This window comes from Streptomyces albus subsp. albus (assembly GCF_000725885.1).
GTDB classification, from domain to species: Bacteria; Actinomycetota; Actinomycetes; order Streptomycetales; family Streptomycetaceae; genus Streptomyces; species Streptomyces albus.
In genome coordinates, this window is the sequence record NZ_JODR01000017.1 from 1 (window position 1) to 56,078 (window position 56,078).

Annotated in this window: 50 protein-coding genes, 3 tRNA genes, 1 pseudogene and 1 riboswitch (1 of these 55 running past the window's edge); of the genes and pseudogenes, 31 read left to right on the plus strand and 23 right to left on the minus strand. The window is 72.2% G+C overall.

What is annotated here, in order from left to right; genetic code table 11:
- Positions 1-1,022 precede the first annotated feature (1,022 nt).
- Positions 1,023-2,690: a beta-N-acetylhexosaminidase gene (locus tag IO40_RS0119895; protein ID WP_031175848.1), complete on the minus strand. Its 1,668-nt coding sequence runs from the start codon at positions 2,688-2,690 to the stop codon at positions 1,023-1,025.
- Between the two features lie 213 nt (positions 2,691-2,903).
- Between IO40_RS0119895 and IO40_RS0119900 the strand changes: the two genes are divergently transcribed.
- The gene (locus IO40_RS0119900) at positions 2,904-3,182 is read left to right on the plus strand and encodes a hypothetical protein (protein WP_016469112.1); all 279 of its coding nucleotides are present in this window, start codon (positions 2,904-2,906) and stop codon (positions 3,180-3,182) included.
- Positions 3,183-3,294: 112 nt separating this feature from the next.
- Positions 3,295-5,121, plus strand: coding sequence for a glutamine--fructose-6-phosphate transaminase (isomerizing) (gene glmS / locus IO40_RS0119905; RefSeq protein WP_016469113.1), 1,827 nt, complete (start codon positions 3,295-3,297; stop codon positions 5,119-5,121).
- A 546-nt stretch (positions 5,122-5,667) separates the two neighbouring features.
- On the opposite strand, the gene IO40_RS0119910 is transcribed toward glmS, so the two are convergent.
- On the minus strand, positions 5,668-6,189 hold the full coding sequence (locus IO40_RS0119910) for a universal stress protein (RefSeq protein ID WP_016469114.1): 522 nt from the start codon (positions 6,187-6,189) through the stop codon (positions 5,668-5,670).
- Between the two features lie 956 nt (positions 6,190-7,145).
- On the opposite strand from IO40_RS0119910, the gene IO40_RS0119915 reads away from it, so the two are divergent.
- From IO40_RS0119915 to IO40_RS0119925, 3 genes are all read left to right on the plus strand, one after another.
- Complete coding sequence (locus tag IO40_RS0119915) at positions 7,146-8,630, plus strand: GlxA family transcriptional regulator (protein ID WP_031175849.1); 1,485 nt, start codon at positions 7,146-7,148, stop codon at positions 8,628-8,630.
- 28 nt (positions 8,631-8,658) lie between these two features.
- Positions 8,659-9,264, plus strand: coding sequence for an oligoribonuclease (orn, locus tag IO40_RS0119920; protein WP_016469116.1), 606 nt, complete (start codon positions 8,659-8,661; stop codon positions 9,262-9,264).
- Between the two features lie 122 nt (positions 9,265-9,386).
- Positions 9,387-9,461, plus strand: a tRNA-His gene (locus IO40_RS0119925).
- A 191-nt stretch (positions 9,462-9,652) separates the two neighbouring features.
- Here IO40_RS0119925 and IO40_RS0119930 read toward each other — a convergent pair.
- A complete protein-coding gene (locus tag IO40_RS0119930; protein WP_016469117.1) occupies positions 9,653-9,877 on the minus strand; it encodes a hypothetical protein in 225 nt (74 codons plus the stop codon).
- A gap of 136 nt (positions 9,878-10,013) precedes the next feature.
- Between IO40_RS0119930 and IO40_RS0119935 the strand changes: the two genes are divergently transcribed.
- Positions 10,014-10,496, plus strand: a complete 483-nt coding sequence (locus IO40_RS0119935; RefSeq protein ID WP_031175850.1) for a DUF6233 domain-containing protein — start codon at positions 10,014-10,016, stop codon at positions 10,494-10,496.
- Between the two features lie 25 nt (positions 10,497-10,521).
- Here IO40_RS0119935 and IO40_RS0119940 read toward each other — a convergent pair whose 3' ends face one another.
- Both IO40_RS0119940 and IO40_RS0119945 read right to left on the minus strand, forming a co-directional pair.
- Entirely contained in the window at positions 10,522-11,244 is a 723-nt protein-coding gene (locus IO40_RS0119940; RefSeq protein WP_078659823.1) for a M23 family metallopeptidase, read from the minus strand.
- Positions 11,245-11,472: 228 nt separating this feature from the next.
- A complete protein-coding gene (locus IO40_RS0119945) occupies positions 11,473-12,525 on the minus strand; it encodes a chitinase (RefSeq protein WP_016469120.1) in 1,053 nt (350 codons plus the stop codon).
- Between the two features lie 321 nt (positions 12,526-12,846).
- Here IO40_RS0119945 and IO40_RS0119955 point away from each other — a divergent pair, with 321 nt between their 5' ends.
- Positions 12,847-13,077, plus strand: coding sequence for a chaplin (locus IO40_RS0119955; RefSeq protein ID WP_016469121.1), 231 nt, complete (start codon positions 12,847-12,849; stop codon positions 13,075-13,077).
- Between the two features lie 188 nt (positions 13,078-13,265).
- On the opposite strand, the gene IO40_RS0119960 is transcribed toward IO40_RS0119955, so the two are convergent.
- Complete coding sequence (locus IO40_RS0119960; RefSeq protein WP_016469122.1) at positions 13,266-14,741, minus strand: sensor histidine kinase; 1,476 nt, start codon at positions 14,739-14,741, stop codon at positions 13,266-13,268.
- A complete protein-coding gene (locus IO40_RS0119965) occupies positions 14,738-15,451 on the minus strand; it encodes a response regulator transcription factor (protein ID WP_016469123.1) in 714 nt (237 codons plus the stop codon). The genes IO40_RS0119960 and IO40_RS0119965 overlap by 4 nt, the downstream gene beginning before the upstream one ends.
- Positions 15,452-15,495: 44 nt before the next feature.
- Here IO40_RS0119965 and IO40_RS0119970 point away from each other — a divergent pair, with 44 nt between their 5' ends.
- Positions 15,496-16,050 carry a hypothetical protein gene (locus IO40_RS0119970; RefSeq protein ID WP_031031092.1) on the plus strand — a complete coding sequence of 185 codons (555 nt, stop codon included), beginning with the start codon at positions 15,496-15,498 and terminating at the stop codon, positions 16,048-16,050.
- A gap of 120 nt (positions 16,051-16,170) precedes the next feature.
- Here IO40_RS0119970 and IO40_RS0119975 read toward each other — a convergent pair whose 3' ends face one another.
- Positions 16,171-17,028: a spermidine synthase gene (locus IO40_RS0119975; RefSeq protein WP_016469125.1), complete on the minus strand. Its 858-nt coding sequence runs from the start codon at positions 17,026-17,028 to the stop codon at positions 16,171-16,173.
- Positions 17,029-17,381: 353 nt separating this feature from the next.
- Between IO40_RS0119975 and IO40_RS0119980 the strand changes: the two genes are divergently transcribed.
- A complete protein-coding gene (locus IO40_RS0119980) occupies positions 17,382-17,780 on the plus strand; it encodes a hypothetical protein (RefSeq protein WP_106963629.1) in 399 nt (132 codons plus the stop codon).
- Between the two features lie 64 nt (positions 17,781-17,844).
- On the opposite strand, the gene IO40_RS33800 is transcribed toward IO40_RS0119980, so the two are convergent.
- On the minus strand, positions 17,845-18,264 hold the full coding sequence (locus tag IO40_RS33800) for a hypothetical protein (protein ID WP_374117481.1): 420 nt from the start codon (positions 18,262-18,264) through the stop codon (positions 17,845-17,847).
- A 170-nt stretch (positions 18,265-18,434) separates the two neighbouring features.
- Here IO40_RS33800 and IO40_RS0119990 point away from each other — a divergent pair, with 170 nt between their 5' ends.
- Positions 18,435-19,898, plus strand: coding sequence for an NsdA family TPR-like regulatory protein (locus tag IO40_RS0119990; RefSeq protein ID WP_030407249.1), 1,464 nt, complete (start codon positions 18,435-18,437; stop codon positions 19,896-19,898).
- Between the two features lie 28 nt (positions 19,899-19,926).
- On the opposite strand, the gene IO40_RS0119995 is transcribed toward IO40_RS0119990, so the two are convergent.
- The gene (locus IO40_RS0119995) at positions 19,927-20,520 is read right to left on the minus strand and encodes a histidine phosphatase family protein (RefSeq protein ID WP_016469129.1); all 594 of its coding nucleotides are present in this window, start codon (positions 20,518-20,520) and stop codon (positions 19,927-19,929) included.
- A gap of 214 nt (positions 20,521-20,734) precedes the next feature.
- Between IO40_RS0119995 and IO40_RS34915 the strand changes: the two are divergent.
- The 5 genes and pseudogenes from IO40_RS34915 to IO40_RS0120020 form a co-directional block, all read left to right on the plus strand.
- Positions 20,735-21,838: pseudogene (locus tag IO40_RS34915) on the plus strand (hypothetical protein); the annotation flags it as partial.
- A gap of 581 nt (positions 21,839-22,419) precedes the next feature.
- The gene (locus IO40_RS0120005) at positions 22,420-23,955 is read left to right on the plus strand and encodes a hypothetical protein (RefSeq protein WP_031031098.1); all 1,536 of its coding nucleotides are present in this window, start codon (positions 22,420-22,422) and stop codon (positions 23,953-23,955) included.
- Between the two features lie 14 nt (positions 23,956-23,969).
- Entirely contained in the window at positions 23,970-25,364 is a 1,395-nt protein-coding gene (locus tag IO40_RS0120010; RefSeq protein ID WP_031175853.1) for an AAA domain-containing protein, read from the plus strand.
- Between the two features lie 89 nt (positions 25,365-25,453).
- Positions 25,454-25,855, plus strand: coding sequence for a hypothetical protein (locus tag IO40_RS0120015; RefSeq protein ID WP_016469133.1), 402 nt, complete (start codon positions 25,454-25,456; stop codon positions 25,853-25,855).
- A gap of 84 nt (positions 25,856-25,939) precedes the next feature.
- Positions 25,940-26,013: transfer RNA gene (locus IO40_RS0120020), tRNA-Lys, on the plus strand.
- 172 nt (positions 26,014-26,185) lie between these two features.
- Here the strand turns inward: IO40_RS0120020 and IO40_RS0120025 are convergent.
- On the minus strand, positions 26,186-27,490 hold the full coding sequence (locus IO40_RS0120025) for a M6 family metalloprotease domain-containing protein (protein ID WP_031175854.1): 1,305 nt from the start codon (positions 27,488-27,490) through the stop codon (positions 26,186-26,188).
- Positions 27,491-28,098: 608 nt separating this feature from the next.
- On the opposite strand from IO40_RS0120025, the gene IO40_RS0120030 reads away from it, so the two are divergent.
- Positions 28,099-29,745, plus strand: a complete 1,647-nt coding sequence (locus tag IO40_RS0120030) for a putative bifunctional diguanylate cyclase/phosphodiesterase (protein ID WP_234029761.1) — start codon at positions 28,099-28,101, stop codon at positions 29,743-29,745.
- On the opposite strand, the gene IO40_RS0120035 is transcribed toward IO40_RS0120030, so the two are convergent.
- From IO40_RS0120035 to IO40_RS0120045, 3 genes are all read right to left on the minus strand, one after another.
- Entirely contained in the window at positions 29,742-30,884 is a 1,143-nt protein-coding gene (locus tag IO40_RS0120035) for an LLM class flavin-dependent oxidoreductase (protein ID WP_033230196.1), read from the minus strand. The two genes, IO40_RS0120030 and IO40_RS0120035, sit on opposite strands and share 4 nt — an antisense overlap.
- 179 nt (positions 30,885-31,063) lie before the next feature.
- The gene (locus tag IO40_RS0120040; RefSeq protein ID WP_031175856.1) at positions 31,064-31,813 is read right to left on the minus strand and encodes a maleate cis-trans isomerase family protein; all 750 of its coding nucleotides are present in this window, start codon (positions 31,811-31,813) and stop codon (positions 31,064-31,066) included.
- Positions 31,814-31,861: 48 nt separating this feature from the next.
- Complete coding sequence (locus tag IO40_RS0120045) at positions 31,862-32,821, minus strand: maleate cis-trans isomerase family protein (protein ID WP_016469138.1); 960 nt, start codon at positions 32,819-32,821, stop codon at positions 31,862-31,864.
- 248 nt (positions 32,822-33,069) lie between these two features.
- Here IO40_RS0120045 and IO40_RS0120050 point away from each other — a divergent pair, with 248 nt between their 5' ends.
- Together IO40_RS0120050 and IO40_RS0120055 are read left to right on the plus strand one after the other, a co-directional pair.
- Positions 33,070-34,038, plus strand: a complete 969-nt coding sequence (locus IO40_RS0120050) for a D-2-hydroxyacid dehydrogenase (protein ID WP_016469139.1) — start codon at positions 33,070-33,072, stop codon at positions 34,036-34,038.
- A gap of 188 nt (positions 34,039-34,226) precedes the next feature.
- Positions 34,227-35,639, plus strand: a complete 1,413-nt coding sequence (locus tag IO40_RS0120055; protein WP_031175857.1) for an amidase — start codon at positions 34,227-34,229, stop codon at positions 35,637-35,639.
- Positions 35,640-35,746: 107 nt separating this feature from the next.
- Here the strand turns inward: IO40_RS0120055 and IO40_RS0120060 are convergent, their stop codons facing one another.
- On the minus strand, positions 35,747-36,268 hold the full coding sequence (locus IO40_RS0120060; RefSeq protein ID WP_016469141.1) for a DUF3830 family protein: 522 nt from the start codon (positions 36,266-36,268) through the stop codon (positions 35,747-35,749).
- Between the two features lie 254 nt (positions 36,269-36,522).
- Here IO40_RS0120060 and IO40_RS37685 point away from each other — a divergent pair, with 254 nt between their 5' ends.
- From IO40_RS37685 to IO40_RS0120095, 8 genes are all read left to right on the plus strand, one after another.
- On the plus strand, positions 36,523-36,939 hold the full coding sequence (locus IO40_RS37685) for a hypothetical protein (RefSeq protein ID WP_137016917.1): 417 nt from the start codon (positions 36,523-36,525) through the stop codon (positions 36,937-36,939).
- A 42-nt stretch (positions 36,940-36,981) separates the two neighbouring features.
- The gene (locus IO40_RS37690) at positions 36,982-37,461 is read left to right on the plus strand and encodes a hypothetical protein (RefSeq protein WP_137016919.1); all 480 of its coding nucleotides are present in this window, start codon (positions 36,982-36,984) and stop codon (positions 37,459-37,461) included.
- A gap of 227 nt (positions 37,462-37,688) precedes the next feature.
- Positions 37,689-37,925, plus strand: a complete 237-nt coding sequence (locus tag IO40_RS36030; RefSeq protein ID WP_234315563.1) for a response regulator transcription factor — start codon at positions 37,689-37,691, stop codon at positions 37,923-37,925.
- Positions 37,926-38,087: 162 nt separating this feature from the next.
- Entirely contained in the window at positions 38,088-39,002 is a 915-nt protein-coding gene (ehuB, locus tag IO40_RS0120075; protein WP_031175858.1) for an ectoine/hydroxyectoine ABC transporter substrate-binding protein EhuB, read from the plus strand.
- On the plus strand, positions 38,999-39,739 hold the full coding sequence (gene ehuC, locus IO40_RS0120080) for an ectoine/hydroxyectoine ABC transporter permease subunit EhuC (protein ID WP_033230198.1): 741 nt from the start codon (positions 38,999-39,001) through the stop codon (positions 39,737-39,739). The genes ehuB and ehuC overlap by 4 nt, the downstream gene beginning before the upstream one ends.
- On the plus strand, positions 39,736-40,383 hold the full coding sequence (gene ehuD / locus IO40_RS0120085; protein WP_030407238.1) for an ectoine/hydroxyectoine ABC transporter permease subunit EhuD: 648 nt from the start codon (positions 39,736-39,738) through the stop codon (positions 40,381-40,383). Before ehuC ends, ehuD begins: the two co-directional genes overlap by 4 nt.
- Positions 40,373-41,197 carry an ectoine/hydroxyectoine ABC transporter ATP-binding protein EhuA gene (gene ehuA, locus IO40_RS0120090; RefSeq protein WP_016469145.1) on the plus strand — a complete coding sequence of 275 codons (825 nt, stop codon included), beginning with the start codon at positions 40,373-40,375 and terminating at the stop codon, positions 41,195-41,197. Before ehuD ends, ehuA begins: the two co-directional genes overlap by 11 nt.
- A 197-nt stretch (positions 41,198-41,394) precedes the next feature.
- Positions 41,395-42,186 carry an IclR family transcriptional regulator gene (locus IO40_RS0120095; protein WP_041968969.1) on the plus strand — a complete coding sequence of 264 codons (792 nt, stop codon included), beginning with the start codon at positions 41,395-41,397 and terminating at the stop codon, positions 42,184-42,186.
- A gap of 253 nt (positions 42,187-42,439) precedes the next feature.
- Here IO40_RS0120095 and IO40_RS0120100 read toward each other — a convergent pair.
- Together IO40_RS0120100 and IO40_RS0120105 are read right to left on the minus strand one after the other, a co-directional pair.
- Positions 42,440-42,513: transfer RNA gene (locus IO40_RS0120100), tRNA-Lys, on the minus strand.
- A 106-nt stretch (positions 42,514-42,619) separates the two neighbouring features.
- A complete protein-coding gene (locus IO40_RS0120105) occupies positions 42,620-43,630 on the minus strand; it encodes an ABC-2 transporter permease (RefSeq protein WP_031175861.1) in 1,011 nt (336 codons plus the stop codon).
- 162 nt (positions 43,631-43,792) lie between these two features.
- On the opposite strand from IO40_RS0120105, the gene IO40_RS0120110 reads away from it, so the two are divergent.
- The 3 genes from IO40_RS0120110 (at position 43,793) to glxA (ending at position 49,303) form a co-directional block, all read left to right on the plus strand.
- Positions 43,793-44,914, plus strand: a complete 1,122-nt coding sequence (locus IO40_RS0120110; protein WP_031175862.1) for a winged helix DNA-binding domain-containing protein — start codon at positions 43,793-43,795, stop codon at positions 44,912-44,914.
- A gap of 400 nt (positions 44,915-45,314) precedes the next feature.
- Positions 45,315-47,267 (plus strand): glycosyltransferase family 2 protein, encoded by a 1,953-nt coding sequence (locus tag IO40_RS0120115; protein ID WP_016469149.1) that lies wholly within the window; start codon positions 45,315-45,317, stop codon positions 47,265-47,267.
- A gap of 8 nt (positions 47,268-47,275) precedes the next feature.
- Positions 47,276-49,303, plus strand: coding sequence for a radical copper oxidase GlxA (gene glxA / locus IO40_RS0120120; RefSeq protein WP_016469150.1), 2,028 nt, complete (start codon positions 47,276-47,278; stop codon positions 49,301-49,303).
- A 60-nt stretch (positions 49,304-49,363) separates the two neighbouring features.
- Here glxA and IO40_RS0120125 read toward each other — a convergent pair whose 3' ends face one another.
- Complete coding sequence (locus IO40_RS0120125) at positions 49,364-50,419, minus strand: glycoside hydrolase family 6 protein (RefSeq protein ID WP_031175864.1); 1,056 nt, start codon at positions 50,417-50,419, stop codon at positions 49,364-49,366.
- A gap of 195 nt (positions 50,420-50,614) precedes the next feature.
- A riboswitch (cobalamin riboswitch) is annotated at positions 50,615-50,694 on the plus strand.
- Between the two features lie 55 nt (positions 50,695-50,749).
- On the opposite strand from IO40_RS0120125, the gene IO40_RS0120130 reads away from it, so the two are divergent.
- Positions 50,750-50,986, plus strand: coding sequence for a CbtB domain-containing protein (locus IO40_RS0120130; RefSeq protein ID WP_016469152.1), 237 nt, complete (start codon positions 50,750-50,752; stop codon positions 50,984-50,986).
- Between the two features lie 16 nt (positions 50,987-51,002).
- Complete coding sequence (locus IO40_RS0120135) at positions 51,003-51,803, plus strand: CbtA family protein (protein ID WP_016469153.1); 801 nt, start codon at positions 51,003-51,005, stop codon at positions 51,801-51,803.
- Positions 51,804-51,885: 82 nt separating this feature from the next.
- Here the strand turns inward: IO40_RS0120135 and IO40_RS0120140 are convergent, their stop codons facing one another.
- The 5 genes from IO40_RS0120140 to IO40_RS0120160 form a co-directional block, all read right to left on the minus strand.
- Positions 51,886-52,665: an HAD-IIA family hydrolase gene (locus tag IO40_RS0120140; protein ID WP_016469154.1), complete on the minus strand. Its 780-nt coding sequence runs from the start codon at positions 52,663-52,665 to the stop codon at positions 51,886-51,888.
- A 384-nt stretch (positions 52,666-53,049) separates the two neighbouring features.
- A complete protein-coding gene (locus IO40_RS0120145; protein ID WP_031175865.1) occupies positions 53,050-54,126 on the minus strand; it encodes a 2-aminoethylphosphonate ABC transporter substrate-binding protein in 1,077 nt (358 codons plus the stop codon).
- A gap of 56 nt (positions 54,127-54,182) precedes the next feature.
- Entirely contained in the window at positions 54,183-54,986 is an 804-nt protein-coding gene (locus IO40_RS0120150; RefSeq protein WP_031175866.1) for an ABC transporter permease subunit, read from the minus strand.
- Entirely contained in the window at positions 54,967-55,980 is a 1,014-nt protein-coding gene (locus tag IO40_RS0120155; protein ID WP_016469157.1) for a 2-aminoethylphosphonate ABC transporter permease subunit, read from the minus strand. The genes IO40_RS0120150 and IO40_RS0120155 overlap by 20 nt, the downstream gene beginning before the upstream one ends.
- Positions 55,973-56,078 carry the 3' end of an ABC transporter ATP-binding protein gene (locus IO40_RS0120160; RefSeq protein ID WP_016469158.1) on the minus strand. Its footprint extends 950 nt past the window's final position, so the window shows 106 of its 1,056 coding nt (coding positions 951-1,056); its start codon lies beyond the right edge, outside the window; its stop codon occupies positions 55,973-55,975. The genes IO40_RS0120155 and IO40_RS0120160 overlap by 8 nt, the downstream gene beginning before the upstream one ends.

Here is a 56,078-nt window from a genome sequence, read left to right on the forward strand (position 1 = left end):
GCAAAACGCTCGGCTGGGAAACCCCAGCCGAGCGCCTGCATAAACTGCTCGCGGCCTGATCAACACAACCACGTGTTGCAACGACCGCTAGAAACCGCCATCCCGGCCGGGCCCCACCGGAAGAGCGGCGGTCCGGCAGAGGGCCGGCAGCACACGCGGAGAGCCCGCACCACACGCAGAGGACCCGCACCACACGCAGAGAGCCCGCACCACACGCAGAGGACCCGCACCACACGCAAGCCCCCACGGCACACGCGAGGCCCCGCACACGCAAAGCCCCACCGCTCGGCGGAGATCCGCACCACACGCAAGATCCCGCACCACACGCAAGATCCCGCAGCACGCGCAGGGTCCCTCGGCACATGCAGAGCCCGACGGCAGCCGCAGGGCCCACCGCACGCGCCAAGGCCCCACCCCTCGGCGAGGTCCGCCACAAGATGGCCACGCGACACGGGTAAAACCGCACCACACGGCGGAAGTCCGCGCCACACCCGGCGGCCCACGCCTACGGACGACCGCACGGGCCCCGGCACCCAACGGGGCGCACCCGGCTGCCATGCAGGCGGACCGCCGCACGGGGCCCGCACCCCGCAGACAGGGCCGCACCGTGAAGCCGCGGCAGCGGCTCCCACCCCACGCTGACTCCCGCGCGTGGACCCACCCCACGCGGCGCCCCCGCACGGAAAGGCCCCGCCACGCGACCCCTCCCCGCACGCGCGGGCCCTCCGCCCGGCGGGCCCCCGTCCGGCGGAGCCCACATCCCGCGCGGGATACGCGCTCGGACCCCACCTCCACGCGGGCTCCCATACTCGTTGGGGCACCGCACCACACAGCAGAAACCCGCGCCACACCCGGCGGCCCAGCCGCACGGGGCCCCGCGCTCCACGGGCCGGGGTCCCGCCTGAAGTTCCCGGCGGCTCCCGCCTCACGCGGAGTGTGGGCCCGCCACGCGAAGCCCCCCGCCCCACGCGGGCCGGGGCGAAGCCCCCACCCCGCGCGGGCCGGGTCAATGAGTCAGCTGCTCACTCCCGCCAGGGCACCTGGGGTGCGCGGTGGTAGTTCACCCCCATCCAATCCCAGCGCGGCCCCTGCTGGGCGAGGCGTTCGCGGTAGCCGCCCCAGTCGTGGGTGGCGGCGGGCGACCAGCCCAGTTCGGCGATGCCGGGCAGCCGGGGGAAGGCCATGTACTCCAGTTGGGCGCTGGTGGAGAGGGTTTCCGTCCACAGGGGCGCCTCGACGCCGAGCACCGCCCGTTCGGGCACGCCCTCCAGGTAGCGGCCGGGGTCCCAGTCGTAGGAGCGCTGCGGGGAGACGTAGCCGGCCCAGGAGAGGCCCAGCGGAGTGTCCTTGTCGTACTTCATGTCGAGGTAGGCGCGGTCGGCGGGTGAGATCACCAGCCGGGTGCCGTTGCGGGCGGCGTCGGCCACCTGGGCGCGTTCCTCGGCGCCGGTGCGGTCGTAGCCCCAGTACTGGGCGATGGTGCCAGGGCGCGGTGCGGCGGCGATCTGGTGCCAGCCGATGACGGTCTTGCCGTACTTGGCGACGACGGGCTGGACGCGCTTCATGAAGGCGACGTAGTCCTCGTGGCTGGTGGAGTGCGCCTCGTCGCCGCCGATGTGGAGGTAGGGGCCGGGGGTGAGGGCGGCGAGTTCGCGGATGACGTCGTCGACGAAGTCGTAGGTCCGCTCCAGGGGTACGCACAGGGAGCTGAAGCCGACCTCGGTGCCGGTGTAGAGGGGTGGTGCCTTGCCGTCGCAGTTGAGTTCGGCGTACGAGGCGAGGGCGGCGTTGGTGTGGCCGGGCATGTCGATCTCGGGTACGACCGTCAGATGCCGGTCGGCGGCGTAGCGGACGATCTCGCGGTAGTCGGCCTTGGTGTAGTGGCCGCCGGGTCCGCCGCCGACCTGGGTGCTGCCGCCGTACTCGGTCAGCCAGGGCCAGGAGTCGATGGCGATGCGCCAGCCCTGGTCGTCGGAGAGGTGCAGATGCAGCGTGTTGATCTTGTAGAGGGCGAGCTGGTCGATGTAGCGCTTCACCGCGTCGACGGGGAAGAAGTGGCGTGAGACGTCCAGCATGGCGCCCCGGTAGGCGTACCGGGGCCGGTCGGTGAGGGTGCCGCCGGCGATGCGCCAGGGCCCGGGCTGCCGGGTGTCCGCCTCGATGGAGGCGGGCAGCAGTTGGCGGAGCGTCTGGACGCCGTGGAAGAGCCCGGCGGGTGCGCGGGCGCTGAGGACGGCGGTGCGAGGGGTGACCCGGAGCCGGTAGCCCTCGGGGCCGAGTCGTCCTTCGCCGCCGAGCCGCAGCTGGATGCCGTCGGCGCCGGGGCGGGTGGTGACGGGGAGGCGGTAGCCGGTGGCGGGCCGGAGCAGCCCGGCGAGTTGTTCGGCCACCTGCCGGGCTTGCCGAGCCTGCTGGGCCTGCCGGCCGAGGTGCCGGTCGGGGCGCTGTCCCGGCCGGGGGTGGGCGGCTGCGGGGCCGGTGCTGACCCGGATCACCGTGCGGGCGGTGATCGTGTAGGGCTTGCCGCCGGGCCGGACCGAGGCGGGGGCGGGTATGACCTCATCGAGCGGGCGGGGGGCGTCGGCCGCCGCGGTACCGGTGCCCGCGGCGGTGGCCGTGGCGGCGGGCAGGGCGGTGGCGGCCAGGAGTGAGGCGCACAGGATCAGGAGCGGTCTGCGTCGTCGTCCCATCAGCGATCCCTCCGAGATCCGAAAAGGATCTCTTCGAACGATTGTTCACCGAGGTGGCGCACTCGCATCGAAAGCCATGTTCACGACACTTCGCCATGGTGACGCCCCCGCCGACCCACGGGAAGACATCGGAGCGCCTCGCTTTCCGCCACGCCGTGCCCGCTATCGGGCAGATTTCTTGCGATCGTGCCGGGAAGGCCGCAGTATCGACGCGTGCTCGACGCTCCGACCCCGGTCCACGAGGACCTCATCGACCATCTGGTCCGCACCACGCCGCTCCAGCGCGGCGAGGCGGCCCGGGTGATCCTGGACGTCCTGTCGTACTTCGACGAGACCGCCCCCGAATTCGTCCGGCGCCGGCACCGTGAACTCCAGGCCAAGGGGCTGAACAACCCCGAGATCTTCGAACGCATCGAGGCCGAACTCCCGCACCGTGCCGTGGCACCGCCCCCGCTGTCCCTCAGACAGCTCCGCCGCATCGTCTACGGCTGACGAACCCGTCCGACGACACGGCCGGCGGCCGGCACCGACAGCGGTGACGCCACCACCACCATCGAGAACAGCACAGCAAGACAGCACCACGGAGAGGCAGGGCAACAGCAGTATGTGCGGAATTGTGGGATATATCGGTAAGCGTGACACCGCCCCTCTTCTCCTGGAGGGCCTCCAGCGGCTGGAGTACCGCGGCTACGACTCGGCGGGCATCGCCGTCCAGACCGGCACCGCGGCCAAACCGGGCGGCCTCAAGACGGCCAAGACCAAGGGCCGCGTCCGCGATCTGGAGGAGCGCATCCCCAAGCGTTTCTCCGGCACCGCCGGCATCGCCCACACCCGCTGGGCCACCCACGGCGTGCCCAACGACGTCAACGCGCACCCCCACCTCGACCCGGAGGAGAAGGTCGCCGTCGTCCACAACGGCATCATCGACAACGCCGCCGAGCTGCGCGCCAAGCTGACCGCCGACGGCGTCACCCTCGTCTCGGACACCGACACCGAGGTGCTGGCCCATCTGATCTCCCGTGCCCAGGCCGACACCCTGGAAGGCCGCGTCCAGGACGCGCTGCGCCAGGTCGAGGGCACCTACGGCATCGCCGTGCTGCACACCGACTTCCCCGACCGCATCGTGGTGGCCCGCAACGGCTCGCCCGTCGTGCTGGGCATCGGCGAGAACGAGATGTTCGTCGCCTCGGACGTGGCCGCGCTGGTCTCCCACACCCGCCAGGTCGTCACCCTGGACGACGGCGAGATGGCCACCATCAAGGCCGGTGACTACCGCACCTACACCACCGAGGGCTCCCACACCGCCTCCTCGCCCGAGACGGTCGAGTACGCCGCCGAGTCCTACGACCTGGGCGGCCACGACACCTACATGCACAAGGAGATCTCCGAGCAGGCGGACGCGGTGGACCGCGTGCTGGCCGGGCGCATCGACGACCGGTTCGCCACCGTGCACCTGGGCGGTCTCAACCTCGACCCGCGCGAGGCCCGCGCGGTGCGCCGGGTGAAGATCCTCGGCTGCGGGACCTCCTACCACGCGGGTCTCATCGGCGCCCAGATGATCGAGGAGCTGGCCCGCATCCCTGCCGACGCCGAGCCGGCCAGCGAGTTCCGGTACCGCAACGCCGTCGTCGACCCGGACACGCTCTACATCGCCGTCTCCCAGTCCGGTGAGACCTACGATGCGCTCGCCGCCGTCCAGGAGCTCAAGCGCAAGGGCGCCCGCGTCCTGGGCGTCATCAACGTGGTCGGCTCGGCCATCGCCCGTGAGGCCGACGGCGGCGTCTACGTGCACGCCGGGCCCGAGGTGTGCGTGGTCTCCACCAAGTGCTTCACCAACACCGTGGTCGCCTTCGCGCTGCTCGCCCTCCACCTGGGCCGCACCCGCGACCTGTCGGTCAAGGACGGCAAGCGGATCATCGACGGTCTGCGCCGGCTGCCGGACCAGATCACCGAGATCCTCAAGATGGAACCGGAGATCGAGAAGCTGGCCCGCAGCTACGCGGACGCCCGCTCGATGCTCTTCATCGGCCGGGTGCGCGGCTACCCGGTCGCGCTGGAGGCGTCCCTCAAGCTGAAGGAGGTCTCCTACATCCACGCCGAGGCGTACCCCGCCTCCGAGCTCAAGCACGGGCCGCTGGCGCTGATCGAGCCCGCGATGCCGACGGTCGCGATCGTGCCGGAGGACGACCTGCTGGAGAAGAACCGGGCGGCGATGGAGGAGATCAAGGCCCGCAGCGGCCGTATCCTCGCCGTCGCCCACCAGGAGCAGGAGAAGGCCGACCACACCATCGTCGTGCCGAAGAACGAGGACGAGCTGGACCCGATCCTCATGGGCATCCCGCTCCAGCTGCTGGCCTACCACACGGCGCTGGCGCTGGGCCGGGACATCGACAAGCCCCGCAACCTGGCGAAGTCCGTCACCGTGGAGTGACGACCGGCCGGGCCGCCCGCGTCGGGCGCGGCCACGGGAGAGGCCGGGGGGACGGAAATGGGCGGAATCCCGCGCGGGCCACCAACCGCGCGGGATTCCGCCTCCCCTGTGCCGGCGTCGCCCATTACGCCGGCGGTGGGCCGCCGAACGGGACCGTCACCTCCCGCCGACGGCGCGCTCATGAGCACGGACACCGGGTGTCGTGTTGTCTGTATGCCCGTCACAAGCTCACAACCCACCTCTACGGGCGGGTAGATTTGTCGATCCCGGAGTGAATACGCCGTGGAGCAACGGACGTTGGCACGCAACCCGCACCACCGTACGGGCCATGCACGGAAGTTCGACAATCGGGCGGCCCCAGAGCCCGAACGCCCTGCGGGAACAGGGGAACTGGCGTCCGCCCACCCAGCCGCTCAACGACCGGAGAGCACCCCTCGGCCGGCCGGCAGCCATGCACCGGAGAGCCCCCGCGGCCGGAAGGCGCCCCCGGCCGTGGAGCGCCCCTGCGCAAGGGGGCTGCCTCGTCTCGGGGCGTCTCAGGGCGCCTCAGGGCACGACGACGACCGGGCGCTGCGCCCGCCGGGCCAGGCGGCCGGCCACCGAGCCGAAGAGGCGCCCCACCAGACCGTGCGTGGAGCCGACCACGATGGCGTCGGCCGCGTACTCGCTGCCGACCTCCTCCAGTTCGTGGCAGATGTCGCCGCCCCGCTCGACCAGGATCCACGGGACCTCGGAGAGGTGGTCGGCACAGGCGAGTTCGAGGCCGAGGACCTCGGTCCGGTGGTCGGGTACGTCCACGAAGACAGGCGGTTCGCAGCCCGCCCACACGGTGGTCGGCAAGCGGTTGGCGACGTGGACGATGATCAGGCCGGAGCCGGTGCGGTGGGCCATGCCGATGGCGTAGGCCAGCGCACGCTCACTGGAGAGCGAGCCGTCGAAACCGACGACGACGCCGTGCTGGAAGGCGGGATCGCAGGAGTGGCGTGAGGCGTCCGCCGCTTCGGGGACCGCCGTCGAGTCGGCGATCTGCCTGCGGTCTACTGGGTCAGGGATCTCGTGTCCTGCCATGAGTTGTCTCGGCGAAGTGAGTCCTCTGTACAGAGGGACGACGGACGGCTTGCGCTCTCTCGATCTGCTCGGGGCCGGTGCGGCCTGTTCGACGAAGACTGCTCGACGAAGACTTGGAATCGTCTTCCCATGTCCCTTACCCACAGGGTACGGCCGCACTCCCCTCTTGCCCAGGTAAAGAAGGACGGCCGCCGGAGACGGTTGACCCCGGAGCATGCCTCAGCCCGGGCCGCAGCGCAATGCCGCGTTACGCCCCTTACGCGCCTCCTTGACGCGGCCGAAGCCGTTCATGGCCGGAAGAAGCGCCGGACCGTACGCTTCCGCGCGCCGTGCGCACCCCGTGTACCGCCCTGGTCACCGGCTGTGGGGCCCGGGCACACACAGTTGCGGTCGCACAGGGGGTCGACGAACGGCGGTCCGTGCGCGGGCTGACGCGATCGTTGCGTTGGCGCGAGACGAACCCTGGGGGCGCACACCGGCACACAAGGAGTCACAAAAGATCACGCGCCGTCCCGCGCTCCGCGCACCCGCTGGTGACCAGGCGCAGCATGCGCCTCTCCCACCCCTTCGCGCCCCCGATGTGCGCCCCTACGCGTGACCGGATCGCACATCCGCACCCCTAGTTTTCAGCCAACTTGGGAGGACGGCCCAACCCCCCGAGGGGGTTTCCCCAACCCCCCTGCCACCAGGGACGAAAGGAGCGCCGCGCGGGTGTGCACCCTACGTTGACGGGGCAGAGAGGGCATGCGTACTTCCCTGCGGAGCAGTTGAGTGAAACGCTTCGTGATCGAATGCTTCACGCCAAGTTGCCATGTCGACATAGCGCCGGATGCCGAACTTGCACCGCCCACCTCGTCCGACGCAGTAGATTCGATCTTGGCTTTCGCTGCGGGGGAGAGCGGGGGAGATCTGCATGGACCGAGAGGAACACAACGATTGAGGGGGGCTTAGTTCCAATGAGCCAGGACTCCACGAACGGCCCAGTTGAGACCCGCAAGCTGGCCGCGCGCCGCCGGCGCGAGATCGTGGCGGTGTTGCTCTTCAGCGGTGGTCCCATCTTCGAGAGTTCCATCCCGCTCTCCGTCTTCGGCATCGACCGCCAGGACGCAGGAGTTCCGCGCTACCGACTCCTGGTCTGCGCGGGCGAGGACGGGCCGCTGCGCACCACCGGCGGGCTCCAGTTGAGCGCGCCGTTCGGGCTGGAGGCGATCTCCCGCGCCGGAACGGTCGTCGTCCCGGCCTGGCGCTCCATCACCCAACCACCGCCCCAGGCGGCCCTGGACGCGCTGCGCCGCGCGCACGAGGAGGGGGCCCGGATCATCGGGCTGTGCACCGGCGCCTTCGTCCTGGCCGCGGCCGGACTGCTGGACGGCCGTCCGGCCACCACCCACTGGATGTACGCGCCGACGCTCGCCAAGCGGTACCCGGCCGTCCACGTCGATCCGCGCGAACTCTTCGTGGACGACGGGGACATCCTCACCTCGGCCGGCACCGCGGCGGGCATAGACCTGTGCCTGCACGTGGTGCGCACCGACCACGGGGCGGAGGCGGCCGGGGCACTGGCCCGGCGGCTGGTCATCCCGCCCCGCCGGGGCAGCGGCCAGGAGACCGGAGGCCACCCGCGCCACCTGGACCGCTCCTTACCAGAGGAGATCGGCGCCGACCCGCTCGCCGAGGTCGTCGCCTGGGCGCTGGAACACCTCCACGAGCAGTTCGACGTGGAGACGCTCGCCGCGCGCGCGTACATGAGCCGCCGCACGTTCGACCGGCGTTTCCGGTCCCTCACCGGGAGCGCCCCGTTGCAGTGGCTGATCACGCAGCGCGTGCTCCAGGCGCAGCGTCTGCTGGAGACGTCGGACTACTCGGTGGACGAGGTGGCGGGCCGCTGCGGCTTCCGCTCGCCCGTCGCGCTGCGCGGCCACTTCCGCCGCCAGCTCGGCGCCTCCCCGGCCGCCTACCGCGCCGCCTACCGGGCGCGGCGGCTGGACGGGGAGCAGGGCGGCGAGGGCGGCCCGGGTGCGCCGGGTCCCGGTGGGGAGGGCGAGGGTACTCCGCGCCTGCCGAACCAGGGCCCGCACGGGCAGCACCACCAGCCCGGGCACCACGGCCAGCACGGGCAGCCCCCGCCGCACGGGCAGCCCGGCCACCACGGTCAGCACGGCCAGCACTCGCACCAGCACCACCCGTACCCCTCCCCGCAGGGGCATCCGTCCCCGCAGGGGCAGCCGGGCCAGCCGCACGCCGGCCCGCCGGGGTACGGGCCGGGCCACGATCCGCAGGCCGAGCCGGGGGCGCCCGGCGGGGTCGGGGTGCCGTACCCGGCCCGGCCGGGGGTGCGCGAGTACCGGGCCACCCGGGAGACCCGCTCCGAGCAGGGGAAACCCGAGACGGACGGGTACGCGCCGCGGGTGCCGGGGCAGCGCGGCCGGGGGGCGGGCTGAGGCATGCGGGTCACGTAGTGTGAGGCGCATGAACGATCGCATGGTGTGGATCGACTGCGAGATGACCGGCCTCTCGCTGTCCGATGACGCGCTCATCGAGGTGGCCGCGCTGGTGACCGACTCGGAGCTGAACGTACTCGGCGACGGCGTGGACATCGTGATCCGCCCGCCCGCCTCCGCCCTGGAGGCCATGCCGGAGGTGGTGCGTGAGATGCACACCACCTCCGGCCTGCTGGCGGAGCTGGACGCCGGCACCACGCTGGCCGACGCGGAGGCCCGGGTGCTGGCGTACATCCGCGAGTGGGTCCCCGAGGCCGGCAAGGCGCCGCTGTGCGGCAACTCCGTGAGCACCGACCGCGGCTTCCTCGCGCGGGACATGCCGGCGCTGGAGGGCCACCTGCACTACCGCATCGTGGACGTCTCCTCGGTCAAGGAGCTGGCCCGCCGCTGGTACCCGCGCGCCTACTACAACAGCCCGGAGAAGAACGGGAACCACCGGGCGCTGGCCGACATCCGGGAGTCCATCGCCGAGCTGCGCTACTACCGCGAGGCGGTGTTCGTGCCCCAGCCCGGGCCCGACTCGGAGACGGCGAAGACGATCGCGGCCCGGCACGTGCTGCCCCCGGCGGGCTGAGTCCGGCGTCCGTACGCGGGGGCCGCGGGCGGGCACCCGGAAACCTGTGCGCGAGCACGGCCGGAAACCCTGTACACTCGTAGCGGCCGGTCAGGGAAGGATCTTCTCCCCGCACCGGACATGGTGGTCGTAGCTCAGTTGGTAGAGCACCTGGTTGTGGTCCAGGATGTCGCGGGTTCGAATCCCGTCGATCACCCTCCACGACGAAGGCCCGTGGCGGTGAACACACCGCCACGGGCCTTCGTCGTTCCTCCCCTCCTCCCCCGGCCGCCTTCCTCCGCGTTCCCTCCGCACAAAAACACCGTGTTCCCGGCCCCCGGTGCGGGAGGCGGGAACACAGTGCTGACGGGCGGGCAGGGTCGCGCCCTGCCGGTGCGAACCGCTCGGCTCAGTCGTCGTTCTGCATCGGGCCGAAGACGAAGATGACGGAGTGGTTGATGATCCGGTCGTCGTCGGAGACGGAGATCTTCTTCCACTCCTTCGAGATCGACTCGTGCACCCAGTTGTAGTGGTGCCCCTTCGGCCAGGCGGCGGCGGAACCCGCGCCGGCCCCGGCCAGGCCCAGGACGGCGAAGCCGACGGCGACGGAACGCGCGAGCGTACGCATACGCATGTGAACCTCCAAGGGTTGGTTGGACGGAGCAACACGATGGCCGACAAAGACCCGCTTTTCGGTACAACACGTAAACGCCGTCAGGAATGGAACCCGGACGGCTCAGCCTTCCGAGATTCGAACTAATATTCGGCTTGTGAGTGAGTGGCGCGACCGTGCGGGGCCCTGGGCCCGGGCCCGCATGCCGGACGGACAGGAGCTGGACGTCGTCGTCACCGGCCGCTCCCGCACCCCGGACGGGCACTGGTGGTACGAGTGCGAGGCGATCCTGCCCAGCCGATACCAGCACCCCGACGGACGCACCGAACCCGGCAGCGCCCCGACCGCCATCAGCGTCGCCGCCGAACACATCACCCCGCTCCCCGGCGAGGACTACACGGCGGTACCGACGGCCGGCGCGGTGGCGGGCCGCCAGTGGGTCGCCGTACGGGTGCGCGGCGCCGGGACGGAGGGGCCGTGGTGGTGCGTGCACCGCCGCGACTGCTGGCAGGCCCGGGACGGCTGGCTCACCCGTCGGGTCACCGCGCGGGAGGCGCTGCGGCTGCTCGCGGACACCGACGAGACCCGGGTGTGCGACGTGTGCCGCCCGGACCGCACACTCGGCCGGGCCGCAGGCTGACACCCGGCCCGGACGGGAGCGCGGCTCACCCCAGGCGCACCCCGTGCCGGGCGAGGTAGCGGACGGGGTCGATGTCGCTGCCGTAGCCGCGCCGGGCCCGCACCTCGAAGTGGAGGTGGGGGCCGGTGGTGCGGCCCGAGTTGCCGGAGCGGCCGATCCAGGTGCCCGCGCCCACCCGCTCCCCCACCGTCACGGAGCTTTGCGACAGATGCGCGAAGAGGGTGTACTTGCGGTCCCGCATCCGGATCGTCACCGCCCTGCCGTAGGCGCCGGACCACCCCGCGTAGACCACCGTCCCCGGGCCGACGGACCGCACCGGCGTGCCCATGGGGACGGCCAGGTCGATGCCGGTGTGATGGCCCGCCGCCCAGTTCCCCTTGATGCCGTACGGCTGCGAGATCCGCACGTTCCGCAGGGCGACCGGCCGCACCCAGCCCGCCCTCGCCACGGCGGACACGGACGCCGGCCGCGCCGGTACCCCGGCGACCCCATGGCCCTCCGCGGCTGCCGTCGCGGCCCGCTGCCCGGGGTGCCCGCCCGGCGCCGGGTGTGTGCCGGGCGCTTCCCGGCCGGCGGTGACCAGCAGGGCGACGGCCACGGGGAGGAGCACGGCGGCGGTCAGGGCGCCGCGCGGCCGGCCGTACCGGGTGCCGGATATCGGGCGGGCGCCGGGTTCCGTCCGGGTGCGGGCACGCGCACCCGTCGATGTGCTGTCGTCTGCTGGGTCACCGGTCGTCGGAGGGGCCATACCCGTGATGCAACGGTCACCGGCGTACCGCCCGCATCCGGAGCGCACCCCACGGGGTGAACCCCCTCCCCCGTCAGAAGGAGACGCGCTCCACCGGCTCGACGGGACGGGCGGGACGGTGTCGGCGCGACGGGGCGCGACGGCAGTGGGGGGTTGTGGGGGCCGTCGCGCCCCGCCGGCCGGGCTCCGGGGCCGGCGCGCCACTGGGTGGTCGCGCCGCTGGGTGGCTCAGCCGGTGAACGCCTCGGTGAACGCGTGCGGGTCCTGCCGGATGCTCGAACAGGCCGGGTCCGCCTGCTCCTTGGGGCCGCCCGGGCACGGTTTGTCGCGGGTGGCCGACCACATGGAGAGCCGGCCCAGTCCGTGTTCGTCGGCGAACGCCTTGACCTGCCGGGCGTCGGCGGGCTCGAACACCTCGCCCCCAACGTCGTTGACGCCGATCATCGGCGTGACGGCCAGCGCCTTCCACGCCGCCGCGTCACCGAGACCGAGCGCCGTGGCGACCTGCCGGTGGGCCGCGGTGGCGGCGCGGGTGGCGTACTCCCCCATGTCGCCTTGGTAGGAGGGCCCGTAATCCATGGCCATGACGTTGACGGTGGAGATCCGCACCCCGTCGGCCCGGGCGTTCTCCAGCAGCTTCACACCAGGCTCCGTCAACCCCTCGGGCAGCACCGGGAGGGTGTAGGAGACGTCCAGGTCCGGGTGGCTGCGCTGAAGGGCGGCGACGGCCTTCGCCCGCCGCTCGCCGGCCGCCGTGTCGGGGAGCGCGGCCCCCTCGATGTCCAGGTCGATCTTCTTGAGACCGAAGGTGTCCACGACCTTCCCGTAGGCGGCGGCGAGGGCGTCGGACGAGTCGCAGGCCAGGGCCAGTTCGGTACCGCTCGCACCGCCGAAGGAGACACGGACGTCGCCGCCCTCGTCCCGCAGCCGGGGGATCTGCCGGGCCACCGGGTTGTCCGTCAGCTCCTGCGTGCCTCCCCACCGGGGCTCGCACGCGCCGCCCGCGCTGGTGACGAAGCCCAGCTGGCACTCCTCGACGCCGGTCTCGCGCGCGTTGTCCAGCAGGTCGAAGGAGGGCCGGAGGGACGTGTCGACGTACGGGGCGAACGGGGTCCCGGCGGGCCGGCGGGCCGCCGCGGCCGGTTCCTCGCCCGCCGTCGCGTCGTCCGCCAACAGGAAGGCGCCGCCCGCCACGACGGCCGCCGCCGCGGTGCCCGTGAGCAGCCTGGCCCCGCGGCCGGTACGGCGGCGACGGTCCGCTGTCTGCGTCGTCCTGTTCATCGGCTGACTGCCTCGTCCGGTGGGGAACGGGAACGGGCAGCACGCTACCGACGGTGAATCCGGCGAATGCCGCGTTGCGGACTTACCGCCGAGCTCTTAGGGCTCCCTTAAGGCGGCCGAAAGGGCCACCTCAGACGGCGCCCCCGGTTCCCCCCGCGACGCCGGCCCCGCGCGGCGTCCCCGGGATTGCTCCGGTTGCCGCACAACCGGCGTCACCCCATCGGGTTGCGGGCGGGTGCCGGTCGGAAAGTCACAAGGAACGGGCCGCACCGCTGTGCGTGCATGGTGCGCAAGTTGTCTGTCTCCTGAAAGAAGAGCACCATGCTTCGTTCCGTGACCACGGCCGCCTTCGCCGCCGCCCTCGTCCTGGGCGGCGCCTCCGCCGCTTCCGCCGACGCCGGCGCCCAGGGCGGCGCCGCCAACTCGCCGGGGATCATCAGCGGCAACGTCATCCAGGTCCCGATCAACATCCCGGTCAACGCCTGCGGCAACTCGATCAACGTCATCGGCGCGCTGAACCCCGCCTTCGGCAACACCTGCGTCAACAAGTAACCGCCGACGCGAAGCGCCGCGCCACGCCGTCGGGTTCGGTCCCCACCGGGGCCGGACCCGGCGGCTTTTCCGTGCCCGTGTCCCGGCTCCGTTCCGGACCCGGCCGCTTTTCCGTACCCGGGCCCCCGCTCGATTCCGTGCGGTGCTGGACGGGCCTGCCGGCCGCCCCGCCCAGGCGGCACGCGGGGTCAGCCGCGCCGCGCGCGGGCCAGCAGGCGGCGGCTCAGCCGGTGGCGGGTCACCCGGCGCCGGCCGGGCTTCCCCGTGGTGCCGGGGCGCAGCGCCAGCCAGACGCGGACCTCGGTGCCGCCCAGCACGGAGCGGCCGATCCGTACGTCGCCGCCGGTGGACTCCGCGACCCGGCGCACGATGTCCAGCCCCAGCCCGGTGGAGCCGGGGCCGCCGTCCCCGTGGCCGCGGCGCAGCGCCGCCTCGGGGTCGGCGATGCCGGGCCCGGCGTCGGAGACCAGGACGATGACGGCCTCGCTGCCGGGCCCGCCGCTGTGCAGATCGACGGCGAAGGCGGTGCCCTCCGGGGTGTGGCGGAAGACGTTGCCGAGCATCGCGTCGACGGCTGCGGCCAGTTCGGTGCGAGCCACCGGTACCCGCACCGGCCGCTCGACGCCGGCCACCCGCGCCTCGCGGCCCTCGTCCTCGGCGAGGGCCGACCAGAAGGCCATCCGTTCCCTGATCACCTCGGCCGCGTCGGAGGCGGCCGGGGGCGCGGCACCGGACGTGCGGGCCTTCTGCTCGCGTGCCGTGCGGATGATGGTGTCCACCTCGTCCTCCAGCTGGGCGACGGCGGCCCGCGTCTGCTCGGCGGCGTCGCCCTCGCCGAGCGAGGCGGCGTTGAGCCGCAGGACGGTGAGCGGGGTGCGCAGCCGGTGGGAGAGGTCGGCCGCCATCTCCCGTTCGTTGGCGAGCAGTCCGACGACCTGGTCGGCCATGGCGTTGAACGCGGTCGCCGCCGAGCGCAGTTCCGTGGGCCCCTCCTCGGGGACGCGTACGTCGAGCCGGCCCTCGCCCAGATCGTGCGCGGCGCCGGCGAGGCGTTCGGCGGGCCGCACCATGCGGGTGCCGAGCCGGTCGGCGACGGCGACCGAGCCGACGATCAGGGCGAGGCCGACCCCGGCGAGGATCATCCAGGAGGTGGCGACACCGTGGGTGACGTTCGCGTCGGGGACGAAGACCTCCACGACGGCCGTGCCGCCGGCCACCGCGGTGGGCCGCAGCAGCGCATAGCCGCCGGGCACCTCGACGGTGGTGGCCCGGCCGTGCCGGCGCGCCGCCGCCAGCCGCTCGCGGGGGGCCCTGCTCTCACCGACCCGCAGCGGGCCGCGCCCCGCCGCCCGCGCGCTCCCGTCGCCGCGCGAGGTGCCGGACGGTTCCCCGCCGTCGGTGCCGCCCGCCGCGGCGGGGGCCGCCGGTACGTGGACGGCGATGCGTCCCTCGGCGCCGGCCTGGGTGATGGCGACGGCGCGCTGGAGTTCGCGGCGGTCGCGGGTGATGGCCAGTGCGGGCCCGATGGCGGACGCCTGTCGTTCGGCGTCGGCGAACGCCCTGTCGCGCGCGGTCTCCCGCACCACGAGGGCCAGCGGAACGGCGAAGGCCACCACCACCATCGCCGTCACGGCGAGGCAGACCTTCACCAGTGCCCATCTCACGCAGGGCCGCCCTCGGCCGGCGGCGGCTCCAGTTTGACGCCGACGCCGCGCAGGGTGTGCAGATAGCGCGGGTTGGCGGCCGTCTCCCCCAACTTGCGGCGCAGCCAGGACAGATGGACGTCGATGGTCTGGTCGTCGCCGTAACTGAGCTGCCACACCTGCGACAGCAGCTCCTTGCGGGCGACGACGACGCCGGGGCGGCGGGCCAGGAACGCCAGCAGGTCGAACTCGCGGCGCGTCAGCTCCAGCACGGTGCCGTCCAGTTCGGCCACCCGGCGCAGCGGGTCGATGGCGAGTCCGCCCACCCGGATCACACCGTCGCCGGCCTCCTCCGCGCCGTTGCCGCCGGCGCGGGTGCGGCGCAGCACGGCCGCCATCCGCGCCTGGAGGTGCGGGACCGAGAAGGGTTTGACCAGGTAGTCGTCGGCGCCCGCGTTCAACAGCCGGACGATCTCGGCCTCGTCGTCCCGGGCGGTGGCGATGATGACCGGCACGTCGGTGAGGCCGCGCAGCATCTTGAGCGCCTCGGCGCCGTCGAGGTCGGGCAGCCCCAGATCGAGGATGACGACGTCGAAGCCGACCTGCGCGACCTCGCGCAGGGCCTCCAGCGCCGTCCCCACGCTGCGGACGGTGTGGGCGGCTTCGGTGAGGTGCCGGATGAGGGCGGAGCGTACGAACTGGTCGTCCTCGACCACGAGCACACGTGCCATGGGCGGAACCGTACGACATCCCGGCGGGCTCTAGGGTGACGGGGATGCAGCGCCCCAGACGACTGACCACCCCGCGCGGAACGCACGCCGTCGCGTGGACGCTGGCCACCGGTGCCGCCACCACGCTCTCCTGGTTCGGCGTGCACTCGGTCCTGGACGACACCTCCTACGATCCGCCGCGCTCGCTGCCGGTCTCCCGTCCGCCCGCCGCGGCACCGGCCCCGCCCCAGGCGTCCTCCACCCGCCGCGCCTCGCCGTCCCCCCGCACCACGAAGCCTGCGCCCTCCCGTACGGCGGCCCGTCCGCCCGAGCGGTCGCCGGAACGGAGCACCCGGCCCGCCCCGCCGCCGCGCCGCCCCGCCTCGGGGCAGCCGGCCGGACAGGTGCGGGGCGCGACCGTGCCGGGCGGCCGGGCGGTCTTCGAGATCGGCGCCCGTTCCGCGACGCTGGTCTCGGCCACCCCCGAGACGGGCTGGGAGATGAAGGTCTGGCACGCACAGGGGTACATCCGGGTCACCTTCAGCAACGGCGCGGCCTCCTCGTCGGTCTTCTGCCGCTGGGACGACACCGCACCGCGCATCGAGACGTTCGACGGCTGAACCGCACGGCACGGACCGCGAGGGCGTTCCCGTCGGACGGCGAGGGTCCGCTTCCCGACGCCGTGCGCCCGCCCCCGGACCGTTCCCGGACCGCCGGGGCCGCCGCCGCACGCGGTCCCGTCAGCCGAACGTTCCCGGGGGCGGCTCGGGCGACGCCCGCGCCGTCACATCGGTGACCGGTTTCGCCCCACCGGTGAACGCCTCCAGCGACCGGCCCGCCTCCACCTTGCCGGGGTGCGGGTCGCCCGCCGTCCGCCGGGTCAGATCGGCGACCGGCAGCGTGCGGTCGGCCGCCAGCAGCACGCTGTTGCCGAACCTGCGCCCGCGCAGCACGGCCGGGTCGGACAGCAGGCAGCGCTCCTGGAAGACGGCGGCGGCCGTGGCCACCTGGGACCGCAGATGGGTGAGCGGCCCGCCGTCCGCGACGTTCACCGCGTACCAGCCGGCGGGACGCAGCACGCGGCGCACCTCGGCCAGGAACTCGACGCTGGTCAGATGGGCCGGGGTGCGGGCTCCGCTGAAGACGTCGGCGATGACGATGTCCGCCCACTGGGCGGGCATCCGGGCCAGTCCGGCGCGCGCGTCGCCGCCGCGCACCCGGATCCGCCACTCCTTGTGCAACGGCAGGTGGGCGCGGACCAGTTGGGTCAGCGCGGTGTCCGCCTCGACGACCTGCTGGGTGGAGCGCGGGCGGGTCGCGGCCACGTAGCGGGCCATGGTCAGGGCGCCGCCGCCGAGGTGGACGGCGTGCACGGGCCGGCCGGGCGGTGCCAGCAGATCCACCGCGTGGCCGAGCCGCCGCTGGTACTCGAATTCCAGATGGGTGGGGTCGTCCAGGTCCACGTGCGATTGCGGGGCGTCCCCGAGCAGCAGGGCCCACGCTTCGGACCGGTCCGGGTCCGGCACCAATGAGGCGATTCCGCCGCCGACTTCCGCGACGACTGCTTCCCGTCCCCGCCGCCTGTTGCCCCGCGTCATGTCTCCAGTATCCGCCGGGCCGTCCCCGGATTTTTTCCGGGGGTCGCTATTCCGGCGCGGCGGTGGCGATCAATTCCCGGTTCCGGACCGGTGCGGCATCACCCACTCGGGTGATTCCCCCCGCTCTCGCCGCACGTCAGAAGAAACGATTCACCTGTTACAGGGGACGGATCCGGCACTCCCGCACCGGCACCATAAATACGATATTGATAACGCGGAATTCTTGCTTCCCCCATTCGCCGGCTCGATCCTCTTTCATGTCACCCGGAAATCGGGTGAACGGCCACGTGGGCCGCGCCGACAACAGAAACGGGAAAAGAATGAAGCTGCGGAATTCCCTGACAGGGCTCGGCATGAGCGCGGTACTCGCCCTCGGAATCGGCGGAGCGGTGGCCCCGGCTGCCCACGCGGCGGTCGGCGCCACCGGCGCCGCGACCGTCCAGGCGCCCGCGGACCACGCCGACTACACGAGCAAGGACCCGCGCACCGGCCGGGTCGACAAGGGCCGCGCCGAGTCCGCCGGCCGCGCCGGCCAGGGGGCACCGCCGGCCCGCGCCACGCTCAGCTGCCACAGCCCGCAGCTCTCCGGCCGGGTCTTCGCGGTCACCTGCTCCGGCCAGGCCTACCGGGTCTTCGTGGACTGCTCGAACCGGGTGCGGTACGTGACCCCGGTCCTCTCGGGGACCAGGCGGGTCGCCGTCGTCTGCCCGGCCGGCACCACCGCGATCGGGGGCGGCGCCTTCGGCCGCTGACCGCACCACCGCAGAGGGCCCCGCGACGGGCCGCCCTTACGACAACACGGAGCCGCCGGCCGGGTCAGACCCGGCTGGCGGCTTCGATCGTGCGGGCGGCCTCGCCGAGGGCGGCCCGCAGTTCGGCCGGCTCGGTGGCGTGGGCGTACGCCCCCTCGGGCGGCACCAGCCAGCCCGTGCCCGCCACGGGCGGCTCGCCGGGGGCGCTGCGCGTCCCCTGGCCGTGGGTCTGGGTGCAGGCACTGCCGGGCAGGTCCCAGCGCTCCGCCGTGCCCGGCGGCACCAGGAACCCGAGGGTGTCGCCGGAGCGGTCGTGCAGCACGGGACCCACGCCGTCCCGCAGCCGGAGGATGTCCGCCGCCTCCAGTCCGTGTCGTGCGGGCACGGTCACCAGGTCGCAGGAGCCCGGCCCGCACGGCCCCGGGCCGGACGCCGGTGCGGCGGGAGCGCCGTCGGTGCCGCCGCCTACGCCACTGTCCAACAACTCAGACCCCTCCTCGCGGTCGCTGTACTCGGTCCAACGGCTGTCATCGTCAACGGCTACGGCGGCGAACCGGCGCATTGGATGGCACTTCATGGCAGAAGCGGGGTGAGATATCCCGTTTGTAGCCAAACTCTGGGTACCGGGCCCGTCACAGCCGGTACGTTTCCGCCATGGCGTCGTCACCCTCAACGTCACCCCGGCCGCAGCACACACCCAACACCGCGTTCAGGGCACTGAGAGGGCATCTGTCCCCCGGGGAGTTCGCGGCGAACGTGCGCCGCTCGGCGCGTGAGATCGGCGAGCAGGTCTCGTGCGACGCGCGGTATATCGGCCGCGTCGAGGCGGGCGAGATCAGATGCCCCAACTATGCCTACGAGCGGGTGTTCCTGCACATGTTCCCCGGCTATTCGCTGACGGACATGGGCTTCGCACCCCGGGAAACCGTACGCGGTCGCGCGGCGCGCACTCGGGGGGCGCGAATGGAAAACGATGCGCCCCCACCCACCACAAAACGCCGGGGAAAAACCCCGCTCACACCACTCCCCCCACTCACCGACCACCCTGACAGCCCCGGTCTCATCGCATTCCCCGACTGTCACGAGTACGACGAGGAGAGCGACGTGCTACGTCGCGCTTTCATGACGGGCGGGCCCGCCGCCCTCGCCGCCGCCTCCGTCGGCGGCGCCACCCCCACCGCCCGGGCAGCCGGCCGCCCCGCACCCGCCACCGGACGGCTGCGCGCCGGGAGTTCCGACGCCGACGCCGTCGAACAGGCCGTGCGGCACATCAGACTGCTCGACGACCGGCACGGCGGCGCCCTGCTCTACCACCGCGCCGCCGCCTCCCTGCGCGCCGCCTACGAACTGCTCGACGCCGGCACCAGCCGGCAGACCGTCGCCGACCGGCTGCACGCCGGCGCCGGCGAACTGGCCATCTCCGTCGGCTGGCTGGCCCACGACTCCGGCCGCTACGACGACGCGCGCTCCCACTACGCCGAAGCACTGGCCACCGCCCGTGTCGCCGCCGACCCGGCCCTGGAGGCGCACGCCTTCTGCAACACCTCCTTCCTCGCCCGGGACGCCGGCCGCCCCCGTGAAGCCGTCCGCGCCGCACAGGCCGGCCAGCTCGCCGCCCGGCACCTCGGCTCCCCGCACCTGATGTCACTGCTGGCGCTGCGCGAGGCGGGCGGCTGGGCGGGCCTCGGCGACCGTACGGGCTGCAAACAGGCGCTCGCACGGGCCCACCGGCTCTTCGCCCGGGGCAGCACCGCGCAGGACCCGGAATGGATGAGCTTCTTCGGCGAGGCCGAACTGGAGGGCCTCGAAGCACAGTGCTGGTCGGCGCTGCGCGACTGGAAGCGCGCAGCGCACCACGCCGAGCGCGCCGTACAGCTGCAAAAGCCGCACTTCACCCGGAACCAGGCGCTGTTCACCGCGGAGCTGGCCGGTGACCTGGCCGCACAGGGCGAGGCCGCCGGGGCCGCCGAGGCAGCGGCGCGGGCACTGGACTTCCTCGGCCCCGTACGGTCCGGCCGGATCAACACCATGCTCCGCACGGCCGCCGGACGGCTGCGGCCCTTCCGCAGGGAACCCGCCGTCGCCTCGTTCCTCTCCCGCCAGGCGGCCACGGCCTGACCCGGGGTGCCCGCCCCTGCGGACCGGGTCAGTCCAGGTGACCGGTGTCGTTCCAGCGTTCGATCGCGGGGGCGCCGTACGCCCAGCCGAGGACGGAGAGGGAGGCGGGCTCCAGCTTCAGACGGGCGGCGAAGGACGGGTCGTACCCCAGCCAGCGGGCGCCCAGGACGCGCAGGATGTGACCGTGCGCGAAGACCAGGACGTCGCTGTCGGCCCCGCGGGCCCACTCGACCACCTCGTCGGCCCGCGCACCCACCTCGGCGAGGCTCTCGCCGCCGGTGACCCCGTCCCGCCAGATGAACCAGTCGTCCCCGGCCCGCTCCCGGATCTGCTCGGGCGTGAGGCCCTCGTAGTCGCCGTAGTCCCACTCCATGAGCGCGTCCCACGACTTGGCGTCCGGGAAGCCCGCCAGCTCGCAGGTCTCCCGCGCCCGGGACAGCGGGCTGGTGCGCACCTGGACCCCGGGCAGCCCGTTCCAGGGGGCGCGGTGCAGCCGCTCACCCAGCAGTTTCGCCATGCGGCGGCCCTCGTCGAGCAGCGGGAGATCCGTCCTGCCGGTGTGCTGCCCAGTCATCGACCACTCGGTCTGACCGTGCCGGACGAGGAGGATGCGCGCTGCCATGAGGACCTCTCGGACGTGACGTCTTGGTGCTCCGGTGTGTCCGGAAACCGCTCCTTCCATCTTCGCGCAGCCGCACGCGGAACCACCTGGCGGGGCGTGCCGGACCGGCGGCGGGCGCCTCCCGGCGCGACGGAGCGGTACCGGCACGGGTGCGTTGTCAGCGGAGGATGCGAGACTTCGGCGGGTACCGCACCCTGCCCCGAGGCCACAGCCGATGACACGCTCCTCGCCACCGAAGCAGTCCCCGCCGGCCCCCCGGCACGTCACGCCGCAGCGGCTCGCCGAGCTGCGCGGCGGACCCGAGGTGCCGCAGCGGCCCCTCGACGCCCGCGCGCTGGCCGCGCTCGCCGCCAACCCCGGCTGCCGGCGCCGTGCGCTGCTGGACGGTGCCGGGGTGGACAAACAGGCGGTGGCGACAGCGCTGGGCGCCCCGGCGCCGTTCGGCCAGTCGCAGTTCGCCCTCGTGCGCGGCAACGCGTTCGAGACGCGGGTGAAGGCGGACGGCGGTGAGGTGGTGCTCGCACTGCTGTGCGCCCAGGTGGGCGAGGCACCTCCGGAGCCCGGCGAGGTGACCGTCCCCGACGTGACCGCCGACGGCCCGGCCGGGCGCGCCGAGCGCACCCGGCAGGCACTGGCCGGGGCGGACGGCGGCTGGATGCTGCTGGACCACCCCCTGCTGGCCCTGGAGGTGGCCGGCTCCACCGCCTACCTGGAACCGGACCTCCTCGCCGTCCACCCGGACGGCTCGGTCAGCATCGTCGAGATCAAGTCGTTCCCGATCCTGGACGGTACGGCCGACCCGGTGAAGGCCGGGGCGGCGGCACGGCAGGCGGCGGTCTACGCGCTGGCGCTGGAGGACATCCGCACGGTGCGGGAGAACGCCCTGCTGGTGTGCCCGAAGGACTTCTCGAACCAGCCGACCGCCGGACTGCTGCCGCTGCGCAAGCAGGTGGCCGCCACCCGCCGCCAGCTGCACCGGCTCACCCGCCTCGACGAGATCGCCGCCGGACTGCCCGAGGGCGCGCACTTCGCACCCGGGCAGGACCCCGGCGCCCTGCTGACCGCCGTGGAGGCGCTGCCCGCCGCGTACGCGCCGGAGTGCCTGTCCACGTGCGAGCTGGCCTTCCACTGCCGGGCGCGGGCCCGGCAGACGGGCGCGGTGGTCGCGCTGGGCCGCTCGGTGCGGGGCGAGCTGGGCGGCCTGGAGACGGTGCACGACGTGCTGTCGGCCGCCTCCGGCGACCCGGAGGCCCCGGCCGCGGCCGACCCGGCGGCGGAAATGCTGCGCCGCGCGGCGTCCCTGCGCGCGGAGGCCCTCGCGGCAGCCGGCGGGGAGGCCGCCGCCACGGGGATCCCGGCCCGGGCCGGGACGTGGGCGAGCGGGGCGGGCCCGTCCGGGGCGGAGGTGTCGGCGGGTGGGGCGGCCCCGGCCGGCGCGGAGGCTCCAGCAGGTGCGGAGGACCCGGCCCCGGTCGCTTCCGCTCCCGAAGACCTGGCGCAGGCCGCTCCCGCTCCGGAAGACCTGGCACAGGCGGCTCCCGCTCCAGGTGACCCGGCTCAGGCTGCTCACGCCGGGGACCCGACGGAAGCCCACGCCGCGCACCCGGCGCGGCCCGCCCCCGCCAGGGCGGAAGCCGACGCCGAGGCGGAAGCCGGCGCCGGGACGGAAGCCGGCGCCGAGGCGGGAGCCCCCGCCAGCACGGAAGCCGTCACCACCGACGCGGCCCAGCCCGCCCCCGCCAGGACGGAAGCCGACGCCAAGACGGAAGCCCCCGCCAGGGCGGAAGCCGACGCCGAGGCGGAAGCCGGCGCCAGGGCGGTGGGCCCGTCCGGGGGCGGCTGTGTACCGCGCCCCGCCGCGCGCGGTACGGCGGCGCCCGGCGGAACGGGGGTGCGCTGATGTCGCTGCTGGACGCGCTGGCCCGGATGGAGGCCGTGGCGTGCGGGCGGGCCCGGCCCGTCGCGACCGTACGCCACCGGCACCTGGCCGAACGGCCGATGGTGCTGGTGCCGTTGACGACGGCCGGTGAGAACGGCGCCCCGCTCGGGGCGATGCTGGGCACCGATCCGCACGACCCGCTGGTGCTGACCGTTCCGCAGCCGCGCGACCGCGATCTGCGGTTCGCCTTCCTGGCGCGGCTGGCCGAGGCGATGCTGCCGCATCTGGAGTCCTGCCAGGACGAGGTGGAGCCCGTCGAGCGCAAGGAGACCGACCCCGAGACGGGCAAGCGGATCACTGTCGAGGCCGAGCTGTGCACCGACGCGCCCCAAGTGCTGGTGCCCACCGCACCCGGGGTGGACTTCGTGAGGCTGCTGGGGCGCTCGATGCGGTTCCGGCGTACCGCCGAGGAGGACCCGGACGCCGAGCACCCGGCGCCGCCCCGGGTGCCGCTGCTGGGCCGCTGGCTGACGCACTACGGGGAGCGCGCCCGGGTGCCGGGCTCCTCGCTGCTGCTGTCGATGACGGACCTGCTGACCCGGCACTGGGCCACCGGGCAGAGCCGGCTGGAGGACCAGCATCTGGCGGCGCTGCTGGCGTGGATCGCCCCGCCGGACGGGCACAGCGGCGCCGAGGCGGCGCTCCGCGCGGAGCTGGCCCGGGACGCCGACGGGCGGCTGCTGGTGCCGCCCGCGGGGCCCGCGACCGACCCGGCGTTCGACAACAAGCTGCTGGCCCCCGCGATGACCCGCTACGACCGGGGCGTGCCGGGCGCCGAGCAGGAGGTGCACGAACTGGTGGCCTCCCAGCTGCGGCCCACCTGGGAGGCGATGTGGGAGGGCGTTGAGCTGTTGCGCGGCCTGCCCGAGGCCGCCCATGTGCCGGACCGCTGGCGCCGGGACCGGCAGTCCTACACGCACCACCGGGACCGGCTGCGGGCCGCCGAGCCGCCGCAGCCGCGCCGGGACGATGCGGTGACGGCCGCCCGGAAGCTGGCCATGCGCGAGCAGCGGCAGGCCGAGCTGGACGCGCAGGAGGCGCTCGACGACCCGCTGGTGATGGCCGTGCGGCGGCTGGCGGGCGAGGCGTTCTCGGCGGAGGTGCTGGAGGTGGAGATGGCGTACTCGGAGGGCAAGCGGCCCTCACCGCGCCCTCTGGTGACGGTGCACACGCACGACGCACCGCTGCTGGCGGACGGCGACAAGGTGCACCGGCTGCTGCCCACGGGCGGGCAGCAGCGGGCGGAGCTGGTGGAGATGGCGGGTCCCGGCGAGTTCGTGCTGCGGCTGGTGAACGGCATGGGCCGGGGCAAGGAGCCCGCCCCGGGGACGGTGCCGGAGAAGGGCGATCTGCTGTGCTGGACGCTGTTCGAGCACGCGCCGCGCGGCGGGCCCGGACTGCCCGAGCCGGAGGACACGCCCTGGACGCACGGCGGCCCGCCCGGCGAACCGGCCGCTGAGAGCCCCGACCCGGTGACCGCGGAGGACGTGCTGTGACGGCTGCGGAGACGATGACGGCGGCGACGGCGGCCCCCGTACGGCCCCTGGCCGGCGGGGTGTCCCCGGCGGCAGCCGCGGCGGCGGCCACCGAGGCGATCCTGGCCGACGCGCTGGAGGGCACGCACCGCGGTGTGGTGGTGGACTCGCCGCCCGGGGCCGGCAAGTCCACCCTCGTGGTGCGCGCCGCGCGCGAGCTGGCCGCCGCCGGGCATCCGCTGATGGTGATCGCGCAGACCAACGCCCAGGTGGACGATCTGGTGGACCGGCTGGCGAGGGCCGATCCCGAGCTGCCGGTGGGGCGGCTGCACAGCAACGAGCCGAAGCCGTACGACCCGGTGCTGGACGGGCATCCCTCGGTGCGCACCTCGGCGAAGCCGGCGGATCTGGCCGGGCTGGACATCGTCGTCTCGACGGCGGCGAAGTGGGCGTGGGTGACGCCCGAGGAGCCGTGGCGGCACGCGATCGTGGACGAGGCGTACCAGATGCGGTCGGACGCGCTGCTGGCGGTGGCCGGGCTGTTCGAGCGGGCGCTGTTCGTCGGGGACCCGGGGCAGCTGGACCCGTTCAGCCAGGTGGGCGTGGACCAATGGGCCGGTCAGGCGTTCGACCCGTCGACGAGTGCGGTCAGCACGCTGCTGGCGCACAACCCGGGGCTGCCGCAGCACCGGCTGCCGGTGTCCTGGCGGCTGCCCCACTCGGCGGCGGAGCTGGTCTCCGACGCGTTCTACCCGTACACGCCCTTCCGCAGCGGTACGGGCCCGGGTGAGCGCCGGCTGTCCTTCACGGCCGCGGCCGACGGCTCGCCCGTGGACGCCGTGCTGGACGAGGCCGCGGACACCGGCTGGGGCCTGCTGGAGCTGCCGGCGGCCCGCACCCCGCGCACCGACCCGGAGGCCGTACGGGCGGTGGCCGTGCTGGTGCACCGGATGCTGGAGCGCGAGGGCGTCACCCGCGGCGAGCGGGACGTGGACGGAAGCGCGGGGGCGGCGCTGGGGGCCGACCGGATCGCGGTGGGCACCGCGCACCGCGACCAGGCCGCGGCGGTCCGGGCGGCGCTGGCCACGGTGCGCGACCCGGCGGGCGCGGAGCGTGCGGCACGCGTCACCGTCGATACGGCCAACCGGCTCCAGGGCCGGGAGTTCGATGTGACGGTCGTCCTCCATCCGCTCTCCGGGCGGCCCGACGCGACCGCGTTCCATCTGGAGACGGGACGGCTGTGCGTGCTGGCCTCGCGGCACCGGCACGCGTGCGTGGTGGTGTGCCGTGCGGGGGCGGCCGAACTGCTGGACGAGCACCCGGCGACCGAGCCGGTCCGGCTGGGTGCCGCCTCGCCGGGCCCGGACGGCTGGGAGGCGCATCAGGCGGTGCTCTCGCACCTGGCCGGGCACCGGGTCCCGCTGGTGTGAGGGTCCGGAGGGGGACCTCACGCGGGCGGTGCGTCGGTCTGGGTACCCGGCGCACAATGGGGGGCGCCCACGACCTTGGAGGTATCTACATGGCTGAGCCGCATTCGGCTCCCGAACCTTCGCGCTCCTCCGCGCGGGGCGGCGGTGGTCCCTCGTACCGCCGCCCGGCACCGTTGCTGTTCGAGCCGTCGGACGCGGCCCCGGACGACGAGCACTTCTTCGGGCTGGAGTCGCTGACCGACCCGAAGGAGCTGCTGGACCGCGCCACGGAGCTGGTGCACGCGTTCCGGGCGGCGGCCGACCGGGCCCAGGAGTACCAGGCGTCGGCGGCGGCGCAGCTGGCCGATCCGCAGCGGTTCGACCGGCTCCCGGAGGCCGCGATCGCCGACCGCGGCGGCTGGACGGAGGAGTACGCCCGCAAGATGATCGAGTTCGGTCAGGACCTGCTCCAAAACCGGGTCCCGGGCACCCAGCCGCCCCCGCAGAGCTGACCTCGCGCAGGTGGGAGGGGTACCGCAGGGAATATCGATTTCCGCTTCACCGGATCGTGGTGTTAAGGTCTACGACGTCAGCAGGCGCCGCTAGCTCAGTTGGTTAGAGCAGCTGACTCTTAATCAGCGGGTCCGGGGTTCGAGTCCCTGGCGGCGCACAGACAGACGAAGGCCCTCCGTGCGAACGGAGGGCCTTCGTCGTGCGTCCGGGACCTGCACCCCGCCGGGTTTTTCCCGCTGGGGCCTGTCCCGTCGGGCCCGTCCCGTCGGGCCCGTCCTGCCGGGCCGCGACCGCCTGTGCCGCCCACTCGGCCCCGTGTGTGCCGCCCCTCATCCGCTGCCGGTCCCCGGGCGGCCCACGCCCCGGGTCACGCGGATGTGCCAGTCGCCGTCCGCGGTGCGGCCGGTCACCTCGACGCGGACGGCCTCCTGCGGGTCGGTCCAGCTCTCCCCCACTCCCAGCGGCGCGTCGGCGAGCCGGCTGTGCACGGAGGACTCCCGGCAGCCGGAGGTGTGCGGATGTCCGTCGATCACCTCGACGGGCCCGTGGGTGGAGGGGGTGTCACTGCTGACGCGGTAGACCAGCAGACCCTCGGCGCAGGCGTGCCGGTCGTTGCCCGTGCGGGCCCGGACCTCCATGGCGAGGGCCCGGTTCTCGCCGGTCCGCAGGACGACGAGGCGGACGCCGTCGGGTCCCGGCCCGGCGCCCGCCGGGAGGGGCGGCGCGGGTGCCGCGGGGGCCGCGCCCCGGCGCGGGCGGGCGGGGGGCGCGGCGCCGTGCGGCGGGTCGGTGAGCGGGCGCAGGGTGTAGCGGGCCTGCGGGGGCGCTCCGTCGGTGACGGGGACGCAGGCGACGTTGGCGGGGCCCAGCCAGCCCAGCTTCCACTTGTGCCAGCCCAGGGGTTCCGGCGCCAGTCCGAACTGGCTGCCCATGAGGTCCCAGTCGCCGACGCGGGTGTCCCAGTCGGCCTTGCCGTCGGCGGGGCGCTGGTACAGGTCGGGGAGGTCGAAGACGTGGCCGGTCTCGTGGGCGAGGACGTTGCGGTCCGGCGGGCTCTGCTCGAACACCGTCACGAGACGGCGCAGCGCGGTTCCGTCGACGCGGATCGGCTCATCGAGATTGACCACTTTTGTCGCATCGGAGTCCACCCCGGGGGCATCCGGGTCCGCAACGAGATAGACGATGTCGTACCGGGACAGGTCCACATGCGGGTCGGCTGCGGCCACCGCGTCCCGCAGATAGGAATTGCGCAGGTCAGCGCCCCAATCGCGGCGTATGCCGTAGGCCGAGGCGGGCTTCGGCATCTCGATCCAGTGGGGCACCGGATGCGGTCTGAGCCGGAACTTTCCGTAACTCGCCCGAGCGAAGAAGTCGGATGTGGACGGGAAATGGTCGTTCACAAGCTCTCTAGGGGTGGCCATAGGGGTCGCATCGGGGAAAGAGAGAAAGAGAAGGGCGGCGTCGAGCGTCCCCTCGGGACGCGGATAGGAGGCGTTCCAGGTGTCCAAACCCAGCGAGTGGTGCGCGTCGGTGCGCGGCAGAGCGCACGGCATGCCCGCCGCAACGGAATGTGCGGGGCCGGCCACGAGCCCGACCCCCATGAAGGCGGTCAGCGCCATGACCACCGCGCCCACCCGGTGCCGCCTCCCCGGAGCCGGCCGGCGGGCACCCCGTCCGGGAGGGTCCTGGGCAGCACTTCCGACACCCCCGGGTGCCGATGGAGATGCCACGTGGAGACCTCACCGGATAAGGACAGCCGTACGATCTCCACGGTCCCGTCATATGTCCTGCTCTGCACCGTTTCGTTAGACCGGACGAGTCAACCGCGATATGACTACTCTTCGTAATGCTCGGTCGTAAGCGGTCAGGGCGCCGCCAGCCCCGTCGCAGAAACGGTCAGCCTCGCGCCCGCATCCCCTCCCGGGCCGCTCCGACGACCGGCGGCAGCAGCGGACACACTGGCTCCGCTCCAGCGCCAACCTCTATGATCGGCACATTTCCAGCGCGGATCCTCCCCTGGGCGGCCTACGGGCAGCCGGCCGACCGATCCGCACGAGACGAGCCCCCCGCGGAGCGATCGGTGAACGGACCCCTCGAAGGACCGGGAAAAGACTCCGGCGAAGCCCTCGTAACGCAACCCCAAACCATCACGGAAAGTAGCCACAAGCGCTGGCGGCGGCGCGCGCACCACGGGCACAACGAGAGCGATTTCCGCGCCGCCTTCCACGCGGCGCAGCTCCCCATGGCCATCGTCGACCCCCACGGCCGGGTGCTGACGGCCAACCGCGCGCTGGGCGCCCTGCTGGGGACCGATCCGCGCCGGCTGGCCGCACGCTCGCTCACCGAACTCGCCGGACTCGGCCTGGACGGGCGGGTGCGCAGCGCCTACCTCGAAGCGCTGCAGGGCCGCACCGACCGCATGACCTGCACCCGCCGGCTCAAGCACGCCGACGGCCACACCCTGTGGGCCGAGATCACCGTGACGCCGACCGCGCACGGCGGCGAGGCACTGCTGTCCATCGCCGACATCAGCGAACGGCGCGACCTCCAGGAGCGGCTGCGCCACCTCCAGATGCACGACCCGGTCACCCGGCTGCCCAACCGCACCCTGTTCTTCGAGCGGCTGGCCGGAGCGCTCGCCGACTCGGCCACCGGCCGGACCGGCCTGTGCTACCTGGACCTGGACGGTTTCAAGGCCGTCAACGACACCCTCGGCCACCGGGTCGGCGACAGCCTGCTGGACGCGGTCGCCCAGCGGCTCACCCAGTGCGCCGAGGCGGGCGGCGCCGACGACGGCGGCCATCTGGTGGCCCGGCTGGGCGGCGACGAGTTCGCGCTGCTGGTCGAATCGTCCACCGGCACCGAACAGCTCACCCAGCTCGCCCAGTCGGTGCTCGCCGCGCTCCAGCGGCCGTTCGACCTGGCCGGGCAGCGGCTGGCGGTCTCGGCCAGCATCGGCGTCGTCGAACGCGAGACGGCCGGCACCACGCCCACCGAACTGATGCAGGCGGCCGACACCACGCTCTACTGGGCCAAAGCCGACGGCAAGGCCCGCTGGACCCTCTTCGACCCGGAACGCAACGCACACCGCATGACCCGCCAGGCCCTCTCCTCCACCCTGCGGCGCGCCGTCGAGCGCGGCGAGTTCGTGCTGGAGTACCAGCCGATCGTCGGGTTCGCCGACGACGTGCTGCGCGGCGCCGAGGCGCTGGTGCGCTGGCGGCACCCGCAGTTCGGGACGCTCAGCCCGGACCGGTTCATCGGGCTGGCCGAGGAGAACGGCGCCATCGTCCCGCTCGGCCGCTGGGTGCTCCAGGAATCCTGCCGCCAGGCGCGGCGCTGGATGCTGGCGCACCAGGGGCCACCGCTGTACGTGAGCGTCAACGTGGCGGTGCGCCAGGTGTGGGACTCGGACCTGGTGCGCGACGTCGCCGCCATCCTGGAGGAGACGGGGCTGCCGGCCCATCTGCTCCAGCTGGAGCTGACCGAGTCGGCGGTGATGGGCTCGGCCGGACGCCCGCTCCAGGCGCTCCAGGCCCTGTCGGAGATGGGCGTCCGCATCGCCATCGACGACTTCGGCACCGGCTACTCCAACCTGGCCTATCTGAGCCGGCTGCCGGTACGGGCCCTCAAACTGGACGGAACCTTCGTGCGCGGCTTCCGCACGGCCTGCCACCAGAACCCGGCGGACGAGACGATCGTGACCGCGCTGGTGCAACTGGCGCACAAGCTCGGGCTGACCGTCACCGCCGAGTGCGTGGAGGGCCCGGCGCAGGCCGAGCGCCTGCGCCGGATCGGCTGCGACACCGGCCAGGGCTGGCACTACGCCAAGCCGATGCCCGCCGACCGCATCGCCGAGCTGCTGGCCGGACTCCCGCCGGCCTCCTAGTCCCCGGCCGGCGCCTCCGCCCGCGGCAGCCCGTAGGCGTCGGCGATCAGTTCCAGGGAGCGGATCCGGGCCTCGGGCGAGTGCGCGTTCGCGGTGAGCATCAGCTCATCGGCCCCGGTCCGCTTCACCAGGGCGTCCAGTCCCTCCCGCACGGCGTCGGGCGTGCCGTAGGTGACGTTGCCCAGCCAGCCGTCCACGAAGTCCCGCTCGACGGGGCTGAAGGGGTGCATCTCCGCCTCCTCGGGCGTCGGGATCAGTCCGGGCCGCCCCGTGCGCAGCCGCAGCATCGACAAGGCCCCCGTGAGCACCTGGCGGTGGGCCTCCTTCCCGCTGTCGGCGGCCAGCGCGGAGGCACCGATGAGCGCGTACGGCTCGTCCAGCACCGCGGAGGGCCGGAACGTCTCGCGGTACAGCTCCAGCGCGGGCAGCGTGTTGGCGGCCGAGAAGTGGTGCGCGAACGCGAACGGGAGCCCCAGCTGACCCGCCAGCTGCGCGGAGAACCCGGAGGAGCCCAGCAGCCAGACCGGCGGCCGGTGGGCCGCGGCCCGCGCCCGGTCGCCCTCGGCCTGCACCGGGCCGGGCACCGCGTGGATACGGGCGTAGCGGTGGCCGTCGGGGAAGTCGTCGTCCAGGAACCGGATCAGCTCGGCGAGCTGCTGCGGGAAGTCCTCGGCACCCTCGTGCAGGCGGTCGGTGCGGCGCAGCGCGGCGGCCGTCGCACCGTCGGTGCCCGGCGCGCGGCCCAGCCCCAGGTCGATCCGGCCCGGCGCCAGCGCCTCCAGCGTGCCGAACTGCTCGGCGATCACCAGCGGTGCGTGGTTGGGCAGCATCACCCCGCCGGAGCCGAGGCGGACCCGGCCGGTGTGCGAGGCCAGGTGCGCCAGGATGACGGCCGGCGAGGAGCTGGCCACGCCCGGCATGGAGTGGTGCTCGGCCACCCAGTAGCGGGTGAAGCCGCGGGCGTCGGCCAGGGCGGCCTGGCGCGTGGAGGCGGCCAGCGCGTCCCGCGCCGTGTAGCCCTGGCCGACATTGACCAGGTCGAGCACGGAGAGCGGCACGGGGGCCCGCCCCCGCGTCACGCCCCGGATGCCGTCGGCCTGGCCGCCGCTGTGCTGTGGGTCCTCGCCTGCCTGGCTCACGTTGGCTCGCCTTCCTCACGTCTACGGGTCCCGCGGGCCGCCGCCCTTTGGGGGAGGGCCGGCCACGAGCCCGTACAACGCGCGGGGCAGCCGCTGTCTTCCCCGTCCGCCCGGCGGCGGCCGGTGAGCCCCGTCACCGCGGGGCCCGGCCCCGTGCCGCCGAGCGGTACGGGGGGCCGTCAGGCGGCCGGGCGGGTGAAGAGGGTGCCCAGTGCGGGGCAGCGGACCTCCAGGTCCAGCAGGCGCAGGCCCTCGCGCGCCGTCACCTGGTTCGCGGTCAGCACCGGCTTGCCGAGGGCTTCCTCCAGCGCCGGCAGATACGCGGCGGTGTGCAGGGCGGTGTCCGGCAGCAGCACCGCCTGCGCGTCGGGGTGGTCGCCGCCGCGGGCCAGGGCCAGCACCTCCTCCTCGCCCCAGGTGCCGACCTCGGCGGCGGTGATGATGCCGCTGCCGCGCATCGCGACGACCTCGGCGCCGGCGGCCTTGAGGAAGCCGGTGAACAGTTCGGCGACGTCCTCCGGGTAGGTCGCGGCGACGCTGACCCGCTCCACACCCAGGTCCCGCACCGCGTTGGCGAAGGCGAAGGACGTGCTGGAGGCGGGCAGCCCCGCCGTGTCCGCCAGCTCCCGCACCTGCTGCCGCGCCCCCTCGGGGCCGAAGACGAAGCTGGCGCTGGTGCAGGCCCACACCACCGCGGCGATGCCGTGCTCCTTGACCTCGGCCACCTTCGCGGCGAGCCGTGCCGCGGAGCCCATCTCCAGCAGGGCGTCCACCCGGTGCGCGTCCTCGCCGATGTCGGTGTGCACCAGCGGCAGCCGCACCCGGGCGCCCGCCTCGGTGAGGATCCGCTCCAGCCTGGGGTAGTCGTCCTCAGCCGAGTGGCCGGGGTAGAGGAACCCGACCGCCGGTGCCGGTGCCGCCTGTGCCATCTGCGCCTCCTGCTCGTGGTGGTGAAGGGGGGAACAGCGGGGGCGGGATCAGGCCGGGGCCTGGCCGCCGCCCCACTCCTCGGGATGGGCGGCCGATCCGTAGCCCAGGTCGGCGGAGCCCTCCAGCGGCTCGGCGGGCTCGGTGCCGGCGCCGGCCAGTGCCGCCTCGGGTTCGGGCGCGACCTGCTGCTCGTCCGGCTCGACGAGCCCGTCCGTCTCGTGGCCGGCCGGCGGTGCGCCCGTGGAGGGCGCCATGGCGGCCGGGCCGCGCCGCGCGACCGGGTCGAGCAGCGCCTGGTAGGGGCCGACGGCCTCCTTGCCCAGGGCGCGCAGCGCCGCCCACATCGTCACCTGATTGGCGGAGAGCACCGGCATGCGCAGCTCCGCCTCCAACTGGGGGATCACGTCGTAGGTGGGGAGGTTGGTGCAGGAGATGAACAGCGCGTCGGGCGCGTCCACCACCGCCTCCCTGGCCATGTCGACCACGTCCCGGTAGGGCACCCGCCAGATGTGCCGGGTCAGGCCGAGGTAGCAGCGGCCGGTGATGGCGATGCCCGCCTCGCCCAGGTACTCCTCCAGCGCGTCGGTCACCGATTTGGTGTACGGCGTGACCAGGGCGATGCGCCGCGCGTCGATCTCCCGCAGGGCGTCGAGCAGAGCGCCCGAGGTGGTCAGCGCGGGCACCTCGCCGGCCTCGGTCATCGCCGCGACCATGGCCCGCTCACCCGCCGTGCCGCCGACGAAACTCCCCGACGTGCAGGCGTAGGCCACCACTTCGGGGGCCACCGCGCTGAGTGCCCGGGTGGCCTCGCGCAGCGTCTCGTGCTCGCTGACGAGACGGGCGAGATCCAGGCTGACCTCGACGGGGACGAACGGGGTGCGGGTGAGATGCAGCGACACGTCGTCCGGCACCCAGCGCCAGAGTTCGCGGTCCAGTGCGAAGTCGAAGGGAGCGACGATTCCCACGCCGCGCTGCGGCAGCGGTCCGCCGAGGAAGGAGACGTCCATTTTCGCACCCCAAAAGAACGGAGGGGAAGGCTCGTGGCCAGAAGGCCCCTGAGTCGAGGGAAGTCAGAGGAACCACAAAAACTGCATAGCCGGTCAGAAGCCGGGGGACGCCGGGGCAGATGTCTTTGTTGACGAAGGTAGTTTCCGCTCCCTACCGTGGTCAATCCCGCCATCTGAGGCTGGTTCCGTCCCTCGTCGGCTCACTCCCCCAGCCAACCGTCCCTGCGTTTCGAAACGGTTTCCTGCCTATGTCCGAAACCTGCGTCCTCGTCCTCGACGCCGAGCCGTTGCCGCGGCTCGACCGGCTGGCGGGACGGGCCCGCGTCGTCCACGCGGACGAACAGACGCTCGCCGCCCAACTCCCCTCCGCTGACGTGCTGTTGGTCTGGGACTTCCTGTCCGACGCGGTGCGCCGGGCGTGGCCCGGGGAGGGCCCGCGGCCACGCTGGGTGCACACGCCCAGCGCGGGTGTCGACCGGCTGCTGCCCGAACTGGCCGACTCCCCCGACACGGTCATCACGAATGCGAGGGGAGTCTTTGACCAGCCCATTGCCGAATACGTCCTCGGGCTCGTGCTAGCCATGGCCAAGGATTTCCGTGGCACTTGGGAATTGCAACGACAGCGGCGCTGGCGGCACCGGGAGACATTTCGCGTCGGCGGAACTCGCGCGACGGTCGTCGGTTCCGGCCCCATCGGCCGGGAAATCGGCCGCGCACTGCTGGCACTCGGTGTCGGAGTGGACCTCGTCGGCCGTACCGCACGGGACAGCGATCCGGAATTCGGCCGGGTGCACACCACCGAGGAGCTGCCCCGGCTGGTGGCGGAAGCGGACTGGGTGGTGTGCGTCGCGCCGCTGACGGCGCAGTCGGCCGGCATGTTCGACGCCGCGATGTTCGCGCGCATGAAGCCCGAGGCGCACTTCATCAACGTCGGCCGGGGCCAGCACGTGGTCGAGGACGACCTCGTGGACGCGCTGCTCACCCACCGCATCAGGGGCGCCGCCCTGGACGTGTTCGCCGAGGAGCCGCTGCCCGCCGGCAGCAGACTGTGGGACGTCCCCGGGCTGTTGATCTCCCCGCACATGTGCGGGGACACGGTCGGCTGGCGCGACGACCTCACGGAGCAGTTCCTCGACAACTTCGACCGCTGGGAGGCGGGCGAACCACTGCACAACGTCGTCGACAAACAGCTCGGCTACGTCCCCGCGTCCCGCTGAGCGGACACGGGCCCGGCACGCGCGCGGGGCCGCCCGCAACGGGCCCCGTCCGCGCCCTGGGGCCGCAGCACCGTCCGGGGACGGCACCGTGCCCGCCCCGGCCGCAGGACCGGACCGGAAACATCCGGTCCGGGCGTCATGTTGGGGGTGGCCCTGTCGGGGACGCCCGGTGTCTCGGGAGGTTTCGCATGTCCGATCTCACCGCACTGACCGCGACCCGGCTCGTGGCCGGCTACACGGCCGGGGACTTCACCCCCGTGGAGGTCACCAGGGCGGCGCTGGAACGCGCCGAGCAGACGCAGGAGCGGGTCAACGCCTTCGTCCGCATCGACCACGAGGCGGCCCTGCACCAGGCCGAGGAGTCGACGGAGCGTCTGCGCCGCGGGGAGCCGCGCGGCGCGCTGGAGGGCGTGCCGGTGACCGTCAAGGACATCCTGCTCCAGCGCGGCAGCCCCACGTTCAAGGGTTCGTACGCCGTCGGTGCGGCGGGCCCGTGGGAGGAGGACGCGCCCTCGGTGGCGCGGCTGCGCGAGAGCGGCGCCGTCTTCCTGGGGAAGACCACCACCCCCGAGTTCGCCTGGAAGGGGGTCACCGACAGTCCGCGGCACGGGGTCACGGGCAATCCGCACGCCCCGGAGCGGACCGCCGGCGGTTCCAGCGGAGGCAGCGCCGCCGCGGTGGCGGCGGGTGCCGGGCCGCTGTCCCTGGGCACCGACGGCGGCGGCTCGGTCCGTATCCCCGCCTCGTTCTGCGGCATCTACGCGCTGAAGCCGACCTACGGCCGGGTGCCCCTCTACCCGGCCAGCGCGTTCGGGACGCTGGCCCATGTGGGGCCGATGACGCGGGACGCGGCCGACGCGGCGCTGCTGATGGACGTGATCAGCGCGCCCGACCCGCGCGACTGGTCCCACCTGGGCCCGGCCCCGCACAGCTTCCGCGAGGCCCTCGCGGCGGGCGCCGAGGGGGTGCGCGGGCTGCGGGTCGCCTACAGCCCGGACTTCGGCGGACGGGTGGCGGTCGCCGCCGAGGTCGCCGCCGCCGTACGCCGCGCGGTGGCGCTGCTGGAGGAGCTGGGCGCGGTCGTCGAGGAGGCCGACCCCGGCTTCGCGGACCCCGTCGCCGCCTTCCACACCCTGTGGTTCACCGGCGCCGCGCGGGTCACCCAGCAGTTCACGGAGGAGCAGCGGGCGCGGCTGGACGCGGGGCTGCGGGAGATCAGCGAGGACGGCGCCGCGCGCAGCGCCCTCGACTACCTGGCCGCCGTGGACGAGCGGATGGCGCTGGGCGGACTGATGGGCGCCTTCCACGAGCGGTACGACCTGCTGGTGACCCCCACGATGCCGCTGACCGCCTTCGAGGCGGGGACGGAGGTGCCGCGGGGGTCGGGGATGAAGCGGTGGACGGAGTGGACGCCGTTCTCCTACCCGTTCAACATGACCCAGCAGCCGGCCGCCTCGGTGCCGTGCGGTGCGGACGGGGCCGGGCTGCCGGTGGGGGTGCAGCTGGTCGGTGCGCGGCACAGTGACGCCCTGGTGCTGAGCGCCTCCCACGCGCTCTTCGAGGCGGGTGTGGCCGCGCAGGTGCCCTCCGCGCTCGGCTGAGCGGGGACGGCTGTACCGGGCGGGCCGGGTCTCTCCGGCCCGCCCGGCATGTGTGTGCGACCGGGCGTGCCCGGTACGTGGTGCGGCCGGGCGCGCGCCGGCCGCTCTCAGGCGCGGCGGAAGGAGAGGGTCTCGCCGAGCGCGCCGGCCCGCCACAGGTCCTGGCACGCCTCGGCCATCCGGTCGAGTCCCTCGACGACCTGGCCCCACACGATGCCGGGTACCCAGCCGGCGTCGCCGTTGATCAGCAGGTTGTTCCGCTCGTAGAAGAGCGCGAGGTCGACGACGGTGGTGCGGCCGGCGTGCGCGGCCTGTGCGCCCTGCTGTTCGGCGGCGGCTTCGTACCCGTAGGACGAAGTCGCCAACTGTGTCTGGGAGAACGTGAAATAGCAGAGGTCACCGGGGATGGGGGTAATAGTGGGATTTTCCAGCGGCGGTTCCTCGGGTGCGAACGGCGGAATGAGGGCGTAGATCTCGTTACGCGCGTACTTCGCGTGGTAGACGTCGCCGCCCAGCGGCAGCGCGTCCCACACGGCCGCGCAGGTGATCGGTGCCCGGTCGTCGAGCAGCTTTGCCCTACAGCTCACTCCCCGCTTGTCCAACGACACTTCGATGAAGCGCTCAGCCATCGTGCCTCCGCACCAGGTAGGACTGGTTGTTTTCCAGGTTCACCAAGTGACCCCGACACATGGTGACGCAGGGCCCGCCCTGGACGCGAGCCTGCCTCAAGAGACCTCATGACGCTCCGCCTATGGAGTTTCAGCACACCCTCGAACATCTCGCAAAAGGTGCACCAAAGTACAACTAGCCCTACCGACTCCTCTCAGGAATAGTCGACTCCGCCCTCTGCAACCGCCCGAGCGACCCCAGGGAGTCCACATCCATGCACGCCAACTCACTGCTGATGAGCGGTAGCAACCGCGACTCAGGAAATATGTTGCCAAGTTGGCCAGTAGCAGTGCTCGCCACTCTTCTCGCGATCGGCCTTGCCCTCGGCAGTCCCACCCCCGCTGACGCTGCAACAGCCAAGAAAAAATGCCACTCAGGCCCTGGGACATGCTCGGTGAAGAAATATCATCCTCACAAAGGCACCATCACCGTCAAGGTGAATGTCTACGGAAAGAAGAAGAATGGCCCTCTCTATGGCTGGGACTTGCGCAAGGGCAACAAGATCGTATGCACAGGCGAAGTCCGCGAGCATTGGAAGACCAAGACGAAGAAATGCAAGAAGGTACCCAAGGGTGCGATCCAGCTGAACGTCCCGCACCGTAAGGGTGCGAGCATCAGCATGGCTTGGTGAAACCATAAAGCCGCAGTCTCCGGCCCCGGGAAGGATCTCCCAGTGCGCACACCATCGTTCAGCCGCCACGTTCGCAAGTCCGTCGTCATCACTTCGGCAGCCCTTATCGGCATGATGGGGGTTCCGTACGCCTATGCCTCAGCACAGCCCTCTCATACGCCGACGACAGCAGCGCAGAAAATCGTCGGCAAGGACAAGTACGGAAAGTGGACCTCTTCCGGCCCTCTTCGGACCAAGTGCCGGTTCTACATCGCTCTCTCCGTCGGGAAGACGGCATACGCTGCAGGCCAGGGCCACTGCAAGAGCAAGCAGGCACAGGTTGTTGTCGCCGCAATCAGCGTCAACAACAAGAAGGTGAAGCACACTGTGAAGCGCGGCTGGTCCAAGGGGGTATACACCAAGGCGGTCAAGGTCAAGAACCCCAAGGGGAAGCAGAAGATCTGCGCGTTCGGCTGGCTCAACCACCCCACTGACGACACCCCGGTGAAGCGCAGCGAAGCCAAGGTCTGCATCAAGCGCTGAAATACTGCTGGCCACAGGGTCCGGGTGGGACGGACTGTTCCGTCCCACCCGGACCACTCGTTTCCCGCGAACAGTCAAGCAGCTCGACTTGACGAACACTGTAGGTAGCCGGAGACTTACGGAGACCGTTCAGAGAGCAAAACCGGGGGGGCTTTTTCTTGACCCTTGAACAAGATTCCTGCGGCTCCGTCACGCCTAGATCGTACACCAACCTGCCACCTACACCGGTGACACCAGGAGATCCGGCCGGCATCGAGAATCTGACACGCCGGGAGCGGGAAGTACTCCTACTCATCGAAACAGGGGCTACAAACAGGTTGATCTCGCAAACTCTTGGCATCTCCGAGCGAACCGTGAAAGCCCATTTTGCGAGCATCATGAAGAAAACGGGAGTCACCTCACGCTCCCAGGCGGCAGTGTTCGCCTATGCGAACTACCCCCAGATACGACAAAAGGTGATCTGACACGTCCCAGTGTTCGTTCATGATCTTCCGGGAGTCCGGTCACCACCACCGAACTTCCGGAAGATCGGGCTCCTTCCAACACATCCCGCATCCGGCACGCTGCGTAAAAAACGGCTTGATCACCCCTGCATAAACATGGCTCAAGTGGGTAGCCGCGCGCCCATGGCTCCAACGAAGAACAAGAGCGTCAGCGCCGAAAGATCGATGGGCCGCCGCTCCCTGCTCGCCGGGATGGCCTCCCTCGGCGCCCTCGGAGCACTGGGCACAGCCGGATGCAGCCGCGTGCCCCCGGAAGGGAAAGTGGAGGGAGGGAACCTACTGGACAAACTGCGCCACCAGGGCAGCGTCCGCATCGGTATCGCCAACGAACCGCCATTTGGATATGTGGACAAGGACGGCGAACCGACCGGAGAAGCCCCGGCCATCGCCAAAGTTATCTTCGAACGCCTCGGGGTCGGGGAAGTGAAGCCCATTCCAGTGGAGTTCGGGGCGCTCATACCCGGGCTCAAAGCCCAGCAGTTCGACGTCGTTTCAGCCGGGATGTACATCAACTCGACACGCTGTGAGCAGGTCCTCTTCGCAGACCCGGACTACATCATGCTCGACTCCTTCATCGTGAAGAAGGGGAACCCGCACGGCATCAAGACGTACAAGGATGTCGCGGAGAAGGGTCTCAAACTCGCAACGGGAAAGGCTTACGCGGAGATCGACTACGCCGCAGACGCAGGCATCAAGGAGCCACTGATCCTCCCCGACCAGGTGGCGGGCCTCGACGCCGTCGCTCAGGGGCGGGTGGATGCCTTCGCCGGCACGAACGTCACGGTCAAGGGCGTTGTGAAGAACTCACCGCGCGTGGAGGCCACACCGGCGTTCCAGCCCATGATGGGCGGGAAACCCGCCTACGGGGCAGGCGGCTTCGCGTTCCGCCTCTCGGAGAAGAACTTCCGGGATGAGTTCAACAAGGAGCTCCTCAAACTCAAGGCGAATGACTTCGAAGAGCTGCTGAAGATCGTGAAGCCGTTCGGCTTCGGCAGACCCGAGATGACCCGCAAGACTGCGAAGGAGCTTTGCGGATGATGACCTCAGGGATGTTCACCAACTGGTTCCTGCCGGGCATCTGGGTCACCATTCAGGTCACCGTGTTGAGCGCGGCCCTCGGTGCATTCATAGCGTTCACCATCGGCTACCTACGCACATCCAGGCTGTGGATAGTTCGTTTCCTCTCCGGCGCCTACGTCGAAATATTTCGAGGAACTTCGGCGCTCGTCCTGATGTTCTGGATGTTCTTCGCACTGCCGCTTCTCGGATGGCAACTCCTTCCCATGTGGGCAGGAGTCAGCGCGCTCGGTCTCACCTATGGCGCCTACGGCTCGGAGATCGTGCGAGGCGCCCTGGCAGCCGTCGCACCAGCTCAGCGGGAGGCCGGCATAGCATTGAGCTTCACACCCATGCAGCGCTTTCGGAGGATTGAACTCCCTCAAGCGTGGCCGGAGATGATCCCGCCCTTCAACAACCTTCTCATAGAGCTGCTGAAGGGAACGGCGCTCGTCTCGGTCATCACGGTGGCCGACATGACCTTTGCGGGGAACCTTGTCCGGCTCGGCGAAAACAAAAGTGCACCGATCTACAGCCTGCTTCTGGTGCTTTATTTCATTATGGCCTTTGCCATCACGCGAGGTATGCGGGTTGTGGAGCGACACGCACGAGCCGGGGTCGGCCAGGCTCCGCCGAAGAAGGGCCTCTTCTCTTCACGCAAGGCGCCCGTCGACAACCTGACTCCGGCCGACGCAGCTTCCACAGGGGGTACTGAATGAGCTGGGACTGGAACGTCGTCGAGGACTTCATGCCCCGCTTTTGGGACGGGGTCCTCGTCACACTGCAGGCCCTGGTCATGGGATCCCTCATAGCCTTCACTCTTGGGCTCTTCTGGGCTCTCGCTCAGCGCTCCCGGCGACGATGGGTCAGTTGGACGGTGTCCGGGGTTACCGAGTTCATCCGCAGTACCCCGCTGCTGGTCCAGTTGTTCTTCCTGTTCTATGTGGTTCCCGAGTGGGGCCCGTCCATGTCGCCTCTCACCACCGGCATCATCGGTCTGGGGCTGCACTACTCCACTTACACCGCCGAGGTCTACCGCGCCGGTATCGACGGGGTACCGACCGGCCAGTGGGAGGCCGCCACCGCGCTCAGCCTGCCCACCGCTCACACCTGGCGTGCCGTAATCCTTCCGCAGGCCATCCGCAGAGTGGTGCCGGCCCTCGGCAACTATGTCGTCGCCATGCTGAAGGACTCCCCGATGATCGCGGTTATCGGCGCCTTCGAGATGCTCGGAGAGGCGCAGGCCTACAGCAATGAGACCTTCACGACTGAAGCCATCACCGTGATCGGCATCGCCTTCATCCTCATCGCCTACCCGGCATCCCTGCTTACGCGAGCCCTGGAGCGTCGTCTTGTCCGTTGAGAACACCCCGAGCACCGCTGCCCAGGAAGCCGCGAACCCGGCGGTCGACGGCAGCGAGCTGATCAGATTCGAGAACGTCACCAAGCGCTACGGCAGCAACGTGGTGCTGGACAGCCTCTGTTTCGACGTGGCATCCGGCAAACACGTGACGCTCATCGGCCCGTCGGGGTCGGGCAAGACCACGATCCTGCGGCTGCTGATGACGCTGGTGAAGCCCGACGAGGGCACTATCAAGGTGGCGGGCGAGTACCTGTCGCACGAGGAGCGGAACGGCAAGCTGGTGCCGGCGGGCGAGCGGCACTCGCGCGAGGTGCGCAAGAAGATCGGCATGGTCTTCCAGCAGTTCAACCTGTTCCCCAACATGAAGGTGCTGCGCAACATCACCGAGGCGCCGGTGCATGTGCTGGGCCTGTCCAAGGACGAGGCGGAGCAGCGGGCCCGCGAGCTGCTGGAGCTGGTGGGGCTGACCGACCACCTGGACAAGTACCCCAGCCAGCTGTCCGGCGGCCAGCAGCAGCGGGTGGCCATAGCGCGGGCGCTGGCGATGCGCCCCCAGGTGCTGCTGCTGGACGAGGTGACCTCGGCGCTCGACCCGGAGCTGGTGGCCGGCGTGCTGGACGTGCTGCGGGACATCGCGCACTCCACGGACATCACCATGCTCTGTGTGACGCACGAGATGAACTTCGCCCGGGACATCTCCGACGACGTGCTGATGTTCGACGCGGGCCATGTCATCGAGTCGGGTTCGCCGGAGAAGATCTTCAGCGACCCGGAGCACGAGCGGACCCGGGAGTTCCTCAGCGCGGTGCTGTGAGAGGGCTGCTCCCCTGTGCGCCCCCGGGCGCACAGGGGAGCGCATTCAGGGGCGCATCCAGCCTTACGGCATATGCCGAAAGCGGCGAGAGCCCCGTGTTCCGGCGTGCCCGGCCGCTATCGTGGTCCTACTGCCGCACTTTTGTGACCGCGCGCGGTCGCGACGGTGCAGACGGTCACAACCCCAGGGGGGACACCGTGACGTTAGGACAACGCCCCGCGGGCCCGACCGAGGAGCCCGAACGGGAGCCGGTCACGCCCTTCGGCTCGGTGCGGTACGCACTGCGGGTGCTGGAGTCGGTCGCCCGGCACCGGGACGGCGTCCGGGAGGAGACGATCTCCCGCGACGCGGAACTGCCGCCCGTCCATCTGGGCCATCTGCTGCGGATGCTGTGCCGCGAGGGCTATCTGGAACGGCGGGAGGACGACAGCTACGTCGTCGGGGACGCGCTGGTGATGCTGGGCTCCGGCGTGCAGCGGGCCCGCGCCCTGCGCGAACGGTTGCAGAGCACCCTGGACGAACTGCGCGACGCGGTCGGCGCCGCCGTCTACTTCGGCCGCTACCAGGACGGTGAGCTGGAGAGCTCCCAGGTCGCCGACGGCCCCACGACCCCGGCGGTCAACCAGTGGGTGGACTTCCGCTCGGCCGCGCACGCGACGGCGATCGGCAAGTGCCTGCTCAGCCAGCTCGACCACGACCGGCGGCTGGATCACCTGGCCCGGCACAAGACGCCCCGGCTCACCTCGCGGACGATCACCGACAAACGGCTGCTGCTGGACGCCCTCGACCGGCAGCCGCCGACCGTCCCCGTGCTGGACCTCCAGGAGTACGCGGTGGGCACGGTCTGCGCGGCGGTACCGGTGACGGCCGGCTCCGCGGTGAGCTGTCTTGCGCTGTCCTTGCCGGTCACCGAGGCGCACCGGCTGCGCAGGGCCGCCGAGATGCTGAGCGAACGCGCCGCACCGGTGATGCTCTCGCTCGCCCTGTGAGACGGACCCCTGTGAGACGGACCCCTGTGTGGGGAACCCTGTGAGACGGAACACGTGAGGCCGACCAGGCGAGACGGGGCAAGCCGCAGGAAGCGAGCCGGGCGGGACGGGCCGTATGAGGCGGACCACACCGTCGGCGGGCCGCGCCCGGAGGCCCCACGGGCCCGTACCGCACATCCCGTCGTCCCCCGGGGTGCGCTTCCACGTTAAAGACCGCGGCCCCCTTGGTGACCAAGGGGGCCGCGGTCTGCTGTACGCCGCCAGGGACTCGAACCCCGGACCCGCTGATTAAGAGTCAGCTGCTCTAACCAACTGAGCTAGCGGCGCCCGTCTGCCGTTTCCGGCTGACGACAGAAATACTACCCCCTCCTGAGGGGTGCTCGGGACCACCTGCCGGGGCCGCCGCACCCGGTCACCGGCTGTGTACGCGGCGTCAGACCGGCAGGCTCAGTCCGGGCTGCCGGCGGCGCAGCGAGCCGGCCATCAGGAACAGCGCACCGGCCAGCGCCCAGGCCCCCATCACCAGCAGCGGGGTGGTGAGGCCGTGGCCGGAGAAGTAGACGATGTTGCGTACGGCGGTGGTCCCGGCGCCGGTGGGGATCCACTCGCCGATGGCCCGCCAGAACGGCGGGATCAGATGCGACTGGAAGGCGCCGCCCGCGCTCGGGTTGCCCAGGACGACGAAGATGACCACGGCGATCCCGATGCCGACGATCCCGCAGAAGGCCTCCAGCGCCATCGTGACGGCGGCCGTGCCGAAGACCAGCAGCGCGCCGAGCCACCACAGCTCCACGAAGTGTCCGGGCAGGGCGTCCAGCACCGGGTCGACGATGATCGCGCCGCCCAGCCCGGAGAGCACCGAGTAGACCGCCACCCCCGCCAGCCGCAGGGCTCCCACCGCCGGCCGGTCCGGCCGGGTGCCGGCCACCACCCCCAGCAGGGAGGCCAGCAGATAGCCGCCGACCAGCCAGCCCACGATCAGGTAGAAGGCGGTCAGGCTCTCGTAGTCGCGTTTGCCCGCGGGGGTGACGTCCACCACCTTCACCTGGCGGCCCTGGTCGGCGGCCACGCCCTCGGCGATCCGGCGCAGCGCCTGGGCCTGCGGGCCGCCGGCGGCGGAGGCGGTCAGCAGGGTGTCCTGGCGGCCCCGCGGATTCATCAGATAGGCGCCTTCGGCGTCGCGCCGCTCGATGCGGTCGCGGGCCGTCCGCTCGTCCTTGACGACGGTGGGGTCGAGCGGGTGGCCGGGCAGGTTGTCGAGCCGCTCGGCGGCCTGCTGCGGCGCGACGACGGCGACGGGGATGCCCTGCGGTTCGGGATGGTGGAAGGAGCCGATGTAGGAGAGCAGGAAGCCCAGTTGGACCAGGAGCACGCCGACGACGAGCGCGAGGGTCCCGGGGGTGAGCGCGCCGCGGGCTCCGGCGCCGGAGGTGGCGTTGTGCATGGCCCCAATCCCTTGTGGATGTCCGGACGGGCAGGGTGCCCATGGTGTGGATCTCCCATCCATACCGCATCGTCCGGTTCATCCCCCGCTGTCGGGGCTCCGGCGTGCCGTGGCGGGCCCGGCGCGTGGCGGACGGGCCGGGTGTGGGCGAGACTTCGCCCCATGCCCCCGTTGCTGACGCGTCCGGCGCTCACCCGCGCCCTGCTCGCCCGCCAGTTCCTCCTCGAACGGACCCGGATGCCCGTACGGAATGCCGTCGAGCATCTGGTCGGCCTCCAGGCGCAGGCGCCGAAGCCGCCCTACTTCGCCCTGTGGAGCCGGCTGGACGGCTTCGAGGCACAGGAGCTGTCGCTGCTGCTGCAATCCCGCGAGCTGGTGCGGCTGAGCGTGATGCGGGGCACCGTGCACCTGGTCGGCGAACGGGACGCGCTGTGGCTGCGGGCGCTCACCCAGCCGCTGCACGAGAGCATGCTGCGCCGCACGTACGCCAAGCGGCTGGGCGGCGAGGACCCGTGGCGGGTGGCGGAGGCGGCGCGTGAGCTGCTGGCCGCCGAGCCGCTGACGACCGCACAGCTCGGCGTCCGTCTCCAGGAGCGCTGGCCGCATCTGGAGGCGCGGGCGCTGGCGATGACCGCGCGCTATCTGCTGGCGCTGGTGCAGTTGCCGCCGCGCGGGCTGTGGGGGCGGTCCGGGCAGCCGGTGGTGGACACCGTCGAGAGGTGGCTGGGGCGTCCGCCGACGCGCGAGGCCCGGGTGGAGACGATGGTGCTGCGTTATCTGGGCGCGTCCGGGCCCGCCTCCGTGCAGGACGCGCAGACCTGGTCCGGGCTCACCCGGCTCGGCGAGGTGCTGGAGCGGCTGCGGCCCCAGCTGCGGGTCTTCAAAGACGAGGCGGGGCGCGAGCTGTTCGACCTGCCCGAGGCGCCGCGCCCCGACGCCGAACTCCTGCTGCCGGTGCGCTTCCTGGCCGAGTACGACAATCTCGTCCTCTCGCACGCCGACCGCTCCCGCGTGCTGGACGAGCCCGTCCGACGGCACCTGGCCACCAGGAACGGCCAGGTGCCGGGGACCTTCCTGGTGGACGGGCGGGTGCGCGGCATCTGGAAGGCGGACACCACGCGGCGGACGGCGGTCTTGACCCTCACCCCGTTCGGGCCGCTGCCCGAGGCGGCGACGGCGGCGCTGGCCGAGGAGGGGCAGCGGCTGCTGGCCTTCGCCACCGACGGGCGTCCGGGGCCGCACACGGTCACCTTTGCGGCGCCTGTCGCGGCCGGTTCCGCGTAGCCGACCGCCGCCGCGCGGCGTGGCCGTTTTCGATCATTTCGGGATCACGTGTGAACGGCCGCGTTCGATCGCGGAGAACCCCACCACGCGACGGCCACGATTCGATGACTCGTCCATCACATCCGGCGCCGCCATAACGCCCCAACAGCGCCAAACCGCCCCTTCCGGCCTTGCGTTCGTGTGAGAAGTCAGACAATCTGACGTGCGGTTATCGATCGGTCCGCACAGCGCCGGGGGAGCGCGGCGGCTCGCACGCATGATCGGACCATCACAGCGGAACCGCCACCCGGCCCGGAGCAGTCCTCTGCCCGCGGCCGGAGTATGCCGCGCCCGGACCGGGGGACCGAGGACGCGGGCCAGCACGAGGCACGCAGCGCGCTGCGTGCGGGGGGAAGGTCTCATGACGACGCCGCCGATGGGTGCCCGGCAGCCGCAGTCAGCGCCACCGGAGGGCCAGGACCCGACGCAGACGACCCGGCTGCGCGTCATCAGACCGCCCCGCGCCCCCTCCCCGCACCCCTGGGAGCGGCGCGCGCCGCGCTACGACTACGAGCACTACAGCCGGCTGGCCGGCCCCCTCACCCAGCCCGATCCCGGCCGCCCCTACCGGGTGCGCTACCGCAGCCTGCTCGCCGACGAGCCGCACCGCTTCCGGGCCGCCTTCCTGCTGTGCCTGGCGCCGCTGCTGTCCGCCGGGCTGCTGGTGTGGCTGATGCAGCCGGCGCACTGGACCCGCCGCGACGCGGGCGAGGTCTCCGACCTGGTGCTCAAGCTGGACGTCGTCATGCTCGTCTCCATCGGGCTGATCGAGCTGTTCCGCACCCTGAACGTCATATCCAACGCCCACGCCACCCTCGTGGCCCGCGACCCGATACCCGTGGTGCCCGAGGCCGGCACCCGCGTCGCCTTCCTCACCTCGTTCGTGCCCGGCAAGGAGCCGATCGAGATGGTCACCAAGACCCTGGAGGCGGCCGTACGGGTACGGCACCGCGGCACCATGCACGTATGGCTGCTCGACGAGGGCGACGACCCCGAGGTCAAGGAGGTCTGCCGCCGGCTGGGGGTGCACCACTTCTCCCGCAAGGGCGTGGCCAAGTGGAACACCAAGAAGGGCGCCTTCCGCGCCAAAACGAAGCACGGCAACTACAACGCCTGGCTCGACGCGCACGGTGACGACTACGACTTCTTCGCCGGCGTGGACACCGACCACGTGCCGCTCCCCAACTACCTGGAGCGGATGCTGGGCTACTTCCGGGACCCGGACGTGGGTTTCGTCATCGGCCCCCAGGTCTACGGCAACTACGACAACTTCGTCACCAAGGCGGCCGAGAGCCAGCAGTTCCTCTTCCACGCCCTGATCCAGCGCGCCGGCAACCGCTACGACGCGCCGATGTTCGTCGGCACCAGCAACGCGGTGCGCATCACGGCCCTCAAGTCCATCGGCGGCCTCTACGACTCGATCACCGAGGACATGGCCACCGGGTTCGAGATGCACCGCCACCGCAACCCGGCCACCGGCAACAAATGGCGCTCGGTCTACACCCCCGACGTGCTGGCCGTCGGCGAGGGACCCAACGCGTGGACGGACTTCTTCACCCAGCAACTGCGCTGGTCGCGGGGGACGTTCGAGACGATCCTGGGCCAGTACTGGCGCGGCTTCGGCACCATGCCGCTCGGCAAGTTCTTCAACTACACCATGCTGATGATCTTCTACCCGATCTCGGCGCTCAACTGGATCCTCGCCGCCCTCTCCTGCGCCCTCTTCCTGGGCATGGGCGCCTCCGGCGTACAGATCGACCCCGCGGTGTGGATGGCGCTGTACGGCAACGCCACCGCCCTCCAGATCGGGCTGTACCTGTGGAACCGGCGGCACAACGTCTCCCCGCACGAGCCGGAGGGGTCCGGCGGGCTGGCGGGCATGCTGATGTCCGCGCTGTCCGCGCCGATCTACGCCCGCTCCCTCCTCGACACCGTGCTGCGCCGCAAGAGCAAGTTCGTGGTCACGCCCAAGGGCGACTCGGCCAGTCCGGACACGCTGTTCGGCACCTTCCGCATCCATCTGTTCTTCATCGCGGTGTTCGGCGGCTCCTTCGTCGGCTCGCTGTTCCTGGGGCACGACCATCCGGCGATGCTCACCTGGGCCGGGCTCGCCCTGCTGATCACGGCGGCGCCGATCATCGGCTGGCGCGTCACCGTCCGGGCGGAGAAGAAGCGGCGCCGCTCACGCCGGCGCGCACGGCGCGCGGACGGGGCGCAGGCCCCCGCGCCCGCCCCGGTCGCGGGTCCGGCCCCGCTGCCCGCCCACTCCCCTGACCAACACGTGCACCTCTCCTTTGGGGGACGCGAAGGATGACCCGAACGATGAACACCCGGTCGAGTCGCCGGCGGGCCCGCCGCCGCTCCAGGAACCGCCGCGTCAAACGGCTGACGATCGGCACGGTGGTCGTGGTCGCGATAGCCGGCTTCAACGGCCCGGCGCTGTACGGCTTCGCCTCCGAGACGTACCACACCTACGAGATCAACCGGCCCGAGTACAAGGCGGCCAAGGGGCACTGGCAGATCGTCGACATCCCCGAGAAGTACCGCATCAACACCATCCACGCCGCGCTGCTGCACACCGGCAAGGTGCTGCTGGTGGCCGGCTCGGGCAACGACGCGAAGAACTTCCGGGCCAAGACGTTCCGCACCGTGCTGTGGGACCCGGCCAAGAACACCTTCAAGAACATCCCCACCCCCAACGACCTGTTCTGCTCCGGGCACAACCAGCTCCCCGACGGCAAGCTCCTGGTCGCCGGCGGTACCCAGCGGTACGAGACGCTCAAGGGCGATGTGAAGAAGGCCGGCGGGCTGATGCTCGTCTACAACGAGAACCCCGACCGGGCGAAGATGCTGCCCAAGGGCACCCGGTTCACCGGCCGCGAGAACGGCCGGACGTTCATCGCGCAGAGCGCCGTCAACCTGCCGCCCGCCAAGAAGATCAAGGACCCCGAGACCGGCAAGGTCACCACCAGCGCCAGCGTCTCCCGCGTCTACGCCGAGGCAGCGCGGGAGGGCCGCAAGTACCAGACCGGCACCCAGGACCAGTACCGGGTGAGCGGACTGACGGGGTCCTGGAAGCACGACGTCTACGGCATCGCGCAGAAGATGTCGTTCGACAAGAAGGACTTCCAGGGCATCAAGGACGCCTACGAGTTCGACCCGGTCGCCGAGCGGTACATCACCGTCGATCCCATGCACGAGGCCCGCTGGTACCCCACGCAGGTCACCCTCCAGGACGGGCGGGTGCTGACCGTCTCGGGGCTGGACGAGATCGGGCAGGTCGTCCCCGGCAAGAACGAGATCTACGACCCGGAGACGAAGAAGTGGCGCTACCTGCCGAAGAAGCGCTTCTTCCCCACCTACCCCGGGCTGCACCTGATCGGGGAGAACCGCCTCTTCTACAGCGGCACCACCGCCGGCTACGGCCCCGCCGACAAGGGGCGCACCCCCGGCATCTGGAACATCGAGACCAACAAGTTCACCCCCGTCCCCGGCATGAGCGACCCGGACGTGCTGGAGACGGCGATGTCCGTGCCGCTGCCGCCCACCCAGTCGCGGAAGTTCATGGTGCAGGGCGGGGGCGGCGTCGGCGAGTCGCCCAAGTCCACCGACCGCACCCGCATCGTGGACCTCAGCTCCGACGAACCCCGCTTCCAGGACGGCCCCCGGCTCTACGAGAAGGTCCGCTATCCGACCAGCGTGATCCTGCCCGACGACACCGTGCTGACCACCAACGGCTCGGCGCAGTACCGCGGCAAGAGCGACAGCAACGTCCTCAAGGCCGGCATCTACCACCCGGACAGCAACCGCTACGAGGAGGCCGCCGCCCCGCTGGTCGGCCGCAACTACCACTCCGGCGGGCTGCTGCTGCCCGACGGGCGCGTGATGACCTTCGGCTCCGACTCGCTCTACTCCGACAAGGCCAACACCAAGCCCGGCGTCTTCGACCAGCGCATCGAGATCTACACCCCGCCCTACCTCAACAAGGGCAAGAAGCAGCCCGACCTGCAAGACGTCGGCGCCGCCCGCAAGACCGTCTCCCTGGGCGACACCGTCCGCTTCCGGAGCGAGGACGCCTCCTCCCTCAAGAAGCTGCGGCTGGTGCGGCCCGGCTCCTTCACCCACGTCACCAACGTCGAGCAGTCGTCGGTGGAGCTGCCGCTGCGCGCCTCGGAGGACGGCACGCTCACGACGAGCGTGCCGGACGACCCCTCGCTGGTCACGCCCGGCTGGTGGATGGTCTTCGCGGTGGACGCGGACGGCATCCCCTCCGAGGCCCGCTGGCTGAAGGTGGAGGTCGATCCGCGGGCCGCGCACACCACCGTCACCCGCGGGGACCCGGACGAGTGAGCACCGGGCCGCCCCGTCCCCTGCCGCCCGCCGCGGACACGGGACGGGAGCGGCCCGGGGTCAGCCGCCGGCGCGCCGGGCCAGATCCAGCGCGTAGGAGGGCCACCAGTGACCGGCGCGGGGGCCGCCGCGGCACTCGCCGTCCGACTCGCCCGGCCGTTTGATCCACAGGTAAGCGTCGACCAGCCGGTGCCCGGTGCGCACCGTCGGCGCCTCGCCCAGCGCCCGGCCCGGCGGGTTGCACCACGCCTGGCCGCCGCCCCCGGAGGCGGGCCCGTTGCCGTTGCGGCTGGTGTCGATGACGAACGGCTTGTTGCCGACCTTCGGCGACAGCTCCTTGCCGTAGGCGATGTTCGAGGCGGTCGTCTGGTAGTTGGAGACGTTCAGCGAGAAGCCGTCGGCGCTCGCGATCCCGGACCGGCGCAGCGGCTCGACGAGCGCGCCCGCGTCGCGGATCCAGTCGGGGTTGCCCGCGTCCAGGTAGACCGTGGTGCGCGGCAGCCGTTTGAGGCGGGTGACGGCCTCGTCGAGCAGGCCGTAACGCTCCTCGGCGTCGGGCTGTTCCGCACAGTCCCCCGCCACGGCGTGGGCGACGGCGTCCGGTTCCACGATCACCGTGGCGGCCCGCCCGCCGATGCCTTCGGTGACCTCGCCCAGCCACTGCCGGTAGGCCGCCGCGTCCTGGGCACCGCCCTTGCTGTACTGGCCGCAGTCGCGGTGCGGCACGTTGTAGAGGACGAGCAGCGCGCTGCGGCCGGCCCCGGCCGCCGCCTTGGTGACGCGCTCGGTCCGGCCGCGCGGATCGTCGGGGCCGATCCAGGTGGCGGCCGGCTGCCGGGCGATCCGGTCCATGTGCGCGGCCCGCTCGCTGTCGCCGTCCGCGCGGTAGGCGGCTGCCTGGCGTGCCGCGTCGCTGCGCGGGTCCACCCAGTAGGGGGCCACCGCCTTGGGGCGCTGGCGCACGGTGGACGCGGCACCGGACGCGTCGTCGTCCCCGTCCTGCCCCGCCGAACAGCCGGCCAGCAGCATGGCGCCGGCCAGTGCGGCCGTCAGGCGCCGCGCGCTGCCGCGGGCCCGTCCCCCGTGCGGCGGCGGGCCGCCTCTCCTGCCGTACATCCACGCTCCCTCGGGTGTACTCCGCCGCGTCCGGGACCGGTTGCGGATGCGCGGCGGCACAGAGTGAGCGCTCATCGTGCCACACGGCCGGTGCGCGGCCGGATCCGTACCGCCGCCCCCGGGGCGTTGTTGACAGTGCTCGGACAGGCTGGGAGCCTCCGGGACGGCACATTTCCCTGCCGAGGCGACAGAGCGCAGGAACCCGGTGCGAATCCGGGACGGTCCCGCCACTGTGACCGCACGGACGGCGACGTCCGCGCGGGAGTCAGGAACTGACCTGTCGCCCGACCACCGATGGGGCGTGGAAACCCCAGAAGGAGGCACACGCGGATGTCCCCGCACACCCCTGGCACGACCGCTCCCGGCGCCGCATCCCCCGGTGCCGCCGCCCATCCGGCGACGGTCAGGACCCGTGACTGGCTCGTCGTCGCGGCTGCCGCGATCGTCGCGCTGATCGCGCTGTACGCCGTCTTCGTCGACAACGGCAACCTGATCCCGGCCACCGGCTCGTACCTGCACGAGTTCGCCCACGACGGACGCCATCTGTTCGGCGCCCCCTGCCACTGACCGGGAGGCCGCACCGATGTCCGTCACCACCGGGCCGACCCCGCCCTCGGCCCCCTCCCGCCCCACCGCCCCCTATCCCCTGCTGCCGCTGCTCGGCCGTGGTCTGGCCGCCGGCGGACTGGCCGGGCTCCTCTCCGGGCTGTTCTCCCTGCTGCTGGCCGAGCCGCTGATGGACCGGGCCATCCGGCTGGAGGAGCAGCGGTCCGCCGCCGCCTCCCACCACGGCGGGCACAGCCACGCCGCCGAGGCCGAGGAGCTGTTCAGCCGGGGCACCCAGCACCTCGGGCTGGTCGTCACCGCCGTGGTGGCCGGTCTGGCGCTCGGGGTGTTCTTCACCCTCGCGCACGCCCTGGTGCACCGCACCGCGCCGCAGACCGGAGACCGCGCCTGGCAGCGGGCCATGGGGCTGGCCGGCGCCGGGTTCCTGGCCCTTTCCCTGCTGCCCGCGCTGCGCTACCCGGCCAATCCGCCCGGGGTCGGCGACGGCGGCACCGTGACCGAGCGGCAGGCCCTGTGGCTGGCCGCCCTCGTCATCGGCGTCCTGGGCATGGTCCTGGCCCGCCAGGTGCATCTGCGGCTCGGGGCCGCAGGCCACGGGCTGCCGGCCCGCCAGACGGGGGCCGCGCTCGCGGTGGCCGCCACCTTGGCGGCGCTCTTCCTGCTGCCGGACAACCCCGATCCGGTGCCGGTGCCCGCAGACTTGCTGTGGGACTTCCGGGTGCTGTCGCTGGCCTCCCACGTCATCCTGTGGGCCGTGCTGGGCGCCCTGTTCGCCGCTCCCGCCCTGCGGCGGCGGCGCACCCCGGCGCCGGCCTGAGAGGGCCGGCGAGGGGCGGCGTCCCGCACCCCGCGGCCCTTCCCGTCCGGTGTCCCGCTCCGCACGGAGCGGGACACCGCTCTCAGATGCGGTCCACCAGGTCGGCGATCGAGTCGACCACGCTGGAGGGCCGGTAGGGGTAGCGCTCGATCTCGTCCGGGCGGGTCAGCCCCGTCAGCACCAGGAACGTCTCCAGCCCGGCCTCCATGCCGGCGCGGACGTCGGTGTCCATCCGGTCGCCGATCATCGCGCTCGTCTCGGAGTGCGCGCCGATGGCGTTGAGGCCGGCCCGCATCATCAGCGGATTGGGCTTGCCGACGAAGTACGGGTCCTGGCCGGTCGCCTTGGTGATGAGGGCCGCGACCGAACCGGTGGCCGGCAGGGCGCCCTCGGCGGAGGGGCCCGTCTCGTCGGGGTTGGTGGCGATGAACCGGGCGCCGTCGTTGATGAGGCGGATCGCGCGGGTCAGCGCCTCGAACGAGTACGTCCTGGTCTCGCCCAGCACCACGTAGTCCGGGTCGGCGTCGGAGAGGACGTACCCGATGTCGTGCAGCGCGGTGGTCAGCCCCGCCTCCCCTATCACGTAGGCGGTGCCGCCCGGCCGCTGGTCGTCCAGGAACTGCGCGGTGGCCAGCGCCGACGTCCAGATGTTCTCCGTCGGCACGTCCAGGCCGATCCGGGACAGACGGGCGTGCAGATCCCGGGGGGTATACATCGAGTTGTTCGTCAGCACCAGGAACGGCCGGCCCGACTCCTTGAGCCGTTTGATGAAGGAGTCGGCGCCGGGGACGGGGATCCCCTCGTGCATCAGCACACCGTCCATGTCGGTGAGCCAGGACTCGATCGGCTTGCGCTCTGCCACGGGTGGGCTCCTGCCAGTGTCGCGGTGGTCCGGCCGGCGGGGACGCGGCCCCGGACACCGGGGCACGGAACCGGCCGCCGCCGCTCAGCGTAGCGGCAGCGGCCGGTGACGGTCAGCCGAGGCGACGCGTCACCGGACGGCGGGACGGACGGGTGCCGGGGCGGGGGCCCGGGGCCCGGGGGCTGGGGCCGGAGCGCCGAAGTCCGGGGGCAAGTGCCGACGCCGGGAGCCGGCCGGGTGCCCGGGACCGGTCATCCGGGGGCACGCTCCCGGATCGACGGCGGGGCCGACGGACGCCGGGGCCGGGTGCCCGGGGCGGGGGTCCGGGGCGGGGGCCCGGGCGTCCGCGCCGCCGCTGAGGGGGTGGACGGTGCCGTGCGGGGGTCAGCTGCCTGTGGCGTGCTGCCAGTCGGAGACGTAGGAGTCGAGGTGGGTGGCCACCTCGTCCCAGTCGGCACGGAAGACCTCGACGCCCTTCATCAGCCGGGCCAGCTCCTTGGCCTTGTCGTCGGTGGCCTCGATGTCCTCGCGGACGGTGAAGCCGCCGCCGATGGACGAGACCTCCCGCTGCGGACGCTCACCGAGCAGGAAGTCCAGCAGCTTCTTGGCGTTGCCCGCGTGCGGGGCGCCCTTGACCAGGCCCGCGCTGTAGGGCAGCGCGAACGTGGTCGGCGCCTTGCCCTTGCGGGCGGCGGGGAACCAGATGCCCAGGTTCGGCATCGTCTCGGCCTGCGCGTAGTTCATCTGCACGTCACCGTTGGCGACCAGCAGTTCCCCCTTGTCCACCTTCGGGGCCAGCTTGCTGGTCGAGGAGGAGGGGCCGACGTTGTTCTTCTGGAGCCTGCCCAGGTAGTCCATGGCCGCCTTGCGACCGCCGAAGTCGTGGACGGCCTTGATGACCAGCGCCGTGCCGTCACCGGCCACACCCGGCGTCGAGTACTGGAGCTTGTCCTTGTACTTGGCGTCCAGCAGGTCCTCCCAGGTCGTGGGCGGCTTCGGCAGCTTTTCGGTGTTGTGGATGAATCCGAAGTAGTTGTTCACCAGCGGCGTCCAGTGCCCGTTCGCGGGGCGCTGGTCCTGGGGGATGTGGGCGGCGCCCTCGGGCACGTAGCGGGCCAGCAGGCCCTTGCTGTCGGCCTGCTGGATGAACGGCGGCAGGGTGACCAGCACATCGGCCTGGGTGTTGTTCTTCTCCCGGTCGGTGCGCTGCACCATCTCGCCGGAGCCGCCCTCCACGTACTTGACCTTGATGCCGGTCTTGCGCTCGAACGCCTCGAACTGCTCGTCGTACCAGCCGTTTCCGGTCTCCCCCTTGAGACCGTCGGCGCTGTAGACGGTGACGACCTTGTCGTCACCGGACGCGGCGGAGCCGGTGCCGCCGCAGCCGGTGGCGGCCAGCGCGGTCACCGCCAGCACGACGGCGGCGGGAGAGTGCGCACGGACACGGGTGCACGGGGACATGAGGGAGCAACCTTTCGGGTGTGCGGACGTAACCGGCTGCGGGCCGGCGGCCGGTCTCAGCGGTAGGAGGCCCGCGTACGGACGCGGGAGACGGCGAACAGCACCAGGGAGGTGGCCGCCATCAGGACGACCGCCAGTGCCGAGCCGGTGAACAGGGAGCCCCGGTCGGTGGCGGCGAAGATCTGGACGGGCAGCGGCATCCAGTCCGGCGGGTAGAGCATCATGGTGGCGCTCAGCTCGCCCATCGACAGGGCGAAGCACAGCCCGGTGGCCGCCGTCAGCGAGGGCAGCAGCAGCGGCAATTTCACCCGGAGCAGCACGTACCACGGCCGGGCGCCCAGGGAGGCAGCCGCCTGTTCGTAGGCGGGGTCGAGCCGGGCCAGTGCCGCCGAAACCGACTGGTAGGCGAACGCCGTCACCAGCACCGTGTGCGCCAGCATCACGATCCAGCGGGTGCCGTTGAAGGCCACCGGCGGCCTGCTGTACGCCACCAGGACGGCCAGGCCGACCACCACAGACGGCACCGCGACCGGCAGCACGAACAGCGCGTCCAGCACACGCCGCACCCAGCCGTGCCGGGCCGCCGACGCGGCCGACAGCGCCGCCCAGGTACCGATCACCAGGGCCAGCACGCTGGCGAGCAGTGCCGTTTGCAGGCTGACGCCGAGTGCCGCCAGCGATTCGCCGCGCGTGGCCGCCGCGTAGTGCTCCACCGTGGACCCGGAGGGCAGCACGCCGCTCCAGTTGGTGGCGAACGACGCCGCCACGATCACCAGCAGCGGCACCGCGAACAGCGGCACGAACAGCACCGCGAAGCAGATCCACGCCGCCCAGCGGCCCTTACGCGAGTGCACCAGCACGACGGCTGCTCCTTCCGGTCCCGCCGGTCCTGCCGGCCCTTCCGGTGACGTACCGGTAGAGGGCGTACAGCCCCACCGACAGCACGACGTTGACCGTGGCCACACAGCAGGCCGCGGTGTAGTCGGAGGAGAGGATCGCCTTGCTGTAGACCAGCATCGGCAGCGTCACCACGTCCTTGGCCCCCGTGAACAGCACGATGGCGAACTCGTTCAGACACAGCACCAGCACCAGGCTCCCGCCCGCCATCAGCGCCGGCCACGCCTCCGGCAGGATCACCCGGCGCACGATCCGCGCCGGGCGGGCGCCCAGTGACGAGGCCGCCTCGATCTGTCCCGTCTCCACCTGCGCGAACGCCGCGAGCAGCGGGCGCATCACGAACGGCGTGAAGTAGGTGATCTCGGCGAGCAGTACGCCCCACGGCGTCGTCAGGAACCGGAAGGGGCCCTCCTCGGCGCCGGTGACGCCCGTCCACAGTCCGTTGGCCATGCCCACGGTGCCGTAGACGAACAGCAGGGCCAGGGTGATCAGGAACGAGGGGAACGACAGGAACACATCGACGAACCGGGCCACGCCCCTGCTGCCCGGGAACGGCACGAACGCGACGACCAGCGCGAGGACGAAGCCCAGGACGACACAGCCCACCGTAGCCCCCACCGCGAGGGCGACCGTGGTGACCAGCGCGTCCGTGAACGCCTGCGAGGCGAACACCTCGCGGTAGGTGCCCGTGCCCCCGCGGAAGCCCTCCACGACCACCAGCGCCAGCGGATAGAGGAAGATCACCGTCAGTACGAGGAGGGGCGGCAGGCACCACAGCAGGCGCAGCCCGGATCCGCCGGCCCGGCGGGACGGGCCCGCGCCCCTCGTGCGCGGGGGAGCCGCCCCGGTGCCCGGCCGCTCCGCCGTATCGGACGCGGACGCGGCCGGCGCCGCGGGGCCGGTGGACGCCGGGGCCGTCCGCGGGGAGGCCGTCGCGGCCGGTCGGGTCTCAGTCATCGACCAGCACCCCGTCCCGGACGGCGAAGGAGAGCGGCACCTCGGCCCCCACGGCAGGCGGCTCGGCCGTCTCCGGGAGCTCCGCCACGACTTCCCGG

Bases quoted from the DNA above. Each gene is read 5' to 3' on its own strand.
- IO40_RS0119895 (WP_031175848.1), bottom strand. From the start codon at position 2,690: ATGGGACGACGACGCAGACCGCTCCTGATCCTGTGCGCCTCACTCCTG.
- glmS (WP_016469113.1), top strand. From the start codon at position 3,295: ATGTGCGGAATTGTGGGATATATCGGTAAGCGTGACACCGCCCCTCTT.
- IO40_RS0119910 (WP_016469114.1), bottom strand. From the start codon at position 6,189: ATGGCAGGACACGAGATCCCTGACCCAGTAGACCGCAGGCAGATCGCC.
- IO40_RS0119915 (WP_031175849.1), top strand. From the start codon at position 7,146: ATGAGCCAGGACTCCACGAACGGCCCAGTTGAGACCCGCAAGCTGGCC.
- orn (WP_016469116.1), top strand. From the start codon at position 8,659: ATGAACGATCGCATGGTGTGGATCGACTGCGAGATGACCGGCCTCTCG.
- IO40_RS0119930 (WP_016469117.1), bottom strand. From the start codon at position 9,877: ATGCGTATGCGTACGCTCGCGCGTTCCGTCGCCGTCGGCTTCGCCGTC.
- IO40_RS0119940 (WP_078659823.1), bottom strand. From the start codon at position 11,244: ATGGCCCCTCCGACGACCGGTGACCCAGCAGACGACAGCACATCGACG.
- IO40_RS0119945 (WP_016469120.1), bottom strand. From the start codon at position 12,525: ATGAACAGGACGACGCAGACAGCGGACCGTCGCCGCCGTACCGGCCGC.
- IO40_RS0119955 (WP_016469121.1), top strand. From the start codon at position 12,847: ATGCTTCGTTCCGTGACCACGGCCGCCTTCGCCGCCGCCCTCGTCCTG.
- IO40_RS0119965 (WP_016469123.1), bottom strand. From the start codon at position 15,451: ATGGCACGTGTGCTCGTGGTCGAGGACGACCAGTTCGTACGCTCCGCC.
- IO40_RS0119970 (WP_031031092.1), top strand. From the start codon at position 15,496: ATGCAGCGCCCCAGACGACTGACCACCCCGCGCGGAACGCACGCCGTC.
- IO40_RS0119975 (WP_016469125.1), bottom strand. From the start codon at position 17,028: ATGACGCGGGGCAACAGGCGGCGGGGACGGGAAGCAGTCGTCGCGGAA.
- IO40_RS0119980 (WP_106963629.1), top strand. From the start codon at position 17,382: ATGAGCGCGGTACTCGCCCTCGGAATCGGCGGAGCGGTGGCCCCGGCT.
- IO40_RS0119990 (WP_030407249.1), top strand. From the start codon at position 18,435: ATGGCGTCGTCACCCTCAACGTCACCCCGGCCGCAGCACACACCCAAC.
- IO40_RS0119995 (WP_016469129.1), bottom strand. From the start codon at position 20,520: ATGGCAGCGCGCATCCTCCTCGTCCGGCACGGTCAGACCGAGTGGTCG.
- IO40_RS0120005 (WP_031031098.1), top strand. From the start codon at position 22,420: ATGTCGCTGCTGGACGCGCTGGCCCGGATGGAGGCCGTGGCGTGCGGG.
- IO40_RS0120010 (WP_031175853.1), top strand. From the start codon at position 23,970: ATGACGGCGGCGACGGCGGCCCCCGTACGGCCCCTGGCCGGCGGGGTG.
- IO40_RS0120015 (WP_016469133.1), top strand. From the start codon at position 25,454: ATGGCTGAGCCGCATTCGGCTCCCGAACCTTCGCGCTCCTCCGCGCGG.
- IO40_RS0120030 (WP_234029761.1), top strand. From the start codon at position 28,099: ATGGCCATCGTCGACCCCCACGGCCGGGTGCTGACGGCCAACCGCGCG.
- IO40_RS0120040 (WP_031175856.1), bottom strand. From the start codon at position 31,813: ATGGCACAGGCGGCACCGGCACCGGCGGTCGGGTTCCTCTACCCCGGC.
- IO40_RS0120045 (WP_016469138.1), bottom strand. From the start codon at position 32,821: ATGGACGTCTCCTTCCTCGGCGGACCGCTGCCGCAGCGCGGCGTGGGA.
- IO40_RS0120050 (WP_016469139.1), top strand. From the start codon at position 33,070: ATGTCCGAAACCTGCGTCCTCGTCCTCGACGCCGAGCCGTTGCCGCGG.
- IO40_RS0120055 (WP_031175857.1), top strand. From the start codon at position 34,227: ATGTCCGATCTCACCGCACTGACCGCGACCCGGCTCGTGGCCGGCTAC.
- IO40_RS0120060 (WP_016469141.1), bottom strand. From the start codon at position 36,268: ATGGCTGAGCGCTTCATCGAAGTGTCGTTGGACAAGCGGGGAGTGAGC.
- IO40_RS37685 (WP_137016917.1), top strand. From the start codon at position 36,523: ATGCACGCCAACTCACTGCTGATGAGCGGTAGCAACCGCGACTCAGGA.
- ehuB (WP_031175858.1), top strand. From the start codon at position 38,088: ATGGCTCCAACGAAGAACAAGAGCGTCAGCGCCGAAAGATCGATGGGC.
- ehuC (WP_033230198.1), top strand. From the start codon at position 38,999: ATGATGACCTCAGGGATGTTCACCAACTGGTTCCTGCCGGGCATCTGG.
- ehuD (WP_030407238.1), top strand. From the start codon at position 39,736: ATGAGCTGGGACTGGAACGTCGTCGAGGACTTCATGCCCCGCTTTTGG.
- IO40_RS0120105 (WP_031175861.1), bottom strand. From the start codon at position 43,630: ATGCACAACGCCACCTCCGGCGCCGGAGCCCGCGGCGCGCTCACCCCC.
- IO40_RS0120110 (WP_031175862.1), top strand. From the start codon at position 43,793: ATGCCCCCGTTGCTGACGCGTCCGGCGCTCACCCGCGCCCTGCTCGCC.
- IO40_RS0120115 (WP_016469149.1), top strand. From the start codon at position 45,315: ATGACGACGCCGCCGATGGGTGCCCGGCAGCCGCAGTCAGCGCCACCG.
- glxA (WP_016469150.1), top strand. From the start codon at position 47,276: ATGAACACCCGGTCGAGTCGCCGGCGGGCCCGCCGCCGCTCCAGGAAC.
- IO40_RS0120125 (WP_031175864.1), bottom strand. From the start codon at position 50,419: ATGTACGGCAGGAGAGGCGGCCCGCCGCCGCACGGGGGACGGGCCCGC.
- IO40_RS0120130 (WP_016469152.1), top strand. From the start codon at position 50,750: ATGTCCCCGCACACCCCTGGCACGACCGCTCCCGGCGCCGCATCCCCC.
- IO40_RS0120135 (WP_016469153.1), top strand. From the start codon at position 51,003: ATGTCCGTCACCACCGGGCCGACCCCGCCCTCGGCCCCCTCCCGCCCC.
- IO40_RS0120145 (WP_031175865.1), bottom strand. From the start codon at position 54,126: ATGTCCCCGTGCACCCGTGTCCGTGCGCACTCTCCCGCCGCCGTCGTG.
- IO40_RS0120155 (WP_016469157.1), bottom strand. From the start codon at position 55,980: ATGACTGAGACCCGACCGGCCGCGACGGCCTCCCCGCGGACGGCCCCG.